The sequence below is a fragment of the Marinomonas sp. A3A genome (assembly GCF_018336955.1).
Classification (GTDB): Bacteria; Pseudomonadota; Gammaproteobacteria; order Pseudomonadales; family Marinomonadaceae; genus Marinomonas; species Marinomonas lutimaris.
The window spans coordinates 2,035,714-2,093,384 of sequence record NZ_CP025532.1 but is presented as its reverse complement, the minus strand read 5'-3'; the positions used below and the strand labels follow the sequence as shown (position 1 = coordinate 2,093,384).

The 57,671-nt window shown below is 42.5% G+C and carries 54 protein-coding genes (1 of these 54 running past the window's edge); 12 read left to right on the top strand and 42 right to left on the bottom strand.

The features are described from left to right. The 11 genes from CYL31_RS09665 to ltrA all read right to left on the bottom strand — a co-directional run. Positions 1–265, bottom strand: partial view of an SPOR domain-containing protein gene (locus tag CYL31_RS09665; protein WP_249411754.1) — the 5' portion only. The gene continues 353 nt to the left of window position 1, outside the view; only the first 265 of its 618 coding nucleotides appear in the window; its start codon is at positions 263–265; the stop codon falls past the left edge of the window. Positions 266–268: 3 nt separating this feature from the next. Continuing rightward, positions 269–1,525, bottom strand: a complete 1,257-nt coding sequence (gene folC, locus CYL31_RS09660) for a bifunctional tetrahydrofolate synthase/dihydrofolate synthase (protein ID WP_212918694.1) — start codon at positions 1,523–1,525, stop codon at positions 269–271. Positions 1,526–1,529: 4 nt separating this feature from the next. Then, positions 1,530–2,393: an acetyl-CoA carboxylase, carboxyltransferase subunit beta gene (accD, locus tag CYL31_RS09655; RefSeq protein ID WP_212918693.1), complete on the bottom strand. Its 864-nt coding sequence runs from the start codon at positions 2,391–2,393 to the stop codon at positions 1,530–1,532. 31 nt (positions 2,394–2,424) lie between these two features. Then, the gene (gene trpA, locus CYL31_RS09650; protein WP_212918692.1) at positions 2,425–3,231 is read right to left on the bottom strand and encodes a tryptophan synthase subunit alpha; all 807 of its coding nucleotides are present in this window, start codon (positions 3,229–3,231) and stop codon (positions 2,425–2,427) included. Beyond that, a complete protein-coding gene (trpB, locus tag CYL31_RS09645) occupies positions 3,228–4,439 on the bottom strand; it encodes a tryptophan synthase subunit beta (RefSeq protein ID WP_212918691.1) in 1,212 nt (403 codons plus the stop codon). Before trpB ends, trpA begins: the two co-directional genes overlap by 4 nt. Continuing rightward, positions 4,432–5,049, bottom strand: coding sequence for a phosphoribosylanthranilate isomerase (locus CYL31_RS09640; protein WP_212918690.1), 618 nt, complete (start codon positions 5,047–5,049; stop codon positions 4,432–4,434). Before CYL31_RS09640 ends, trpB begins: the two co-directional genes overlap by 8 nt. Then, positions 5,033–5,857: a tRNA pseudouridine(38-40) synthase TruA gene (gene truA / locus CYL31_RS09635; RefSeq protein ID WP_212918689.1), complete on the bottom strand. Its 825-nt coding sequence runs from the start codon at positions 5,855–5,857 to the stop codon at positions 5,033–5,035. Before truA ends, CYL31_RS09640 begins: the two co-directional genes overlap by 17 nt. Beyond that, positions 5,850–8,054 (bottom strand): FimV/HubP family polar landmark protein, encoded by a 2,205-nt coding sequence (locus tag CYL31_RS09630; RefSeq protein WP_212918688.1) that lies wholly within the window; start codon positions 8,052–8,054, stop codon positions 5,850–5,852. The genes truA and CYL31_RS09630 overlap by 8 nt, the downstream gene beginning before the upstream one ends. A gap of 147 nt (positions 8,055–8,201) precedes the next feature. Beyond that, a complete protein-coding gene (locus CYL31_RS09625) occupies positions 8,202–8,924 on the bottom strand; it encodes an EAL domain-containing protein (RefSeq protein ID WP_212918687.1) in 723 nt (240 codons plus the stop codon). Between the two features lie 215 nt (positions 8,925–9,139). After that, positions 9,140–9,544, bottom strand: coding sequence for a hypothetical protein (locus tag CYL31_RS09620; protein WP_212918686.1), 405 nt, complete (start codon positions 9,542–9,544; stop codon positions 9,140–9,142). 17 nt (positions 9,545–9,561) lie between these two features. Further along, positions 9,562–11,217: a group II intron reverse transcriptase/maturase gene (gene ltrA, locus CYL31_RS09615; RefSeq protein ID WP_212918685.1), complete on the bottom strand. Its 1,656-nt coding sequence runs from the start codon at positions 11,215–11,217 to the stop codon at positions 9,562–9,564. 691 nt (positions 11,218–11,908) lie between these two features. On the opposite strand from ltrA, the gene CYL31_RS09610 reads away from it, so the two are divergent. Beyond that, positions 11,909–12,082 carry a hypothetical protein gene (locus CYL31_RS09610; RefSeq protein WP_212918684.1) on the top strand — a complete coding sequence of 58 codons (174 nt, stop codon included), beginning with the start codon at positions 11,909–11,911 and terminating at the stop codon, positions 12,080–12,082. Positions 12,083–12,308: 226 nt separating this feature from the next. Here CYL31_RS09610 and groL read toward each other — a convergent pair whose 3' ends face one another. From groL to CYL31_RS09595, 3 genes are all read right to left on the bottom strand, one after another. Further along, positions 12,309–13,952 carry a chaperonin GroEL gene (groL, locus tag CYL31_RS09605; RefSeq protein WP_212918683.1) on the bottom strand — a complete coding sequence of 548 codons (1,644 nt, stop codon included), beginning with the start codon at positions 13,950–13,952 and terminating at the stop codon, positions 12,309–12,311. A gap of 59 nt (positions 13,953–14,011) precedes the next feature. Continuing rightward, entirely contained in the window at positions 14,012–14,302 is a 291-nt protein-coding gene (locus CYL31_RS09600) for a co-chaperone GroES (protein ID WP_012069737.1), read from the bottom strand. A 130-nt stretch (positions 14,303–14,432) separates the two neighbouring features. Further along, positions 14,433–14,912, bottom strand: coding sequence for an FxsA family protein (locus tag CYL31_RS09595; RefSeq protein ID WP_212918682.1), 480 nt, complete (start codon positions 14,910–14,912; stop codon positions 14,433–14,435). Between the two features lie 47 nt (positions 14,913–14,959). Here CYL31_RS09595 and CYL31_RS09590 point away from each other — a divergent pair, with 47 nt between their 5' ends. Then, positions 14,960–15,280 carry an MGMT family protein gene (locus CYL31_RS09590; protein WP_283248223.1) on the top strand — a complete coding sequence of 107 codons (321 nt, stop codon included), beginning with the start codon at positions 14,960–14,962 and terminating at the stop codon, positions 15,278–15,280. A 43-nt stretch (positions 15,281–15,323) separates the two neighbouring features. Here the strand turns inward: CYL31_RS09590 and CYL31_RS09585 are convergent, their stop codons facing one another. Beyond that, complete coding sequence (locus CYL31_RS09585) at positions 15,324–15,809, bottom strand: YajQ family cyclic di-GMP-binding protein (RefSeq protein WP_212918681.1); 486 nt, start codon at positions 15,807–15,809, stop codon at positions 15,324–15,326. An 83-nt stretch (positions 15,810–15,892) separates the two neighbouring features. Here CYL31_RS09585 and CYL31_RS09580 point away from each other — a divergent pair, with 83 nt between their 5' ends. Further along, complete coding sequence (locus CYL31_RS09580) at positions 15,893–16,840, top strand: ketopantoate reductase family protein (RefSeq protein ID WP_212918680.1); 948 nt, start codon at positions 15,893–15,895, stop codon at positions 16,838–16,840. A 25-nt stretch (positions 16,841–16,865) separates the two neighbouring features. Here CYL31_RS09580 and CYL31_RS09575 read toward each other — a convergent pair whose 3' ends face one another. Beyond that, positions 16,866–17,699 (bottom strand): CvfB family protein, encoded by an 834-nt coding sequence (locus tag CYL31_RS09575; RefSeq protein WP_212918679.1) that lies wholly within the window; start codon positions 17,697–17,699, stop codon positions 16,866–16,868. A gap of 77 nt (positions 17,700–17,776) precedes the next feature. After that, a complete protein-coding gene (locus CYL31_RS09570; RefSeq protein WP_212918678.1) occupies positions 17,777–18,337 on the bottom strand; it encodes a DUF1415 domain-containing protein in 561 nt (186 codons plus the stop codon). Positions 18,338–18,568: 231 nt separating this feature from the next. Between CYL31_RS09570 and CYL31_RS09565 the strand changes: the two genes are divergently transcribed. Beyond that, positions 18,569–19,774, top strand: a complete 1,206-nt coding sequence (locus tag CYL31_RS09565; protein ID WP_212918677.1) for a DEAD/DEAH box helicase — start codon at positions 18,569–18,571, stop codon at positions 19,772–19,774. 98 nt (positions 19,775–19,872) lie between these two features. On the opposite strand, the gene ribA is transcribed toward CYL31_RS09565, so the two are convergent. Continuing rightward, entirely contained in the window at positions 19,873–20,481 is a 609-nt protein-coding gene (gene ribA, locus CYL31_RS09560) for a GTP cyclohydrolase II (protein WP_212918676.1), read from the bottom strand. A 97-nt stretch (positions 20,482–20,578) separates the two neighbouring features. Further along, the gene (locus tag CYL31_RS09555) at positions 20,579–21,052 is read right to left on the bottom strand and encodes an Lrp/AsnC family transcriptional regulator (RefSeq protein ID WP_012069726.1); all 474 of its coding nucleotides are present in this window, start codon (positions 21,050–21,052) and stop codon (positions 20,579–20,581) included. Positions 21,053–21,263: 211 nt separating this feature from the next. On the opposite strand from CYL31_RS09555, the gene leuA reads away from it, so the two are divergent. Continuing rightward, positions 21,264–22,937: a 2-isopropylmalate synthase gene (gene leuA, locus CYL31_RS09550; protein WP_212918675.1), complete on the top strand. Its 1,674-nt coding sequence runs from the start codon at positions 21,264–21,266 to the stop codon at positions 22,935–22,937. A 98-nt stretch (positions 22,938–23,035) separates the two neighbouring features. Here leuA and CYL31_RS09545 read toward each other — a convergent pair whose 3' ends face one another. The 15 genes from CYL31_RS09545 to CYL31_RS09475 all read right to left on the bottom strand — a co-directional run bounded on the left by CYL31_RS09545 (position 23,036) and on the right by CYL31_RS09475 (position 42,904). Continuing rightward, complete coding sequence (locus CYL31_RS09545) at positions 23,036–23,959, bottom strand: GGDEF domain-containing response regulator (protein ID WP_212918674.1); 924 nt, start codon at positions 23,957–23,959, stop codon at positions 23,036–23,038. Then, positions 23,959–27,741: a response regulator gene (locus CYL31_RS09540; RefSeq protein ID WP_212918673.1), complete on the bottom strand. Its 3,783-nt coding sequence runs from the start codon at positions 27,739–27,741 to the stop codon at positions 23,959–23,961. Before CYL31_RS09540 ends, CYL31_RS09545 begins: the two co-directional genes overlap by 1 nt. A gap of 114 nt (positions 27,742–27,855) precedes the next feature. Continuing rightward, complete coding sequence (locus CYL31_RS09535) at positions 27,856–28,107, bottom strand: hypothetical protein (RefSeq protein ID WP_100635801.1); 252 nt, start codon at positions 28,105–28,107, stop codon at positions 27,856–27,858. Positions 28,108–28,298: 191 nt separating this feature from the next. After that, positions 28,299–29,687, bottom strand: a complete 1,389-nt coding sequence (locus CYL31_RS09530) for an ABC transporter ATP-binding protein (RefSeq protein ID WP_212918672.1) — start codon at positions 29,685–29,687, stop codon at positions 28,299–28,301. Beyond that, complete coding sequence (locus CYL31_RS09525) at positions 29,684–30,466, bottom strand: ABC transporter permease (RefSeq protein ID WP_212918671.1); 783 nt, start codon at positions 30,464–30,466, stop codon at positions 29,684–29,686. Before CYL31_RS09525 ends, CYL31_RS09530 begins: the two co-directional genes overlap by 4 nt. After that, positions 30,463–31,335 carry an ABC transporter permease gene (locus CYL31_RS09520; protein WP_249411753.1) on the bottom strand — a complete coding sequence of 291 codons (873 nt, stop codon included), beginning with the start codon at positions 31,333–31,335 and terminating at the stop codon, positions 30,463–30,465. The genes CYL31_RS09525 and CYL31_RS09520 overlap by 4 nt, the downstream gene beginning before the upstream one ends. Before the next feature lie 59 nt (positions 31,336–31,394). Continuing rightward, positions 31,395–32,891, bottom strand: a complete 1,497-nt coding sequence (locus tag CYL31_RS09515; RefSeq protein ID WP_249411752.1) for an ABC transporter substrate-binding protein — start codon at positions 32,889–32,891, stop codon at positions 31,395–31,397. A 300-nt stretch (positions 32,892–33,191) separates the two neighbouring features. Further along, positions 33,192–34,415, bottom strand: coding sequence for an ABC transporter substrate-binding protein (locus tag CYL31_RS09510; protein ID WP_212918668.1), 1,224 nt, complete (start codon positions 34,413–34,415; stop codon positions 33,192–33,194). A gap of 115 nt (positions 34,416–34,530) precedes the next feature. Next, positions 34,531–36,501: a beta-galactosidase gene (locus tag CYL31_RS09505; RefSeq protein WP_212918667.1), complete on the bottom strand. Its 1,971-nt coding sequence runs from the start codon at positions 36,499–36,501 to the stop codon at positions 34,531–34,533. Position 36,502: 1 nt separating this feature from the next. Further along, a complete protein-coding gene (locus CYL31_RS09500) occupies positions 36,503–37,372 on the bottom strand; it encodes an SMP-30/gluconolactonase/LRE family protein (protein WP_212918666.1) in 870 nt (289 codons plus the stop codon). A gap of 40 nt (positions 37,373–37,412) precedes the next feature. Continuing rightward, a complete protein-coding gene (locus CYL31_RS09495) occupies positions 37,413–38,048 on the bottom strand; it encodes a 2-dehydro-3-deoxy-6-phosphogalactonate aldolase (RefSeq protein WP_212918665.1) in 636 nt (211 codons plus the stop codon). Between the two features lie 4 nt (positions 38,049–38,052). Continuing rightward, positions 38,053–39,012, bottom strand: a complete 960-nt coding sequence (locus tag CYL31_RS09490) for a 2-dehydro-3-deoxygalactonokinase (protein WP_212918664.1) — start codon at positions 39,010–39,012, stop codon at positions 38,053–38,055. Further along, positions 39,005–41,173, bottom strand: a complete 2,169-nt coding sequence (locus CYL31_RS09485; RefSeq protein ID WP_212918663.1) for an alpha-galactosidase — start codon at positions 41,171–41,173, stop codon at positions 39,005–39,007. Before CYL31_RS09485 ends, CYL31_RS09490 begins: the two co-directional genes overlap by 8 nt. A 4-nt stretch (positions 41,174–41,177) precedes the next feature. Continuing rightward, positions 41,178–42,029 carry a carbohydrate ABC transporter permease gene (locus CYL31_RS09480; protein ID WP_212918662.1) on the bottom strand — a complete coding sequence of 284 codons (852 nt, stop codon included), beginning with the start codon at positions 42,027–42,029 and terminating at the stop codon, positions 41,178–41,180. After that, positions 42,029–42,904 carry a carbohydrate ABC transporter permease gene (locus CYL31_RS09475; RefSeq protein ID WP_212918661.1) on the bottom strand — a complete coding sequence of 292 codons (876 nt, stop codon included), beginning with the start codon at positions 42,902–42,904 and terminating at the stop codon, positions 42,029–42,031. Before CYL31_RS09475 ends, CYL31_RS09480 begins: the two co-directional genes overlap by 1 nt. A 204-nt stretch (positions 42,905–43,108) precedes the next feature. On the opposite strand from CYL31_RS09475, the gene CYL31_RS09470 reads away from it, so the two are divergent. Both CYL31_RS09470 and CYL31_RS09465 read left to right on the top strand, forming a co-directional pair. Beyond that, positions 43,109–43,891: an IclR family transcriptional regulator gene (locus tag CYL31_RS09470; RefSeq protein WP_212918660.1), complete on the top strand. Its 783-nt coding sequence runs from the start codon at positions 43,109–43,111 to the stop codon at positions 43,889–43,891. A 16-nt stretch (positions 43,892–43,907) separates the two neighbouring features. After that, positions 43,908–45,011, top strand: a complete 1,104-nt coding sequence (locus CYL31_RS09465; RefSeq protein ID WP_212918659.1) for an ABC transporter ATP-binding protein — start codon at positions 43,908–43,910, stop codon at positions 45,009–45,011. A gap of 82 nt (positions 45,012–45,093) precedes the next feature. Here the strand turns inward: CYL31_RS09465 and CYL31_RS09460 are convergent, their stop codons facing one another. From CYL31_RS09460 to lysA, 5 genes are all read right to left on the bottom strand, one after another. Beyond that, entirely contained in the window at positions 45,094–46,014 is a 921-nt protein-coding gene (locus CYL31_RS09460; RefSeq protein ID WP_212918658.1) for a LysR substrate-binding domain-containing protein, read from the bottom strand. Positions 46,015–46,065: 51 nt separating this feature from the next. Beyond that, positions 46,066–47,631, bottom strand: coding sequence for an MFS transporter (locus tag CYL31_RS09455; protein ID WP_212918657.1), 1,566 nt, complete (start codon positions 47,629–47,631; stop codon positions 46,066–46,068). A 3-nt stretch (positions 47,632–47,634) separates the two neighbouring features. Further along, complete coding sequence (locus CYL31_RS09450; protein WP_212918656.1) at positions 47,635–48,777, bottom strand: HlyD family secretion protein; 1,143 nt, start codon at positions 48,775–48,777, stop codon at positions 47,635–47,637. A 372-nt stretch (positions 48,778–49,149) separates the two neighbouring features. Then, positions 49,150–49,860 (bottom strand): dienelactone hydrolase family protein, encoded by a 711-nt coding sequence (locus CYL31_RS09445; RefSeq protein ID WP_212918655.1) that lies wholly within the window; start codon positions 49,858–49,860, stop codon positions 49,150–49,152. A 129-nt stretch (positions 49,861–49,989) separates the two neighbouring features. Then, positions 49,990–51,237 (bottom strand): diaminopimelate decarboxylase, encoded by a 1,248-nt coding sequence (lysA, locus tag CYL31_RS09440; RefSeq protein WP_212918654.1) that lies wholly within the window; start codon positions 51,235–51,237, stop codon positions 49,990–49,992. A gap of 128 nt (positions 51,238–51,365) precedes the next feature. Here lysA and CYL31_RS09435 point away from each other — a divergent pair, with 128 nt between their 5' ends. From CYL31_RS09435 to CYL31_RS09425, 3 genes are all read left to right on the top strand, one after another. Further along, positions 51,366–52,292, top strand: coding sequence for a LysR family transcriptional regulator (locus CYL31_RS09435; protein WP_212918653.1), 927 nt, complete (start codon positions 51,366–51,368; stop codon positions 52,290–52,292). 105 nt (positions 52,293–52,397) lie between these two features. Further along, entirely contained in the window at positions 52,398–53,222 is an 825-nt protein-coding gene (locus tag CYL31_RS09430; RefSeq protein ID WP_212918652.1) for a pyridoxamine 5'-phosphate oxidase family protein, read from the top strand. Positions 53,223–53,262: 40 nt separating this feature from the next. After that, entirely contained in the window at positions 53,263–53,664 is a 402-nt protein-coding gene (locus tag CYL31_RS09425; protein WP_212918651.1) for a GFA family protein, read from the top strand. Positions 53,665–53,703: 39 nt separating this feature from the next. Here the strand turns inward: CYL31_RS09425 and CYL31_RS20825 are convergent, their stop codons facing one another. Next, positions 53,704–53,826 (bottom strand): hypothetical protein, encoded by a 123-nt coding sequence (locus tag CYL31_RS20825; protein ID WP_283248222.1) that lies wholly within the window; start codon positions 53,824–53,826, stop codon positions 53,704–53,706. Positions 53,827–53,842: 16 nt separating this feature from the next. After that, on the bottom strand, positions 53,843–54,067 hold the full coding sequence (locus CYL31_RS09420; protein ID WP_212918650.1) for an SHOCT domain-containing protein: 225 nt from the start codon (positions 54,065–54,067) through the stop codon (positions 53,843–53,845). Between the two features lie 266 nt (positions 54,068–54,333). On the opposite strand from CYL31_RS09420, the gene CYL31_RS09415 reads away from it, so the two are divergent. Continuing rightward, complete coding sequence (locus tag CYL31_RS09415; protein ID WP_212918649.1) at positions 54,334–55,191, top strand: endonuclease I family protein; 858 nt, start codon at positions 54,334–54,336, stop codon at positions 55,189–55,191. A 21-nt stretch (positions 55,192–55,212) separates the two neighbouring features. Further along, entirely contained in the window at positions 55,213–55,410 is a 198-nt protein-coding gene (locus CYL31_RS09410; RefSeq protein ID WP_212918648.1) for a hypothetical protein, read from the top strand. Between the two features lie 48 nt (positions 55,411–55,458). Here the strand turns inward: CYL31_RS09410 and CYL31_RS09405 are convergent, their stop codons facing one another. Further along, on the bottom strand, positions 55,459–57,315 hold the full coding sequence (locus CYL31_RS09405) for a hypothetical protein (protein ID WP_212918647.1): 1,857 nt from the start codon (positions 57,313–57,315) through the stop codon (positions 55,459–55,461). Positions 57,316–57,671 lie beyond the last annotated feature (356 nt).

Genomic DNA, 57,671 nt, shown 5'->3' with positions numbered 1-57,671 from the left:
CATCTTTTGCTGATTGAGGAACTGGAATCAAACGAATATCTTCGGCGGCTTTTTCTTCCCCAACTAATTGCTCAACAGGCAAACTATCGACAGGTTGAACAGGGGCGATATCCACAACAGGGAAAGCTGGCGGCGTGGTAACTTGAACTTGAGCATCCAACTCTGCTGGACGCTCACCATCCAAAATTAAAGGCAATATTATTGCTGCCGATAGCACCATGATACCGGCACCAATAAGTCTGTACGTAACGGTTCTATCTATCATAAATCACTCTTTTGATTGATTAAGCGCCAAATAATCCGAGACAGTTACAAAGGAACCAAAAACAATCACTGAGCGTTGTTCTGCTTGAGCTATTGATAACGCAGCTTGAAACGCACTAGCAACAGACGAAAAGGCATTTGTCTTCGACACAAGGCCTGGAGAACTATGCATAATATGCTTCACAAGCTCACTTGCCTTCGCACCTCTGGGCCCAGCCAGATCACAGCACAGCCAATCTGAAAAACTGTCAGCCAGATGCACCATCACACTAGAAATATCTTTGTCCTTCAACATACCACAAACAGCAACTGGCTTACGTGGCAAGCTGCTGATACGATGAGCTAATTCAATAGCAGCCTCAGGATTATGAGCCACATCAATGTACACATCAGGAGACGTTGCCACTTTCTGAAAACGTCCCATTAGCTGTGCACGGCTAAATAAAGAAACTAGATCGTCATGCGTAGGAGAAAGCCCCATATACACCAAGACTGCAACAACAGTAGCTGCATTTTGCAAGGGTAGCGATGGAATAGGTAAACTCTCAAATTGAACACCATCACCAGACCAAGACCAAGTGTGTTTGCCTAGCTCAAAATGAAAATCGAGACCTTTTTGGCGTAAATGTGCACCGACTTCTAGCGCTGTACTCGCGATAGTACTGGGTGGATTAACCACTCCACTAACAAGCAGCTTATCTTTTCTCGCAATGCCTGTTTTTTCCCGAGCAATAACATCCAAGTTATCACCCAACCAATCAATATGGTCCAAAGAAATAGAAGTCACAACAGCAACGTCAGTATCTATCATATTGACAGAATCTAATCGCCCTCCTAACCCTACTTCAAGCACCCAATAGTCCAACTCAGACTGATCAAAAATCCATAGCGCAGCGAGCGTACTGAATTCGAAATACGTTAAGGCAATATCTTCTCGCGCAGCCTCAATGACCTCGAAAGCACGACAAAGAATCTCATCGTCGCAAGGCGAATCGTTCAATGCAATCCGTTCGTTAAAAGCAAGAAAATGGGGAGAGGTGTAGGTACCAACAGAATAGTTTTGTGAACACAGATACTGAGTCAGCATGGCGCAAGTTGATCCTTTGCCATTTGTTCCAGCTACAGTGATCACTTTACACTTAGGTCTAGATAAGTTCAGTCGAGCTAATACCTTGCTCCCTCTTTCTAGACCTAACTCTATTTCCGAAGGATGCTGACTCTCAATATATGAGAGCCAGCTAGCTAATGACGTGTGCGTCATCTAATTAAGCAACCTTGTTGGTCAGCAAAGACAGAATATTGAATAAGCGGTTTCGCATTTCATCACGCTTGATAATCATATCTAACGCGCCTTTTTCCAACAAAAACTCACTACGCTGAAAACCTTCTGGTAATTTTTCACGAACGGTTTGCTCAATAACGCGAGGGCCAGCAAAACCAATCAAAGCATTTGGCTCAGCAACGTTCAAATCGCCTAACATAGCCAAAGAAGCAGATACGCCACCAAAAACTGGATCCGTCATAACAGAAATATAAGGAATACCTTCTTGCTTCAAGCGCTCCAAACCAGCACTTGTTTTTGCCATCTGCATCAAAGAAATTAGCGCTTCTTGCATACGCGCACCACCACTGGCAGAAAAGCATACAAGCGGAATACGTTTTTCTAAACAAACGTTAACCGCTTGGATAAAACGCTCTCCGACAATAGCGCCCATAGAACCGCCCAAAAAGCTAAATTCAAACGCTACTGCAACCACTGGCATACCATTCAAAGCACCTTGCATAGCAACCAAGGCGTCTTTTTCGCCAGTCGCTTTTTGAGCATCAGCTAAACGATCTTTATAACGCTTTGAGTCTTTGAATTTTAATTTGTCTTCAGGCTCAAGGTGAGCACCAATTTCATGACGCCCCTCTTTGTCCAAGAAAATATCTAAACGACGACGAGCACCAACACGAAGATGATGATTACATTTTGGACAAACATCTAAGTTTTTTTCCAACTCTGGACGATATAGAACATTTTCACATTTAGGGCACTTTTTCCAAAGACCTTCAGGCACAGAACCTGTACTACGCTTTGATTCACTGCGCACAATGGAAGGGACAAATTTATCTAACCAGCTACTCATTTACTTCTCCACATTTCTCGTTTGCTATCGCTTAAGCATCCATTTCATTACGCATAGGTAATAAAATAGCGCTTAGAGCGTCAGCCACATATTCTTTTTGATGATCTTTATTCTCAGCGATAGCATTCACTAATACACTACCAACAATAACGCCATCAGCACATTTGCTTACTGAAGCTGCAGTTTTTGCATCGCGTATACCAAAACCAACACCAATAGGTAATGTCGTGACTTTGCGCAATGCATCAACATGCTGCTTAACGCTATCGACATCTAGCTCAGCAGAACCAGTTACACCTTTCACAGAAACGTAGTAAACATAGCCTGATGCCAAGTCACAAATTTTCTTTGCACGCTCTGGTGTTGTCGTAGGTGACAGCAAATAAATAAGATCTATCTCGTTCTCTCGGAAGCATTCTACTACATCTGTTGCCTCTTCAGGAGTCAGATCTACTAATAAAATGCCATCAACACCCGCTTCTTTTGCCGCATCAGAAAATGCCTGATACCCAAAAAACTCAATTGGGTTCAAATAGCCCATCAAAACAACCGGTGTTTGCTTATTACCTTGTCTAAATTCAGTAATAATTTGCAGTACTTTTTTAACACTGGTTCCAGCAGCTAAACTACGCTCACAAGCCAATTGAATGACTGGGCCGTCCGCCATTGGATCAGAAAAAGGCATACCAATCTCAATAACATCAGCGCCAGACTCAACCAAAGCATTCATCAAGGTCACTGTATAATCAGGACTAGGATCACCAGCGGTAATATACGGAATGAGCGCCTTTTTACCAGATTTTTCTAAATTCTCAAAACATTGTTTAATGCGACTCATACTTCAATCCCATCCAATTCAGCAACGGTAAGAATATCTTTATCACCACGACCCGAAAGATTAATCACAACAATCTTATCTTTTTCCATCGTCGCCGCTAACTTCATGCCATAAGCAACGGCATGACTTGACTCAAGCGCAGGCATGATCCCCTCCAAACGAGTTAAATCTCGGAAGCCATCCATCGCCTCATCATCATTAATCGCCACATAGTTAGCACGGCCAATATCTTTCAACCAAGCGTGCTCAGGACCGACACCAGGATAATCTAAACCAGCAGAGATAGAATGAGTACCAATGATCTGACCATCGTCATCAGCCATGACATAAGTACGATTCCCATGAAGAACACCAGGGCGACCAGCGCTCAATGGAGCGGCGTGACGACCGGTTTCAATACCATCACCACCCGCTTCAACTCCATACATTGCGACACTTTCATCTTTGATGAATGGATGAAACATGCCAATGGCATTTGAGCCACCACCAACACAAGCAACAACAGCATCAGGCAAACGACCTTCCTGCGCCAAACATTGAGCTTTCGTTTCACGACCAATAACGGATTGAAAATCTCGAACTAATTTAGGATACGGATGAGGGCCAGCAGCAGTACCAATAATATAAAAGGTATCATCTACATTCCCTACCCAATAGCGCATCGCTTCATTAAGTGCATCTTTTAATGTCTTAGTACCTGATTCGACAGGAACGACTTCCGCACCTAACAACTTCATTCGATACACATTAAGTGACTGACGACGAATATCCTCAGCCCCCATAAACACCTTACACTTCAACCCCAACCGAGCCGCAACTGTCGCAGAAGCGACGCCATGCTGTCCCGCTCCAGTTTCTGCAATAATATTTGGCTTACCCATATGCTTAGCTAGCAAGGCCTGCCCAATTGTATTGTTTATCTTATGGGCACCCGTGTGGTTTAAATCCTCACGCTTCAGATATATCTTCGCACCACCGGCTTTTTCTGTTAGCCGCTCGGCAAAATAGAGCGGAGATGGACGACCAACATAATGCGCCAAGTCATAGTCAAAGGCTGCTTGAAAAGCACTATCTTTAGATAAGCGCTCATACATTTCAGCCAAATCTTCTAGCGCCGACATCAGCGTTTCAGAAACAAATATGCCGCCATAGGGACCAAAACGACCATGAGAATCAGGTAAATCTAGATTAATATCTTTGCTATCCACATTTTGCTCCACTAATAAATTCTTGAACCTTAGGCTCACTCTTGATGCCTTTTGATAACTCAACACCACCACTAACATCTACGGCGTAAGGCTTAACTTGTTTTATCGCTTGCTCGACATTACTTGGGGTTAAGCCACCCGCCAGCACAATCGGTTTAGACAAATTATCTGGAATCAAAGACCAATCAAACACCTCGCCAGTTCCGCCAGGCACACCTGCTTTATAGGCATCCAACAACATAGCGCTAGCACTCGGGTATTGATTCACCAAAGCTGTAACATCATCCCCTTTCTGCACTCGTAATGCTTTCATATATGGACGCTTATAAGAAAAGCACTCAGACTCAGACTCACTACCGTGAAACTGAATAACCCAGCGCGAGCTGCCACTTATTACAGAATTAATTAGAGTCCCATCAGCATCGACAAATAAAGCCACGGGCGTTACGAAAGGCGGCAACTGAGACACAATAGAGTTTGCCACTTCAGACGATACATATCTGGGGCTTTTTTCGTAAAAAACAAATCCCAAAGCATCAGCACCATGACTGCACGCCATAAGCGCGTCTTCTAGATTTGTTATCCCACAAATTTTAACTCGGCAGTTCATAGGCTGGCTCGTCTACATAGGGTAAAAAATGAGGACCTAAAGGTCGTTTAGGTACATTAAAGACATCGGGGTATTGAGCATCAACAAAATACAACCCAGTTGGCGGTGCTGTGATACCACCCTTGGTACGATCCTTTGCCTCTAAGGTCTGTTTTGCCCAAGAGACAGGCTTTTCACCTGCACCAATAGACATCAAGACACCGGCGAAATTTCGAATCATATGATGCAAAAAAGCATTGGCTCGAACATCCAAGACAATATATTGCCCCAGCTGCTGCACATCGAAATTTAAGATCGTTCGGATAGGCGTATTAGCTTGACAGCCAATCGCACGAAAAGAGGAGAAATCATGAGTACCTAAAAACTCTTTCGCAGCAGCCTTCATGGCATCAACATCGAGTGTCTTATATGTCCAAGTCACACCTTTGGCCAATATAGCAGGACAAAAAGCCGACGAATATATGACATACCGATAACGACGACTTAAAGCACTAAAACGTGCATGAAAATCTTCTGATACAGAACTTGCAGCCACCACGGTAATATCAGCTGGAAGATAAGTATTAACGCCTATTGTCCAAGCTCGCTCATTTCGCTCCACATCAGTTTCAAAGTGAACAACTTGAGCACTTGCATGGACGCCTGAATCTGTTCGGCCAGCGCAAACCACCTTAACAGGGTGGTTTGCAATGACAGACAACGCTTTTTCTAAATTCTCCTGGACACTTGGAACACCAAATTTCTGCGCTTGCCAGCCCTTATATTCAGAGCCATTATATTCAACAACTAGTACTACTTTTTTAGTCACTTGGGAACATTCGCTCCATCATATTCTGTGCTTCAGCGATTTGCTGCTCATTACCTGACTCAATAACATCATCCAGAATAACTCGTGCACCCTCTTCATCCCCCATATCCATATAGGCTCTTGCTAAATCTAGCTTGGTTGCAACTTCATCACCGCTGGCATCAAAGAAATCGAACTCTTCCTCTTCATCACTAACTTCTTCATCTGCGGCCGCTTCAGCCTCACCAAATGAAGGAATTTCAATTTCATCTTCTTCTTGTTGAGCTTCCGCCAATGTTTCTTCTATTGAATTGGCTAAGGAATCATTTGGAGCACCACTAAAAATAGACGATTCATCAACATCATCTTGATCGGCGTCATTTAGCAAACTCGAAACAAAAGACTCCTCTTCACTTTCAACTTTTTCATCATCAATCGATCCAGCAGATTCCGGCGTCATTGTTGGTATATCATCTTCAGCGAAGGCCTCCAAATCATCTAGTTCATCTTCTTCATCAAGATCAAGCACTGGATCTGGCAAATCATCAGATTCATCAAAAGACGCAAACATATCATCATCAATAGCGTCGTCTTCTGATGCGCTCTCAAGCTCATCTTCCGGATCATCAGAAAAATCCATTTCGTCATCAACCGTTGGATCCGTGAACTCCACAGAAGCAATCTCTTCTCCGAAAGAACCGAAATCTTCAAGCTCATCATCTTCATCCGGTGTATCAAAATCAAATGCGAAAGGATCTTCTTCTTTTAACTCTTCTTTTTCTTCGAGCTCATCGTCTAGGGCATAATCGGCCACAGCAACGGCGGCGACTGGAGCAGCCACCGCGGCTGGCGAAAGATCAAATTCATCCTTTTTTGATGATTCTTGCTCCTCTTGTTTTTTTCCAGCCCTACGCATAACCAAACCTACCAAGAAACCAAGCAGTAACAAGACTACCGCACCAATTGATACAACAATTGGATTACCGAATATCTTATTAACAATTGAATTATCTTCTGCCAGTTCTTTTTCTCGACGAATTTGATCGGCTTCCAAAAGCTGATCTACCGTATTTTTTTGTTCCTGAAGAGCCTGCTGAGCGCTAGCAAATTGCTGCTGCAAGTCTGCCATTTGCTTATCTTTCAAACTAATCAGCTGTTCAAGAGTTTCAAGCTGTTTGTTCAAATCACCTAATTGAGCGGATAGTTCGCCTTTTTCACGCTGCTCTTTATCTAGCATCTCTTGTGAAGCAGACAACTCACCCTGTAAAGCGCTTAGTGTTGCGTTACTGTCATCCCCAGTATTAGAGCTCGCTGTACCTTCAGGCAATAAACTCTGTCCAGAAGCTAGGGTTAACTTATCACCGCCAGCTGCAGGCGCATTAGCCGCTGCTTTCGCTTTCGCTTGCGTATTTAACTGAGCCTGCTCTATAGCTGCACTACCTTTGGAACCTTTTAGCGCCATCCAAGCATCATGCTGACGTTTAAACTCTGTCTCTGAAATTGTTTTGTTAAAAAGTGCAATTTGATCCTGAGTTGGCAAACGCAGAATGGCACCTTCCTTCAATAAATTTATATTATCTGAATAAAAAGCGTCTTTATTAAGTGCCTGTATCGCCATCATTGTTTGATAAATGGTCAGCTGATTCGAGGGGCGATTTTGCCCTGCAATAGACCAGAGCGTATTTCCTTTGGCCACATTAAGCTGACCTTTAGAAGATAGTTTCTCTGCAGCAATAGTCGCTTTACGGAAGACTGTTTGACTAGAGATAGCGGAAGCAGATGCAACAGGTACAGATTGAACCACTTCTTTTTGAGATTTCTTAACGAGAGCAGATTGATTTAATGGTGTTTGATATTCTCGAACAACCTGTCCACTAGGCCAACGGGCAGCCAATACGAAATGCAGCTCATCGACCCGTAAAGGTTGATCAGACGAAACAGAAACAACAAGATTGCCGTTATCGCGAACGACATCAAATTTCAACTGAGATAGAACTCTAGTCTGTGCAAAGCCAGCTTGGCGGAATTCACTTTCACTGCCCAAACGAATCAATATGTCGTTATTTGTCAAAGCCCCAACATCAGAAAGTTCAATTTTTCCGCGATAAGGTTCGCCCAAATTTGATTGAGAGGTCAACTCACCCAGTTCCAATGCGTAACTGCTGGACACATATAGCGCACCTGACACAGCAATACTAACGAGGGTTTTTCTGAGCATAAGCTTCCCTTTATTTACAAATTATGGACATAAATATCTAAACAAGTATCTTACACAGGTGACCATTTATCAATAGCTTTAGAATCAATGGTTTGCACTAAACGCAAGAGAAAGATAAAAAACGCAAAAGCAATACATTTTTTCCCCCTAATGACTTAAGAAACCATCTCGAAAATAAAACCCTTGTACAAAATCCACACCTATCTTTCGAGCAAAAGCTAAGTCATCCTGCACTTCCACTCCCTCAAGAATAACCTGCTTACCTGTAGCATGAGCAAAATCTATAATCTTTGATACAAACACCATAAAATTAGCATCTAATCTCTGCTCTAGCACACATTTATCCAACTTTATCCACTCCACTAGCTGCAACACCGCAACAGATAGCATAGATTTTGGATTACACAAATCATCCAATGCAGTACGAATACCCAACCCATTAAACAACTCAATCATAGATAAACTCATTAGAGCATCACTCATTTCAGAGTTTTCTATTAATTCAACCACTACTCGACCTCGTCCCGCTGACTGTATCAGATCAACAAAAGGGTTATCTTCTGAATCCTGTCCGCAGGCATAAAAAGCATCTTGATCTAAATTAACAAAAACATTTTCTGAATTGGATAGATGCTCCAACTGTATCTTTTTTTGAGCGAGCTCAACCTGAAATAATAGCAATGGATTGTCGTGTAGCGCAGCATACACATAATCGGGCCTTATCAACTCACCAGCCACAGACCTAAACCTTGAAAGAGCCTCATACGCGAACACATCACCCGTTTTCAGCTCCACAATGGGCTGATACTCAACCCCAAATCGTTTAGATTCAACCAACTCCAACAACACCTTTTGTGACAACACATCCATTTAGAAAAACCCTAATACAAAGACCGAGAATAACACTCATTAACATGAAAATTAATTATAAAAAAAAACCCCGCCAAATAGCGAGGTTTTCTTTATTATCAATGAGTTAGAGAAGGATGCCGGGTAGCAGCAGTACATTACTGTACCGCCGCCCCCTAAGAACCGGACAAGCAAGTTTCCCCGCATCCGGCTCAAGCCTTTATAAGCCTAGCGAACTAGGCCAGCAACTTTTCTTCGAAGAACTGGATATTTTCGAATATCTTACGATCGTCCTTCTCATATAAGACATTAGATGAGTTTAGTTCTTTCAGACTAACTGCACCCAGCGCCTGAATGAACCTATACTCCATCATAGTGACACCTCTAAGATCATTTGGAATAAGAAAGAGATTAAGTAGATCAAGAGTACGCTTATCATCAGGCAATGCTACTCCTAGCACTTCCATTAGATATTTAATACCATTGTCTGTAATTTCGATAGCAGAAATTTCCTCAATCCCCTTTGTTTTAGGATGTGAGATGTAACCTAGCTGTTTGAGTTCACGATATCCTTTATCGATTCTATCAACGCTAGACAACTTGCCCTCGTTTATCAAAATTAGAAGCTCATTCTTTGACATTCTTATTCCCTAATTATTTAATCGTTTGAGTGTAGTCTACGATGACAATTAGGATGCAGCAACACCAAGTTATCCAGTTTATCACTACCCCCTTTATAACGCTCTACCACATGATGTATATGCCACCCTGTTTCAGATGTTATCAGTTGGTTGCAATTTGAACACCTTCTGCATTGCCGTTTCCACAACGAGTAAGCCTTTTTCAAGCCAAATTCTGAGTTCTTCATTTGATAATCGAGTCGATCTTCAAAATAAAACTCATCCTCTGGGCTATAGAAACAGGCTTCTGCTTTGATTTTTCTATGGCGCATAATCTTCACGTCCGAGGCATAGAACAGAATTAACTTCTTTTCCTTCACATCTGAATCATGAAAGATCCAGTTGCGATTGCCTATTGCTGTGAAATACTTATTTGCTATCCAACGTCGTGATTTCTGAGGATGTCTACGACAACACCAGCGCCACAACATCTTCCAGACTCTATGATCCAAGTATTTAAACGCCTGCTTCGCCGTTGCCGCTCGATGAAAGTACGCCCATCCACGAATAACCGGATTAAGCTGCCTTATCAAATTCGCAGTTATGGCCATTTTATTGCGATCAAATATGGATTTGATTTTTGCCAAGATATTTCTCAGGTTCTTTTTCGATGGCTTAGTTAAAAGCTTATCGCCAAATTTCCTGACATTCTGACCTAAAAAGTCAAAGCCTTTATGAATAGGCGTGATAACGGTTTTGCTTTTCGAAAGCTCTAATCCTCGTTCAGCCATAAAGGCCTCCACTAAGGGTCTCACTTCATTTTCTAGAATTTCTTTTGAAATTCCTGTGATCACAAAATCGTCGGCATACCTAACATAGTTGACCTTTGCCTTACCTGCGGCCTTTGAACCAATTCGCCCATATTTAGCACGAAGCAATGGCTCTAGACCATCAAGCGCCCAGTTCGCAAGTAGAGGAGAAATGATTCCTCCTTGCGGTGTGCCAGACTCAGTGTCAATGTATTTGCCCTGCTCTAAAACGCCAGCTTTTAGCCATTTCTTGAGAATCAGTCGATCCATAGGAACATTCTTGATTAACCAATCATGACTTATATTATCAAAGCATCCTTTTATATCGCCTTCTAAAACCCACTGCGCAGAGTTCCCGCGACTCAAGTTGACAAACAACTGTTCGATGGCATCTCTAGTAGATCGTAAAGGTCGAAAACCATAGGAATTAGGATCACCACATATCTCCGAAACGGGTTCGAGTGCTAACAGGTATAGTGCCTGCATAGCTCGATCCAGCATCGTCGGTATTCCTAGCGGACGACGTTCGCCGTTTGCTTTTGGAATATATACGCGGCGCAGCGGTTTGGGCTTATAGCCATTCCGCTTCATTCTCCCTATTGCTGTCCATTTACTCGTTGGGTCACCCCATGTCTCACCATCTACTCCAGCCGTACGACGGCCTCGGTTTTCAGTGATACGTTTTATGGCAATAGCTTTGGCAAAGAAGGAATGCACCAACATACGTTGGAGCTGTTTCACTTTTCGCCATTGCTTTTCTTTAGCTGCCTTCGCGATCCGAACCTGTAGCTCTCTCACTTTGAGATGACAGGTTTCCCAGTCAATCTCATGCCATGAGTTAGCGAAGTGGGATGACGCAGGCGCTTCATTTGATGAATTGCTCATCTTGCAGTCCTCCTAGATTAAAGAGCACCCACAAGATGGAGACGGATTTATCCCCACGAGGGGAGATAAATCTTTCCCCTCGTGGGTGTTCAATTGGTAATGGAGTCCGAAGACTCCACTTTCTATTTAATAGAAAGCTTTACAGGCTTTCACACGATTAAAGACCAGATGGAAGTCTGCGCCCTTTCGAGCCAAGGCAAAGTTCGAACCTCTATCCAACCCGTTACAGGTCAGCATTCGCTTTTTCCATCCTCCTTTACCCGCAACCCCAACAGCTTTCCTTGCGGATCACCTGCCCAGAAGGCAGAGTTACGGGCTTACCGAGTTCCAGTATTTTCACACTATTGGTTTAGGTTCTACCTATCCACCGGTGGTTTAAAGTCAGCGTGTACCCAGATGTGAAGAGTACAACCAACCACATACCATTTTGGTCAGAGCCTTATAACAACACTTAGCTCTTTGCGGATGACGGTGTTTATCAGTAGTTCACGTACGTTAACCATACCAACAAGCCTAGTGTCTCAATCGCGTGTTGTTCGCAATATCTATATCCACCCTCACGGATGAAATATACCCGTGATGGGGACTACATTGTAAGGAAGCTCCGCACCCCACCGTTACCAGTGACGCACTATCCTTAGGCTACTAATGGCTGAACATTAGGTCTCGCTACCTGCGAACAGGTGAGACAATGAAAATACCAGCTTACGCGCAAGCGTTTGCCAGTCTAGTATTAGAAGAACACAATGATGCCTACCTCAATAAATCCCGTAAAAAGCAGATTTACCTCAGTATGACTTTGAAATGGACGAGATCCGATAAATCAGAATTCATCTCTGTGAAAATGACTCAGCTATACAACTGAAGTCGATTTAATAAGTTCGGGTTCACTTTGCGAACTTTATTTCAATAGGCGATATACACCCGAGTTTAGATCTCTCATTAGAGAGTCCGATGCTCGGGATTTAACGCCCGAACATCGGGTTTTCTTATATACTAGTTATTACGGGTGGGAGTAAATATCAACACTATGTTAGTATTTACTGACGTTGGACCCCGCGAGGCTAGCTACCCCTGCGACTCTCGTCGCATCACATCATCCCGCCCATACCACCCATTCCGCCCATGCCACCCATATCAGGCATACCAGCGTCGTCTTTTGGCAAATCAGCAATCATTGCTTCAGTAGTGATCATAAGACCTGCTACAGATGCTGCCGCTTGAAGTGCAGAGCGAGTTACTTTTGCTGGATCTAGGATACCCATTTCCAACATATCGCCGTATTCACCAGTGGCAGCATTGTAACCGAAGTTACCTTCACCTTTTTTCACTTTATCAACAACAACAGAAGCTTCAGCGCCTGCGTTGATTACGATTTGACGCATTGGTGCTTCCATCGCACGTAGCGCAAGAGTAATACCAACACTTTGATCTTCGTTGTCGCCTTTTAGGTCAACGATTTTAGTAAGAGCGCGAACAAGTGCAACACCGCCACCCGCAACAACACCCTCTTCAACCGCAGCACGGGTTGCATGAAGAGCATCATCTACACGTGCCTTCTTCTCTTTCATTGCCAATTCAGTTGCCGCGCCAATTTTGATGACAGCAACCCCACCAGCCAATTTAGCAACGCGCTCTTGAAGTTTTTCTTTATCGTAGTCAGAAGAAGAGTTAGCAATCTCAGCACGAATTTGCTCAACACGGCTGGTGATGTTTGCTGCATTACCAGCACCATCTACAATCGTTGTACTTTCTTTTGTCAAAGTAACGCGCTTTGCCGTACCTAGTTGCTCAAGAGTAGCCGTTTCTAGACTCAAGCCGACTTCTTCAGAAATAACGGTAGCGCCAGAAAGAACTGCAATATCTTCAAGCATTGCTTTGCGGCGATCACCAAAACCAGGTGCTTTAGCAGCAGCTACTTTTACAATGCCGCGCATAGTGTTCACAACCAAAGTCGCTAGGGCTTCGCCTTCAACGTCTTCAGCAATAATCAACAACGGACGAGATGCTTTTGCAACGCCTTCCAATACTGGTAGCAAATCACGGATATTAGAAATTTTCTTATCAACAAGAAGGATGAATGGGTTTTCAAGCTCCGCACTCATAGTCTCTTGATTGTTGATGAAGTAAGGAGATAGGTAGCCACGATCAAACTGCATACCCTCAACCACAGCTAGCTCATCTTCAAAACCTGAACCTTCTTCTACTGTGATAACACCTTCTTTACCAACACGCTCCATCGCTTCTGCAATGATTCTACCAACAGAAGAATCAGAGTTAGCAGAGATAGTACCAACTTGCTCAATAGCGCGAGTATCAGTACAAGGCGTAGATTGCGCAGCGATCTCTTTTACTACCGCAGCAGCGGCTTGATCAATACCACGCTTAAGATCCATTGGGTTACGACCCGCTGCAACGGCTTTAAGACCTTCAGCCACAATTGCTTGCGCAAGTACAGTCGCTGTTGTTGTACCATCACCGGCAACATCATTGGCTTGAGAAGCAACTTCTTTCACCATTTGCGCGCCCATGTTTTCAAACTTGTTTTCAAGCTCGATTTCTTTCGCTACTGTCACACCATCTTTAGTAACAAGCGGTGCGCCAAAAGATTTCTCAATAATAACGTTACGACCTTTTGGTCCCAATGTTACTTTAACTGCATCTGCAAGAACGTTCACACCTTTCAGCATTTGCTGACGAGCGCTATCTCCAAATTTAACTTCTTTAGCTGCCATTTTCTTATACCTTAACTGTTGTAAATGCTATGAATCGTAATAGAGCGACAGGAGGAGACTTAGGCTTCAACAATGCCGTAAATTTCGTCTTCCTTCATGATAAGTAGCTCATCACCTTCGATTTTAACGGTTTGGCCGGAGTATTGGCCAAACAACACAGTATCACCAACTTTAACGGCTAAAGCTTGCACATCGCCATTTGATTGAATACGGCCAGTGCCAACAGCCAAAACCTCGCCTTGAGTAGGCTTTTCTTTAGCAGATCCGGGCAGGACGATACCAGATGCAGTTGTTGTTTCTTCTTCTTTACGTCGAACAACGACACGATCGTGCAAAGGACGAATATTCATTGATCAATCTCTCCAATTAAAAACGATACCAGGACTCCCCTGGCTGGATAACCCTACTGCATACATAGTAGGAATCTTTAACAAGGTTCTATATACGGCTATACATGCCGATTTCAACCCTTAAATTAAATTATTTTTTATCTATTAAGTCATTGTCATCTTTAGGTTCTTTCGAGTACTCGCCGTCAATGGTTTCGCCTTGAGGTTGAGTACCATAAGATCCATTCGGAGCCCATTTAGATCCTTTCTTAACCATAGATGCAACGAAATTCACCAATAGACCTGCCGCAAATAATTTGCGCAATGGTGGAATTAATAATAAACCACCAATAATATCTGTCACAAAACCTGGCATTAATAAGCACAAGCCTGCAAAAATCAGCATAACCCCTTCTGCAACTTCAGAGGCTGGCAACTCACCGCGGCGCATTTTTTCTTGTGCTTTAAGAGATGTTTCTAAGCCTTGCTTACGAATTAAAGTCACGCCTAAAATAGCAGTCAGGAAAACCAAACCAACTGTTGCTAACGCACCAATTTGACTACCAACTTTTATTAATACGGATAGCTCAATAACGGGAACGAGTATGAAAAGCAAAAGTGCAAATCTCATATTTACCTTCTTTGTTTTAAATGTAGTTATTTATTTAAGGGCTAAATGTGACGAATCAACCGATAGATAGATTTAAATCTCAGGTGTTTCATATTTTAAGTGAAATTCCCAAGGGCGAATGCATTGCTTACGGAGAACTTGCAAAACTAGCGGGTTTTCCAGGTTATGCAAGACAAGTTGGCAGTTTAATGAAAAATCTACCCAAAGACACCAAACTGCCATGGTATAGAGTCGTGAATGCTCAACATCGCATTAGCTTTGGCGAAAACACGGACGGCTATTTAAGACAAAAAGAAAAGTTAGAAAAAGAAGGTTGGGTCATTGTGGGTAACAAATTAACCATAAATGAGAACCCAATAAAAAAGTGAAGGGGCCGCCACCTAACAATAGGCAGCGACTCTTAAAATAAATTTAATCTCTAAAATTGGTAAATTGAACTGGCTGAGCCAACTCAGCACCACGCAGCAACGCCATCACTTGTTGAAGATCATCTCGTTTTTTACCAGTAACGCGAAGCTGGTCACCTTGGATCTGCGCTTGAACTTTCGCTTTGCTATCTTTGATCATTTTAACGATTTTTTTTGCTTCGTCTGTTTCAAGACCTTCTTTCATCTTAACCGCTTGGGAAGCGCGCATATTCCCCTTAATCACATCTTCTTTTTCTAAACTTTTTAAATCAATGCCACGGCTAACCAATTTTTGATTTAAAATATCAGACATCTGGCGAAGTTGAGGTTCTGCCTCAGCCTCCATGACGACGCTTTTTTTGTCTTTAATTTCGTAGTGCGCTTTTACGCCTTTAAAGTCATAACGCGTTGTAATCTCTCTGTTTGCCTGATCGACTGCGTTAGTGACTTCGTGCCAATCTAACTCAGATACTACGTCAAATGATGGCATTTTCTGCTCCTTTGCATTTCCAATAATGTATTTTGGGGCGATAATAACAGGGATTGAAATAAAACACCTAATGGAAACCTATTATGAAGAACACGCCTTGGTTAGTCATCGGCGCTGGCGCTATCGGCCTTTTTTGGGCCTGTAAGCTAGAAAAACTCGGCAATAAAGTCCATCTAGTGTATCGATCGGAGAGTCCGGGAAAAAAAATCACCCTAGAATCATTAACCGATGAAGACGGTCAACAACAAGTTTCTATTTCTAAACATAAGATCAAAAGCTTCAAACCAGAGGAGCTTACCGAACAATATGACAAGATACTAATTTGCACCAAGTCTTTCGATCTTAAAAATGCATTTGCCCAAGTAGCAGCTCATGTTAGTGACGATGCGGACATCGCCTGCTTATGTAATGGCATAGGTGCACAAGAAGAACTTCAAAGCATTTTATTAGACACACAAACCCTATGGGCCGGAACAACCAGTGAAGGCGTTTTAAAAATTGAAGCGAACCATATCAAACACACAGGTTTAGGTGACAGCTACTTTGGTGAATGGCGACAAACGACACCAGCAAAGACCTTTCCAATTGAGAGCCTAACAGTTGCTAACATTCACCAAAGAATGATCGAAAAACTCGCCGTTAACGCAGTAATCAATCCAATCACTGCAATTTTCAACATTCATAATGGCGACATTCTCAATGATGAATTTAAGCCGCTAATCGATGCAACTCTGTCTGAATTATCAAACGTCTTTACTCATCCGAAATTTAGTTATTCACAACAAAGCCAACACCTCACCCAAGAAAATCTCAAAAACCGGGTGCACACTATTGCTCAACTTACTCGCTTAAATCGATCTTCAATGCATGAAGATATTCGATTACAGCGCCAAACCGAAAACAGTTTCATCTCAGGTTTTTTACTTAACAACAGCCCTATTGAACTACCAGTACAGCGTTTGCTTTTCGATGGTGTTGCTTGTGCAGAACAGCGTGAAGAGGTCAAAAAAAAGCTGCTAAGTCTTCCTTAGCAGCTTTTTTATTGATCAATGCAAGCTAGATTTTAGAAATTTTCTCTTTGGTAAGAAGAATTTTTTTCTCTTTATAAAGCGCACCTAATGCTTTTTTATAGGTTGCTTTACTTACTTTAAACACGGCATAAATGGCTTCTGGTGACGCCTTGTCGGTCAATGGAGATTCACCACCATGAGCATCTAAGTAATCCAGAATATCATCCAAGATATTGCGTACTTTCTTGTAACCGACTTCTTGCAAGCTCAAATCGATCTTGCCGTCTTCACGCATCTGCTTTATAAAACCAACCGTCTTTTCGCCTTTACGAAGCTGCCTAAACGCATCTTCAAAAAACAAAACACCCCAAAAGCGATTATCGATAACACACTTAAAGCCAATATTGGTTTTATCGCCAATAATGATAGAGACCTTATCACCTACGCGATACGGCGCTTCTTCGCGGTTCAACAAAGCATCCACTTTGGTAGTCGCGACAATACGATTTGTCGTTTGATCTAGGTAGATGAAAAGCAAATGTGTTTCACCTTCTTCTACACGGTTTTTCTGCTGACTAAAAGGCACCAATAAATCTTTAGGTAACCCCCAATCAAAAAACGCTCCAACTTGGTTTACTGCTATTGCCGTTAATGCAGCAAATTCTCCAACTTGGGCTTTAGGGAATTCAGTAGTTGAAATCAACTTATCATCTGAATCCAAATAAACGAAAACTTCGACTTCATCATCCACCGTCACACCTTTTGGTACGTAACGCTTAGGAAGCAAAATTTCGCCTAATTGGTCGGCGTCTAAATACACACCAAAATCTTTCTCTTTAACGACTCTTAATGTATTTAAGCGCCCAATTTGTGTAGCCATGAGTTCTCCGGCAAGCAATTTTTTCGAACTATACGCACTTCACATGTCTGCGCATATAGATATTTTGAAATCTTAATTTAATCGTTATCCGCTTTCATACAACCAGTAAATATAGCCTCTAACTTGGATCTCCCAAGCCCTTCCATTTTCTCAATATTTTGATTCGGTATCTCAGTCGTATCGCCATAGAACTCAATCGCTTTATCAACACTAGCCTCTCTTAAAAGATGCAACATTGGATAAGGCGAACGGTTGGTATAATTGGATACATCATCTGGCTCTGCGCCTGAAAAACAATAATCAGGGTGAAAAGTTGCCAATTGATAAACCCCTTCACAACCTTGATCGAACATAAGGTTTTCAGCCGTTTCAACAAAGTCTAAGTAACGATGAAAATCCTTAAATAAGGTCGGAAAAATCAGCAGCGTCGTTTCTGTCTCTGGGTGCTCATCCAGCCATTGAACTTCCGCTATTAACTCTTCTAGCGCTACATCCATTTTCTTTGATCGCAATACCATACAACGTACGCTATCCCGCTCCACTTCCCGTTTAGCAAAAGGGCAAACATTTAACGCCACAATAAACTCTTTTACCCATGCCATTGTTTGGGTAGTGACCAATTCATCTGATAGCAGCATAACGTGTCTTCTTATAAATATTTGTTGGTATTTTAGAGCAAAGCGTACAAAGGGTCTAACTTATCAAGCCATCATCTGAGGTTTAGATTTCGAATCCTTAGAAAACAAGGTATCATGACTATTAATACAGTCCATTATAGTGGTCATACGCCCAAATTCATTATGATTTTCATAGTTAATTTATGACAATCATAGTTGGTCGTACCATTTATCCCGCTACAGAGAGTTTACATGTCATTTGCTGAATTAGATTTGGATTTCACCATAGAACAAGCCATTAGTGATCTTGGCTTTGAAACCCCGACAGAAATCCAAGAACAAGCTATACCAATCGCCTTAGAGGGTTCTGACCTACTTGCAACTGCCCCGACTGGCACGGGCAAAACCATCGCCTTCTGTGCGCCAGCTATTCAGCATATTCTTGACCGTGATGAGCAATCCACCACCGCACCAAAAGTATTGATTTTGGCACCAAGCCGCGAGCTAGCACGTCAAATTTTTAATGTAGTAGAGCAACTAACACAACACACTCGTATTCAATCTCACCTCATTATTGGCGGCACACCTTATGGTATGCAGCAGCAGCAACTGAGTGAGCCATGTGACATTCTGGTTGCGACACCGGGTCGATTAGTTGAATTAGACGAGAAACAATGGCTTGATCTAACCGATGTGTCTTATTTTGTGATCGACGAAGCTGACCGCATGTTAGACATGGGCTTTGTTAGCGCCATTAACCACATCGCTAAAGAACTACCAAAAGAACACCAAACCTTGATGTTCTCCGCAACTCTAGAAGGCGAAAAAATGGGACGCTTTGCCAGCGCCCTACTAAATAGCGAGACGCAACAAATTCGCCTAGGCGAATCATCCCGCACAGTGCCAAGCCAAATTCGCCAAATAGCTTACCGTGTAGACAGCGAAGAGCACAAAGAAGCCGTACTTAAACACCTGTTAACGCAAGAGCGCGTTCAGCAAGCGGTATTATTTGTTTCCAACCGCGAGCATGTTGACATATGGGTTCAACGCATCCGTAAAATGGGTTTGATGTGTGACGGTTTGCATGGCGAAATGAAACAAGGCGACCGCAGCGAACACATGAAACAAATGAAGCGTGGACGCTTGCAAGTATTAGTTGCAACTGACGTTGCATCTCGCGGAATAGACCTTCCTGAAATCAATACTGTAATCAACCTTCGCCTTCCACGTAAAGCTGACTCTTACATCCACCGTGCTGGACGTGCTTCACGTGAAGGTGCACCGGGCGATTGTATTTCGTTGATTGATATCAACGACTTGCCAATGATTGAAAAGATTCAACGCTTTATGCAAGCCAACATTAAATTTGGCCGCATTGAGGGACTTGAAGCAAAAACAAAAGCTCGCTCACCAAGCAACAAGAAGAAAAAGAAAAAACCAGCCCCTAGTAAAAAATAAGGCTAGTTCAGCACTTATAGAAACAACAAAGGCGCTCACCAGCGCCTTTGTTGTTTCTATTTCGCTACTTATCTAAACGCAAAACTACCGCACTGCTCTCAGTCAAACTTCAACGTATGCAACTTACGCTTAGCCTTAGTTTCTAAATAGGAACGATTATGTTGATTCACATGCACCTTGGTCGGAACCAATTCAGCAACATCAATACCATGCTCTATTAGCTGCTGCGCTTTATCAGGATTATTGGTTAACAAGCGCACCTTGGAAACTCCAAGCGCTTGCAGCATATCAGCTGCAATACCAAAATCACGACCATCGTCTGGTAGATGCAACATCTCATTGGCTTGATAAGTGTCATAACCTTGGTCTTGCAAAGCATAGGCTTCTAGTTTTGCGTACAGGCCAATGCCACGACCCTCTTGACGTAAATAAAGAATGTAGCCACCTTCTTCATTAATTCGATCAATCGCTTCATCAAGCTGCTCGCCACAATCGCAACGGCCAGAACCAAAAACATCACCGGTCAAACACTCTGAATGCAATCGAACTAATGGAATGCTGTTGTCAGCTTTTGCTTTTGTACCTTCGAAAAATATCCCTATATGTTCTTTGCCAGAATCATCTCCATTGAAGGAAATAAATTCCGCCATCACGTCGCCCGCCCTCACGGGAATCATCACTCGACGCTTAATTGTCAAATCACTCATACTACTTCTCTACTAGGGACTTTTTTACTGTAACAAGTATAACGCCCATTAATTTGGTCAAAAGCTAAAATATCAATGCGAAATAAGGAAATAACTTCTAAATCAAATGATCTAGGGGTAAAGACGTGCTCTCTTTCACACTGCGCAACAAAAAGCTCGACTGAACACCAGTGACGCCAGGTATACGCGTTAACTTCCCTAATAAGAAATCATGGTACTTTTCCATGTCTTCTACTACGACTTCCAATAAGTAATCGCAGTTTTGGCCAGTCACCAGATTGCAATTCCTTACCTCAGGAAAAACATCTACCTGATCTTCAAAAACACTAAAGCGATCTGGAGTGTGCCTATCCATACTGATTTGCAAAAATGCAGTCAATTTTAAACCCAAGCTCGACTTTTTTAAGATGGTTACTTTACGATCTATAACACCATTTTCTTCCAGCGCTTTCACTCGACGCAAGCAAGGTGATGCCGATAATCCAACTCGATCCGCCAATTCTTGATTTGTTAAGCTAGAATCTTGCTGTAACTCGCGCAAAATATTTAAATCGATTTTATCAAACCCCATAACCGCAACCCCAAATTACTAATTTTATTATTTAATACGCAATATAATGCCATAGAAATTGATTTTTTCATAAAAAACGCAATCTTTTACTCATATTTTTTGGGTACACTATACAAATTGAAAAACAAAGAAACACCAAGAAAAAAGCGCCTACTCAAGACGCACTAATAACAACGAGGTTTACCGACCTCCTATTAATAAGGACAAGATCATGTCGTCTTTTGACCATACAAAGTACACGCCATTCAAGCCAGTCGCTATTACAAACCGCACATGGCCTGATAAAGCAATCACTAAAGCGCCTATCTGGTCTAGTGTCGACCTGCGTGATGGCAACCAAGCATTGGTAGAACCAATGACAGTGGAACAAAAGAAACAGTTTTTTGCTCTATTAGTAGATGTTGGATTCAAAGAAATCGAAGTCGGCTTCCCTGCTGCTTCACAATTGGATTTTGACTTTGTCCGCTGGTTGATTGAAGAAGACCAAGTACCAGACGATGTTTACATTCAAGTATTGACTCAAGCGCGCCCAGAATTAATTGAGCGTACTTATGAATCACTAAAAGGTGCCAAAAAAGCCATCGTTCATGTTTACAACTCAACGTCTACAACACAACGTGAGCAAGTATTCCGCATGGACATGGAAGGCATCAAACAAATCGCAGTTAATGGCGCTAAATGCGTAAAAGAACACGCCGCAAAACACCCTGAAACAGAATGGGTGTTTCAGTATTCACCAGAAAGTTTTACTGGCACTGAAATCGACTACGCCATTGAAGTCGTTAATGCGGTTGCCGATGTTTGGCAACCAACACCAGACAACAAAATCATTATCAATTTGCCAGCAACGGTAGAAGTGTCCACTCCTAACCGTTATGCAGACCAAATTGAATACTTCTGCCGCAATGTTAAGCAGCGCGACAGCATGATTGTCAGCTTGCACACCCACAACGACCGCGGCTGTGGTGTAGCGGCAGCAGAATTAGGCGTTATGGCTGGCGCAGACCGTATCGAAGGCACATTGCTAGGTAACGGCGAGCGTACAGGCAACATGGACATCGTTACTATGGCGATGAACATATACAGCCAAGGTATTGATCCAGAGTTGGCGTTGGGCGATATGGACCGCATCATAAGTGTGGTTCAAGCTTGCACCTTATTACAAGTTCACCCGCGTCACCCATACGCAGGCGAATTGGTGTTCACCGCCTTCTCTGGCTCTCATCAAGATGCGATTAAGAAATGTTTGGCTAACCAGACCGATGACAAACCTTGGGATGTGGCGTACTTGCCAATCGACCCACGCGATGTGGGCCGCAGCTACCAAGAAGTCATTCGTGTAAACAGCCAATCCGGTAAAGGCGGCGTTGCTTATACTCTTGAGCAAGAATACGGCTTGGCTTTGCCACGTTGGTTGCAAGTAGAATTCAGTCCAATCGTTCAGCAGTTTGCTGAAAAAGACGGCGGCGTTGTGGATGCTGAGTCTATGAAGAACTTGTTTGAAAATAGCTTCATGACAGGCACGACACCATACAAATTGGGCAAATACGATCTTGCAAAAGATGATGTTGATACTGTTCATGCCGAACTTATCAGCAACAACTCTAGCATTAAGATTACAGGTAACGGCAACGGCGCGTTGTCTGCTTTCAGTGAAGCATTAGGCAAGCACTTCAATATGCGTGTCGATATCATCCAATACCAAGAACACGCTTTGACAGTAGGCAGCGACTCACAAGCCATTGCCTATGTTCAAGCCAACATAGATGGTGACCGTTACAATGGCGTCGCCATCGACAACGACATTGTATCTGCGTCAATCCAAGCACTATTGGCCACAGTGAATCAGAAAATCACTGAAAACAAAGACTCTGCTGTCGCGTAATGTATTACCTTTAGTAAATTGAGGGTAATGAAAAAGCCGAAAATTCAATCGATTTTCGGCTTTTTTTTGTGTGTTATTTATAGTTTTTTTAAACGCTACTAAGGGTGGTAAACCACCTTATTTCGGCCAGTATCTTTTGCCTCATACAAGCATTCGTCTGCACGCTTTAATACTGCAGCTTTATCTTCTAATTTACCGGTATAAAGAGCCACACCAATACTGGCCGTAATAGGAATTACAGTACCTTCATGTATCACTGGATGATCGGCAACGATACTACGATAACGATCAAATACTTTGAAAACATCTCCTTCTTTAACATTATGTAGAATAATACCGAACTCTTCTCCTCCCAAACGACCAATAATATCACTGTCTCTTAGGGCTATTTTGATTCGCTTTGACACTTCAACCAAAACAGCATCCCCAGCATCATGCCCATAGGTATCATTTACTACTTTGAATTTATCAAGATCAAACATAGCAAACGCCATAGGAACACCATAACGACGAGTGAAGGACATTTCTCGATCTAACATAAGTTCAAAAGAACGACGATTGGCAACATCTGTTAAGTGATCAGTTGATGCTAAATGCTCAAGAGCAAGGTTTGAATCCACAAGACGACGCCGCATATCGGCAATGCGTTGCATAGCCAACATTTTAGCCGACAGAACTTTTTGGCTAATTGGTTTAGTCAAATAATCATCACCACCCGCTAGAATCCCATCTTCTACATCATCATCTTCAGCACTGGCACTGAGAAATATGACTGGCAACCACTCCTGATGTTGTTGCTCTTGTATTTTACGAATCGACCTAACCGCATCGAAACCATTCATATAAGGCATTTGAACATCCATTAAAATAAGGTCCAAATCCTGTGAATGCTCCAAAAATTGATCTATCGCTTCCTGACCATTACTGGCTTCTATCGTACTATAACCTAGCTTGGATAAGTGAAGCTTCAGCAACAAACGGTCAGTGTTGGTATCATCTACCACTAACACTTTCATCGGCATTACAGCATATCCTGTAGTTTAGTCTTCACATTTTGATACATTGCTAGTATTTCTCGCAATTTAGTATTCAGTTCAGGCACAACCCCCTGACGACTTTCTTGTTCTAGCTGCGCAGCCATTACTGACATCGTCATTGCACCTACATTTTGGCTGACAGATTTCAAGCTATGAGCAAGACGAGAAACCGCTACGTAATCGATATCACTCTCTTCACTCAACATCTTGTCAAATGATGCCATGATGCTTTTTGCGTCATCAAAAAAGGCATCAATCAACAAGGTAAAATCACTTCCCAACAAAACTTTTAATTCATTCAAAACAGATTCATCAATTACAATATCCGACTTCACATCAAAAACAGAATCAGCCGCTTGCATAGTTTTGTCTAGAGTGTCATCTTTTGATTGATGACTATGAGGCAACCACTCATCCAACATATCAATAATCTCCTTTTGTTTAAAAGGCTTTGGCACTAAACCATCACCACCAGCACGCAGCACTTCCGATAATGTTTCAGCCATGAGATCAGCCGTTAATGCAATAATAGGCACGCGTTTATGCTGACTGTATTTTTCGGCTTGTCTAATACGACGCATAGCCGATAATCCATCCATTACTGGCATGTGTAAATCCATAAAAATAAGGTCTGGCTGATGGGCACCCCACATTTCTACGCCAATCGAGCCGTTTTCAGCACCAATAACATCAAAACCCATTCTCGTTAAAATTCCCTGCGCTACTGCCATATTGGCTTTCATATCTTCAACAACTAAAATGAGCCCCCTCTTATTTCCATTATCACTAACATCTGATACTTCGTCATCATCACTGCTATCTGCGTATGAAAGTTGATGCCCAAGCACATTATCAGACAATGCCGTAATCAGACCTCTCTTCAAGGCCAAAGCACTCATGGGTTTAGCAATACACATATTAACGCCAGCAGTAGCCAACTCACTTTGAGTTAGCTCACCGGCAGAAGAAGTCATCAAAATTATAGGTTGATACAAAGAGCCGCTCATTTCTCGAATCGCTGTAGAAAGCATCAGACCATCTAACTCTGGCATCATGTAATCTATAACCACCAGCTGATACGGCACATTTTTATCCATCGATTGCCTAATGAGACTTAAAGCATCCACAGGGCTTAGCTCTGTATCTGCATAGATATCGCACGACTTCAGCTGATTTTTAAGTATGGCTAAGTTGGTTTCATTATCGTCAACGACTAAGGTTTTCTTACCAAGTAATAGATTTTCATCAACCACAGTTTCGATGTGAGACATTGCATGACTTTCTGATAGTGCAAATGACACCGTAAAAACAGATCCGACATCCAATTTACTCGACAAAGAAATATTGCCATCCATTAAACCAACCAATTGTTTCGTAATCGCCAAACCTAAACCGGTTCCACCAAACTTACGTGTTGTTGAACTATCTGCTTGCACAAAAGCACTAAACAATTGCGGCTGCACATGATCTGCAATGCCCACTCCAGTATCAGCAATACTCAGAGTGATGGCGGCTACCCCTTGTTGATCAACGGCACCTTTTGCGGATACCAATACATGGCCCGAGTTGGTGAACTTAATCGCATTACTAATAAGATTAGTTAACACTTGCTTAATACGAAACACATCGCCCACCAAAAAGCGTGGACAAGATTCATCATATTCCACCAATAAATCGATGCCTTTTTCTTCCGCCTTCATCAGCAATAAGCGCACGACATCATAAATGGCTTTTTCTAAATTGAAATCAACACGTTCGATAGAAAGATGACCCGCCTCTATTTTGGAAAAATCCAACAAGTCATTAATTAAACCCAAAAGCCCCTCGCCGGACTCTTTCAGTATGCGCAATTGCTCCTTTTGCTCTGCGTTTAACTTACTACCAGAAAGTAATTCAGCCATACCTAATACACCATTTAATGGTGTTCTGATTTCATGACTCATGGTAGCAAGAAAATTGCTTTTTGCCTTACTGGCTGCAACCGCTTGATCGCTCGCTTCCCGTAAAAGCACTTCTGTTTCTTTTCTAGAAGTAATATCCATGTTCACACCAATAAGATGTGATGCATGGCCTTTTTTATCAAATACAATGGCAGCATTGGATTTCAAATAACGAACCTGCCCATCTTTTCGCATGATCCTAAAATCAAAATCTAAATCTTTAGAGATATGGGAAGCATCCTCTTTACTGGTAAAATACGCTCCGCTTTCTTCTAATCCAGCAAACACATCTCTTAATCTGACTTTATCTTCCGGATAAACACAATCATCCCAAACCAGAAGTGGCTGAGCTCGCTCACCCATAGAAAAACCATAAAGTCGATACATCCAGTCATCCCAATGCAAAGTACTTTCTTGCAGATCGAATTCCCAGACACCTATGCCAGCAGCATCCGCTGCGATAGATAAACGCAAATTGGTATCTATCATTTTCTGCTCAACTTCTAGACGCTCTGTCACATCACGAATATGAGCGATATAGCCGCCGAGGCTTCCGTCAGCATTTCGAATCATGCTACCAATCGTTTCGGTATGAAAAATCTTACCCTGTTTATTTTTATAGCTCACACGATAACGATTTAAAACATCTTCTACATCATCTTTATAAGCTTGGCCTTGCCGAATAAAATCGCTTTCATCCGCATACAAAACTTGGGTGGTTTTACCTCGTAAATCATCAAGACTATAACCAAACAGCTCAGTGAAAGCTGGATTTAACATTTTTATTTCACGATTTCGTCCGACAAGCACGATCGCCTCTGGCGCATTTTCAAAAAGCGACTCAAAGAATATTTTTTGCTCGCGCAGATCATTCTCATATTGAGCCTGTACAGATCTATCGTAGGCAAGAGTCATCTCATTACCAACCCACTGAGCAAGCAATTTCATTACTTCATAATCATCATCACCAAAAGGCTGATTCTTCGGGTTTGGACTAGAAAAATTGAGTGTTCCCCAACGCTTACCACTGACATAGATAACAATGCCAATGTAAGCTTCTAATCCAAAGCCCTTATAACAAGGATGTTCTTTAATATCACTAATCGCTGTATGGTAATAAGATGTCGGCAAATCACTACCAAGAGTGTGAACACAATAGGTGTTTCCTAGCTCAAACTGTGCACCTGGAAGCACTTCTCCGTTTGGAGTATGGCTGTATTCCACTTGATAAATATCGCCGTTAATTGAGCTGATAAGCCCAATCGGTAAGGCAAAATGTTCGACGCCAACTTGTAGAATTTTTTGCAGTTTTTCATCTAATGATAAATCTGAATTGGCCGTCACTTCATGCAAGTTCTTTAACGTTTTCAACGTTCGTTTTTGTGCAGTTGCACCATCACCAATTGATATAGGTTTTCCATCTACATGCGGCAGTGAAGATAATTGCACTGGAGATGAGGCCATTAAAGTTGAAAAAAGACCTACCAAGGAATCAATATGCTCTTCCAGCAATTCATTATTGAGTAAACAAGGAGTATCACTTAAGGAAATCAATCGAACATCATGAATGCCTAAAGGCTCGATAACACAGCTAGCAATATTTGGTAAATCAGAAAATAAAACGTGAGCGGAAGGCGTACTTTTTATATCGAAATATCGGGAAGAAGCAAAAGTATTAAAGCGAAATAGTTTAGTGGAACAATTTATCTGATGAAGGCCATCGACTTCACCAGATAAAACCACACGACCATCTTTAAAAAGTAAACCAGCACAAGACATACCTAAAAGAGACCTAGCTACTTTTAAAGCAGCCTCAAATTGACCCATTCACTTCCCCTTGGCTTATGCATGTCAAACGCAATCAGAAAAACTAATTAAGCACCACCCTACTTATAAAACATATCAGAAAATCAGGATTCTGCTAGGCAAAAGATAGAAATACTATGGCAGTAACTTATCGATCAGAACACAATCCTTAGTATCATTACGGCTGGCTTTGACTTTATCTAATACTTTTTGCGCGACGTCTTTTTGGCGTTCTGAAACATATTTTGAATCAACTGTCTTTTGAACGTTGCTCAAGTAAGCATCTAACTTTGGCGTGCAATAATCGTCAAATGCCAAGGCGCTAGTTGAAGTAAGTAATACAGAGATCCCCACCAAGCCAACAGAGAGTGAAGTTTTGAACAACATAATATTTTCCTAAACAGTCTATTTAATTAGGAAAAATTAGACCATAGACGAAGCTAAAGTGAAACCTTAAGCTGAGCCGCAATCACTCATTTACATGTTTAAATCATCAAGTCGTTGTAACACCTTGTTACGAACATTAAGCAAAAGCACTTAGCAACTTCCATCTCAATGCTGCAACAAGATAAGGCCATTTATATCGAAATAACCTGATGACAAGTTTTTTGAACCAATGCAGCATCATGACTAACCAACAGCACAGCGCAGCCTGCTTCACAGGCCAACTCGACTAATAAGGCCGTCACCTCTTTTGCCGTGATTGGATCAAGCCGAGAAGTCGGCTCATCAGCGAATAAAAACACTGGATCCAATAACAAGGCTCGCAATATAGCAAAACGCTGTAATTCGCCACCAGAAACCGCTAAGCAATTACGCTCAAGAATCCCATGCGGCAAACTCAAGCGATCCATCAAAGGTGCAATACGAGCTTTATCAATGCCATGCAAAAGTATCAAATCTTCCAGTAACTGACCAAGCGACACACTAGACGAAAACGCCGACGGCGGATCTTGATACAATTTTAACCATTGATGCGGCTTAGCTGTTTTATTCGAGCGAAGAATACTCCCAGCCGAAATCGGCAACAGATTCAGCAAGGCATCACCAAGCGACGATTTACCGCAGCCACTGTCACCGACAATACCAACCACTTCGCCCTGTTTGATAGAGAAAGACAAACCGTCAAACAACACTCGCCCACCTCGCGCAAGACTCAAATTGTCGGCAACCAAAATCGCTTCTGCGCTATCCTCACGAATACTCGGCGTAATATCGTGCCATGCGCTTGGCTCGGCAGAGATCAACTCACGCGTATAATCGTCTTTTGGATAATCAAGTACTTGAGTCGCCTCACCTTGCTCAACTAATCGCCCTTCTTTCATCACCAATAGCAAGCCACTCAACTGACGAGCAACCGCGACATCGTGCGTAATCGTCAGCAAGCTACCCAAGCTTGAACGAGCCTGCAGCAACTGCACAATACCGTCCCGACGCGACACATCCAGCCCTTTGGTTGGTTCATCCGCCAAGATAACATGTGCACCACCCGCAGTGGCGGCTGTAATAGCAAGGCGTTGTGCCATACCGCCAGACAATTCATCAGCTCGTTTATGTCCGCTGTCTTCCAAGCCAACACGACGTAGATCATCTTCAGCAATGGAAAGAGACTCTTGCGCACTCTTCTCTCGTACGAACTGATACACCTCTTTAACTTGATCCACCCCCTTCATTAAAGGATCAAGGGAATGCCAAGGCTCTTGTGGCAGCATTACCATCTCTTTGCCCCACAACGCCCGACGTTCATCAATCGACATTACTTTGCCAAACACTTCCACGTCACCAGCCATACTTAAATCATCCGATAATAACCCCATAATAGCTTGTGCCAATAAGCTCTTACCGGAACCAGTCTGACCCAAAATCGTGAGTGGTTCACCTTGCTTTAATTCCAAAGAAATTGGCTCTAGCAAACAAGTGTCACCCACATAAACCGCTACATTGGTTAATTTCAGGAATACACTCATGCTCGTTTCCCTGCCAATAAATGAAATGAAAACACCATCAAAGCGATGACAATCAAAGGTTGTGCTAATAACCAAGGCGCGTCACTGTAATAGGGGAATAACTCAACTGTCATCAACCCCAACTCAGCAAGCGGAGGCTGAATACCTACATAAACAAAACCCAACGACGCCATAGTTAAAATCGCGTTTGCGCCACCAAATGCCGCTAAGGTAAAAACCGAAGGTGAAATGGCAGGCCAAATATGACGTTTAAATTGATACCAACGACCAAACCCCATCATCTGTGAAGACTGTCTTGCTGGGCTTTGAATCACACCCTGCGTTACTGCCCGTACGACACGGAAATATTCTACCCACTGCACCAATGAAATGGCCAAATACAACACGAAGAAAGAACCCGGCGCTATGGCAGCAAATAACAGCACCACCACCAATCCAGGCAAAGCCAGTAAAATATTCACCACAATACCTAAGATATTATCGACCTTTTTACCGCCCCAAACTGCCCACACACCAAATGCCGTGCCCACTAGGGACGATGTCAACATACATAAAAGACTTAGCGCAAAGGACAAGCCCACAGCATGCGCCATACGCGTTAACATGCTACGACCAAAATGATCTGTGCCGAGCCAATGAGACGCCGAAGGCGCTTGCAAAATAGCGTCTAAATTTTGCTCTGACAAGCTATAAGGTGAAAACAAAATACCAAACAAAGAAAACGCCAAAAGACCAAGTAAAACACTCAAACCTAACCATTGGGAATGTGTCATTTTCATAAGGTTTTCGCTCCTCTTGGATCAATCCATAAGCAGATAATATCCACCAAGGTATTGAGCAAAACGAAGAGTATTCCCATCACCAAGGCAGCCCCTTGAATCACAGGAATATCACGAGCAAAAATAGCATGAGCCAAACCATGACCAATTCCCGGCCACGAAAATAACGACTCAATCATCACAATCCCTTCGATCATACTGACTAACTGAATACCGAAAAACGCCACGACCGGCACCGCAATATTGCGTACACCATGCTGACGAAATGTCTGCCAAGCAGACAAACCTTTCACTCTGGAGAATTGGTAAAACGCAGCCTGAAAGGTTCTCTTAGCTGAATCCCTAACAACTCGGTTGGAGACCGCTGCTAAGCTCAACGCCAAGGTGATAGCCGGCAAAACCAAATGCGCTGGCGTGCCAAATCCAGCAACCGGAAACCAGTTCCAATGCAATGCAAATAGCAAAATGAACAACACACCCAATACAAACACCGGCATAGCACGAATTACACTGGACAAGCCCATCAACACAGAATCCAAAGGATTCCCGCGCCAAGCACTTAATAAACCCAACGGCACGGCAATCAACACAGACAACATAAGTCCAGCAACCGCCAACAACAAGGAATGACCTAACATATGTTTAAGCGCATCCACTACAGGCAAGCCACTAACTAACGAATCACCCAAGTTGAATTGCAGAAGGTCTGCTAACCAGTGCCAATAAGCCGTCAAAGCACCTTGGTCCAAATTCAACTCTGCGCGCACCAAAGCCGCCGCGTTGGAATCAACATTGTCTTGCCCATAACGACTGGCCGCAATTCGATATGCCATATCACCAGGTAAAGAACGCATCAATATAAAAGTCAAGGTGCCANCCCCCCAGACCACAGTTATCAATTGAAGCGCCCTTTTAAACAGCATTGCCTTCATTGTTTTACGAACTCCATTTCATTTAAATAAAAGCTGCGCTCAAAAGGATCAAAACGAAAACCTTTAATTCGTGTATTTACAGACGTTTTCTGAACATAGGAAGACACTGGAATCATCGGACGTTCGTCATAAATAATCTGCGCGCTACGTTGAGCAATTTCTTTGTATTTAACCGGATCAGAGGTTTGTTCTAATGCTAATAAATCAGCACTTAACGCCTTATTATTCCAATTCATTGCACCCCAATCGCCACCGCCATTGGAACCAAAATCAGACAATATCACGCCTAATGGATCGGCAATAAAGCCATAATTACGCGCGATTAAAGCAACCTCTAACGAACCATCTTGATGGCCCATTGGAATAGCGCTGGAATTAGTAACTTCTACTTTTGTTGTTACACCAATAGCTTGCCACTGAGCCTGAATAGCCGTCGCCACCGTAGTCAGTTCTGGTCTATCCGCGTAAGTTATAAGCGTCAATTCAAACAACTCACCGTCTCTCTCTAACATTCCTTGTGAGTTTTTCTTCCATCCCAAAGATGCCAACAATGATTCAGGCGTACCAGCATCTGCTTCGGTTTCAGAAGTGACATTCTGCAAATACCAATTAGACATAGATGCTGGCAATAATTGCTCAGTTTCTGAACCGGGAATACGCAGCACACCTCTGGCGATACCCTGTCTATCAATGGCTAAACTCAAGGCTTTACGGGCTCGCACATCGTCTAAAAACCGATGACCGCTATTTAGCTTTAACACTATCGTTCTAGGAATAGGATTTGAGTACAGATTTAAAATATCCACACGCTGCAGCGAAGGCAAACTGGCAGGATCTAAGCCAAAAACAATATCTACTTGGCCACTTCTTGCTTGCAACACGCGGCTTTCAGCGCGATGCCCCGTTAAATAACTCGCGTAAGGAATACTGGCTTTCTTTCCCCAATAGTTATCGAATTTCTCAACAACAAGTTTATGTGGCGGCGCAAATTGAAAAACCTTATAAGGACCAGTACCTAATAATGCCAACACTTTTTTATCTTTGTCATAAGCGGCTGGAGATAAAATACCATTGGCATAATTCGCTAACACTGCACCTAACAAGGTATATGGACGAGATAAAGAGATAACGACGGAATGATCTCCTACCGCTTGGATACTTTCAATTGGCGCATTGCGTAATGCGCCATGCTTAGATTGAGCAATCAAAAGGCTATTCACTACCTTATCGGCATCCATCAAAACGTCATCGTGAAAATAAACACCATCACGTAAGTCAAATGTCCAAATTCTCGCGTCTTCACTGATATGCCAATCTTTTGCTAGCGCTGGAATGAGCAAGCCATTTTCATCCACATCCAAAAGCGTTTCTAGTACTTGCATTCGACTAAAGACAAAACCATTTTTGGCTGGATCTAAACTAGTAAACTCAAAGGCCGCGCTAACAGATACAGTGTTAGATGATGTTGGCCCAGAACAAGCTGTCAACGCCAAGAGACCACTCAGTATTGAGACGCAAAAAAATATTCGTTTAAAAAAAGGTATTACTCTCATGTCCATATTATCCATAACAATAAAATAAAAAGTTATGATATAACATATTAAACAATTCTGACAATCATTTGAGAACAACTTGCATTAACGTCTAATATTTGATCAATAAAGTACCTATTAAAACTTATCTGATTGATGCACTAATCAAAAAAAAACCAGTCCAACGGATGTTGAACTGGTTTTTAACGAACTTGCTTATTTTACCTTCTGCTCACTAAGCAGAAAGCTATCTCATGTCTATTATTTGAAAACGCGTTTTCTAACGCCTTCCAATCGTTTCAGAATTGCATCAAGACGCTCAGGCTTCACCATAAACTCTTGGAAACCCTTCATGCCCTCTTGAGCCATGCTTGGATCAGTATCACGATCATAAAACTGAGCGGTACCAGCAGCACTGTTCAACATTGCTACACCTTTATTCAAGAAAAAATCATCCGGTGCTTTAGCTTTATTGTTAGGTGGAATTTGCAACAAGACACCATTTAACATGGTTTGATTATCGGCACGTGCCATAAACTCCAAGAATTTCCGAGCATCAACTTTGTTTTTTGCTTTTGCTGGGATATGAACTGTTTCCATTGGTGCATCTTCGGCAATAGGAATAGCTGGATCAATAATAGGAAATTGGAAAAAGCCCATCTTACCATCTAGCTCTTTGGGAAAGTTAGGCACGATAAAGTTACCAATCAAATACATAGCGGCTTTACCGTTGTACATAAACGGCTGCGCTTCTTGCCAAGAATAAGATGCATGGTTTTCTAGGAAATAACCTTTATCAATAAGTTCTTTCCAATGTTCAAACGTTTTGCGCACGCGAGGGTCTGTATAAGGGATTTTACCGTCCATCAAATCGATGTGGAACTCCAAACCATTAGTGCGCAAATTCAAGTAATCAAACCAACCTGCTGCTGTCCATAGATACTTAGTACCTATCGTAATGGGAGTAATGTCATTGGCTTTTAGCTTCGCGTTAACCGCAAGAAATTCATCCCAGGTTTTCGGCTCAGACAAACCTAACTTATCAAAGATATCTTTGCGGTAATAAATCCCCCACTGATAGTAACTATAGGGAATGCCCCACTGTTTATTATTCAATGTAGAAGCTGCCGTCGCTGCAGGCATGATTTCTTTTAGACCTAATTTCTGCCAAATATCGCTAACATCTTCAAAAAGATCACGATCAACAAAGCTTTTCATACGATTACCTGAGTACCAGAAAACGATGTCTGGCGGCGTAGTCGATAGCCAATTACGAATGGCGGTTTTATAACCTTCTTTGTCGTACAGATTGTATTTCACTGTGATGTCAGGGTTTTCACTTTCAAATTTCTGCACCATTTCCGTAAACGCTTTCTTCGGTGCAGGGTCAGCCTGATCGGAGTTGATTACCAAGGTACCAGCATTAGCAATAGAGACAGCACCTAATGCCATTACCCCTACTAATAAGGATTGTATTTTTTTCATGTAAATAAGCCCTCTTTTTGTTTTTATTAATTGGAACCAAGTTTCAGTATTGACCAAACAAAACGATTAATCAATAAACGAAACAAAGTTCCATTTAAATAGCCACTTTTACTGTCTATCGTTTTTTCCAAATAGCAACGTCAGCGGTACCTAAAGACTTAGAACCAATAACAAGCTCTGCATCTTGTGGCTCAAAAACAACCGTATTTGAGCTATAATTAAATACAAAAATCACATTGCCTCGCTCTCTCACTCGAACGCCTTTTGGCAAATAGTAAGTCAATAATCCCGCCACTTCAGACAACTTAGCTAAGCTGGCTTTTAACAGAGTATTATCAATACAAGAGCCAAGATAATAGTGACGGCCTTCTCCCATCAACACAGGATTACCGCCATCATCTTTTAACAAACAAGGCAATTCTGTCTTAATTTGTTCATGCCAATGCTTCAAGTTACCCGCGCCCCAACGGCCAGAAACAGCTGACTGAGCATGCTCAGGCAAAGCATCAACACGCTCCACCGTTAACGGCAATAAGCTCGCCAACGGTCCCGGTGCAAGGTTTTCTGGGATTTGATAGTTTTCTGTTTTGCTACCTGTTCTTGGACCCGCAAGCAACACACCTTGATAAGCATTCAAACGCTCTTGCAACTCTGGAGTGATATGTGCCTGAGCAGGTAAAACCAACAATTCATAGGTATCCAATGACCCAGAGCTTGGAATAATGTCAACGGATAAGCCAAGTTCGCGCATGGCTTCATACATTCGGTAACACCAGAAAAAGTAACGATATGCACGGGACTGAGGCTGAATATCCAAAGACCAACAAGCGTCATAATCAAACATCAAGGCCACTTTTCCAGCACTTGGCAGGGACATTAACTCATCTGCATCAAGGCCAATTGATTCAGCCAAGACTTTCACTTCTTGCGCCACCAAGGTCGCTTCTTTTGCCGCTTCAGCTTCTTGCGCATCTGGACGTAATAAGCCAGCATGCATTTGCTCTTGACCAAATGGCGCCTGACGCCAGCGGAAATACGACACCAATTCAGCGCCATGAGAAAAAGCTTCCCACGTCCATAAACGTACTGCACCATCGGCAGGTGTTGGATTGTGTGGCGCCCAATTCACCGGTCCTGGCTGCTGCTCCATAATCCATAAACGACCATTACCGCAGCCGCGATACAAATCATGATGAAATGCACCTGCATCCGGATGACCGACTCGCAAATAAGTATGTTTTTCATCTTCAGTATAAAGAGGCTCTTTGTCTAAAGACCCCAATGGATAACTATCCCAGCTCGCCACATCAAGATCTTGGCCAACTTTATGATGATCAAATGCTGTAAAGAACCCCATGTAGTTATGCACTAAATCTCGACCGGCAGAATATTCACGCAAGATATCCACTTGCAGCTTGTTGAAAGCAACCACTTGATCTGAACAGCAACGTTGAAAATCTAAACGATGGGAAGGATTGGCTTCGGTCACGGTTAAATTCGGCAATTCGATTTCATCGAATGAGCGATAATCCATACTCCAAAATACGTTACCCCAAGCTTTATTTAGGACTTCAACCGTGCCGTATTTTTCTGCCAACCAAAGACGAAAAGCCGCAAGGTCGGCCTCGGCATAACTTAAAATAGTGTCATGGCAGCCGTATTCATTGTCGGTCTGCCAAGACGCCACGGCGGGGTGCTGACCATAACGCTCTGCCATTAATGTCACAATGCGACGACATTCTTCTCTATATTCCAAACTCGCAAAAGTATAATGACGACGCGAACCAAACCCCCTTAACCGGCCTTGTTCATCTTTTGCCAACATAGACGGGTGGCGATCAACCAACCATTTTGGTGGTGTCGCGGTTGGCGTACCTAAAATGACTTTTAAACCCTGAGAATGCAAAATATCTAGCGACCCATCCAACCACTCCCAATGCAGTTCACCCGGAGTTGGCTCAATCGTACTCCAGCTAAACTCGCCAACTCGAACATACTGAATACCAATGCGTCGCATATGTTGAGCATCTTCAACCCAACGACTTTTTGGCCAATGTTCTGGGTAATAACACACACCTAATTTCATTTTAAGCTCCTGCAAATGGCTGGCTCGGCGCGCCAGTAATATTTATTGTTGTTAAATCAATCGCAACGACGTGACCTGCAAGCGGCTGCCTAGCCAAGTCGTCTTCGCTAGTCGCCACACTGGCGGATGTGATAAATAGCGTGTTGCCATCAGGGCCACCAAACACGCAACTGGTTGGCTTAGAAAAAGGCAATTCAATTGTCTGCAGCACTTCGCCTTCTGGGTTATAACGAACCACGCGCCCTCCATCCCAATTGGCGTTCCAAATACAACCTTCTGAGTCAATACAAGAGCCATCGGCTCCGATGCCTTCTTTCACCTCAAAAAATGGTTTTTGGCTACGGATGTCATAAAATTCTGGGTACGGAAAAATATGCACTTTTCGTGTCATGGAATCGCCAAAATAAAAGCGGCCACGAGACTCGTCCCATGCCAAAGTATTGGAAATACCAACCCCTTCAAGCATCAATGTCTTTTTGCCTTCCGGCGTAATCTTCCATAACCGACCCGACGCTTTCTCTTCTGCATCATCCATAGTGCCAAGCCACAACACACCGCTTGGATCACATTTAGCATCGTTGCTACGATTACCCGGAATATCGGTATCCAAATCACATAGGTGCTCTAACTCACCTGTCGTCTTATCTAAATAAGCAACAGAATCCGCCAACGCCACCAACAAACGATCACTTTGCGTCGTAAATACAGCTGATACTTTCTTTGGTAACGTCCAATGTTGGTATTCATTCGATCCCTGATGCCAACACCATACCTGGCAGGCTGGAATATCAACCCAATACAATGCTTGCTCTGATTGGCTCCAAAATGGCCCTTCGGCTAACTGATGGCGTTGAGTACTAATTTGCTTCATTGTTTTTATTCTCCAATTTGTCTTGTCTACTTAAAAAGAACTATTTTTGATAAGCCTTCCAAGCAGCCATAAAAGCTTCCGCATTGGCTTTCGTCGTTTCGACAGATTGGCCTTTTTTGTACAAAGCCGAACCTAGACCAAAGCCACGAGCACCAACATTTAAATAATCAGCCACATTGTTTGGCGTCACACCGCCAACCGGACACAGCCAAGTCTCAGCGGGAATCACCGCACCCAAGGCTTTAACCACATTGATCGTAGGCAAAGCTTCAGCAGGAAACAGTTTCACCGCATCCGCACCAGCGTGTAGTGCTGCAAAGGCTTCACTCGCGGTAAAAAAACCTGGCATAGCGTATAAACCAGCTACTTTCGCGGCTTTAATCAGCTCGACATCTGTATGTGGGCAAACCATTAATTTTGCGCCCGTAGCTACCAATTCAGTCAACTGCGCCATAGTCAAAACGGTGCCAGCGCCAATCAATACTTGCTCTCCAAACTTATCCTGAAGAGAACGAATACTAGTAAAAGCATCAGGCGAGTTAAGTGGTACTTCGATCAAACGAAAACCAGCATCAATTAAAATTTGAGCGTGCTCAATCACTTCATCAGGTTTAATACCACGAAGAATGGCAACCATCGGGAATTCTTTCATCAATGCATTAAAAGAATGTTTCATTTAATTAAGCTCCTATTGTCGAATTGTTTTCCGACCTAGCCTGACGATTCGCCAAGCGCTTTAGACCACGAATACTGGCTTCGTTAGCCGCTAAGAATTCACAGGGAAGATTTCGCGAAGACAAAGCCAGAGCGTAACGAGCACTAAGCGCTTCACTACCTATAATAAATACTGGAGCTGTTGGCGTATCGATAGATGACAAAATGTCATTCACGTCATGACCAATCACCACACCAGATAAGTAATCTCGCACTTCATCTGCGGCTAACTCGCCACATACAAAACGACTACGGGCACTGAATAAATGATGCAAAACACCGCCCGCTTGCTGGCTAGCCAAAACGCCTTTTTTAAAGGCCGCTTCGTTCAGCAAATCCGACTTAGGTAAGCCTTTTACCAAACTAGATTCATCATTCAAACGCGCAAAAAGCTCGCCTGTAATTGAAGTAGAAAACTGCGTCACCTTGCCTTCAGTGATTTGCGCCCATTTACAATGGGTTCCTGGCAAGCAAAATACGGGGGATTCATCAGCACGATCTTGCTCTTCTAACCAATCAAGCGCACCCAGTAATTGTGTTTCTTCGCCACGCATAACATCAAGCAAACCTCCGACACTCGTACCTCGTAAGCCCGGCACAATCGCCACCTTATTTGGTAACGACGTGGTCAGCCAAAAAAGATGATCAGATAAATCGTCTAATTTTATAGGACAATGCTGGTAAGGCACTTCTTGCCAACCACCACGACTGCCAACCATTCCGGCCATATAAATAGGCAGATCAGGCGTTAGCCAATCACCCAACAAATCAGATAAGACACTTTCAAATTCAGCAGAACCGAGCTTTAACATACCTCGGTCACTGTCGCGCTGAGCTTGAATACAACCATCCTGATTCATCAAAAAGACACGTAAATTGGTGGTTCCCCAATCAACGGCAATAAAGCGGGAACGCCTATCATTCATTATATTCTCCATCGCAATTTTCCGATTCAGGCTCGGCTTGAATCGCTAGCAATACTAGAGATTCAGGGTCAAATATAGGCAATCTGAGTCCAACTTGACTCAAACTCGCACCATTCAAAATAAGGTCTTGTTTCCACCACGCAGGCAAGGCTTTCATAAGATGGCCTGGCAATGGGCTATGCTCCAGAACCTTCACTCGATAGAGCTGATCTGGTAATAAATTAGGTAGGCGAACCGGTAAGGTTTGCGCTTGCTTTGGCATGGTTAATTGACTGTAAACAGCCAATCCTTGCATTCTGTCTTGACTCAGCGCCCATTGAGTTTGCGCTCGACCATCGGCACTAGGCAAACGCCAGTTATTGCCTTCATGCAATACGCTTCGATACTGTTTGTAATGTGATAGCCACTTGGCAATAATGGCTTTTTGTTCACTGTTAGCATCCAGCAAATTCCACTCAATACCCAAATGCCCCAGCATCGCCGTTCCCGCGCGGAAAGCCACATCATGGACTCGGCTTGTCGTATGGCTCTTATCAGGGCCAATATGAGAGCCCATCACTTCAGGCGGTAAGAAATAACTAAAGCCACGTTGGATAGTTTGACGCTCCAAAGCATCGTTGCAATCAGACGCCCAAAAGCGTTTGGTGAAATTCAAGATACCGAAATCCACTCGTGCGCCGCCTGAGGAACAGCTCTCAATTTCCATATCTGGAAAAGCCTGATTGAGCTCGCTCAACAAACGATACAAAGCCTCTACTTGCACGTGAGCCTGCGGTGCAATATCACCACTTGGTTGAGTGTAATCTCGGTTCATATCCCATTTCACATAGTCAATCGGATATTCGGTAAACAAAGCAAACAAACGCTCGCGAATGTATTGATAGGCTTCCGTCTTCGCCAAATTGAGAACCAATTGATTACGCGCGAGAGCGGGGTCGTATTGGGGAAGTTGTAAAGCCCAATCAGGATGAGCACGGAATAAATCTGAATCTGGGTTAACCATTTCAGGTTCAAACCACAGACCGAACTCCATTCCTAAATCGTCTTTTACATAACGGATCAATGGCATTAAGCCATCAGGATATTTTGTTTCATCAACGAACCAATCACCCAATGCCGCCTTATCGTTATTGCGACCACGGAACCAACCATCATCAAGAATGTAACGTTCAACACCAACGTCAGCTGCGGCTTTCGCCAGCGCTTTTAGCTTGTTCATATCGTGATCAAAATAAAAGGCTTCCCAAGTATTCAGATGCACAGGACGAGGCTTGGTGAGTTTCAAGCGGTGACGAGCCTCTTTATGGAATTGCTGGCTCATGGCATTTAAACCAGCAGCGCTGTGTGCGGCTAAGAATTCTGGTGTCGAAATAGATTCATTGGCAGCTAGCACGATTTCACCCGGCAAATACAAGACTTCAGCTTGCAAGTAACGATGCCCTTCTGCGGTGTAATCGGCTTTTAATCTATGATTACCGCTCCATGCTAAATGCGCACCGACCAGCTCGCCTTGCTGTTCGCCAAAGCCCTGTTCACCAACAATCACCGCAGGAAAGTTTGCTTGAGAGTTACGACCATTGCGATTTTCTTGCGACCATGTGGCTTGCCAATCACTGCGCTCTTGCTGAAATTCTTGACACCAACGGCCATAGAATCCCATACGCTCGGTAAACTGAGCCGCAACTGGTAAAGTACACGCCAAGCGTTGAACGGTAACATCCCCCTGCCCTTGGTTCGTTAAGCTCAATTGTTGGCGTAATACGCCTGATAGCAATAAACCAATTGCCAGCGAAACCGACAATTGAGCCACTTGGTCTTCCAAACGAATCACAAAACCGCTTTCTAGTTCTTCCACATCAAACAAGGTCCAGCATGCAGCCCACGTGGGACGATCTTGCGCACTGGCTTCCACGGCTGGCGTTTGCAACCAGCCACGCCCTGCTTCAGGGAGTAAAGACATAGGAACAGGCTTGTCCATCATGGCTTGTGGAATGGCAGCTTGTTGCGACATATAAACCGCACTTAAGTCTGTTTCCTCGGGTAAAACATCACCAAAGTAGAGTAATTCTGGCGAACCTTGTTGGGGACAGGCAATCACCAAGGTCTTGCTTTGGTCTTTTGAGTCTTGTCGATAAAAACGTAGGTTCCATTCATTTTTCATTGTCTTACCCTTTCGTCGCACCCAAAGTTAAGCCTGCAATAAAATGGCGCTGCATAGCGAAAAATAAAATAACTGGCGGTAACGCGGCAATAACAGAGCCTGCTGCAATCAACTGCCAAGACGCCATCCACTGACCTTTCAATGCACTAATACCGGCCGTAATCGGACGCACTTCATCGCTTTGTACCAATACCAAAGCCCAGAAATAGTCATTCCAAATGAAGGTAAAAACCAGCACGGATAAAGCAGCCAATGCAGGACGCACCAAAGGCAACACAACATGCCAGAAGATTTGCCACTCGCTCACCCCTTCAACACGCGCCGCTTCAATTAACTCATCTGGTAAACCGACAATAAAGTTGCGCATAAATAAGGTGCAAAAACCAGTTTGAAAAGCGATATGGAACAGAATTAAACCCGACGCCGTGTCATACAATCCCATGCTGATGGTTAAATCACGCACTGGAATCATCAGGATTTGAAACGGAACAAAGTTACCCGCAATAAACGCTGCAAAAAGCGCCACGTTGCCGCGAAACTTGTATTTGGCCAAGGCGTAACCTGCTAGCGTCGACAAGGCAACAGCGCCAAATACCGCAGGTAAGGTAATAATGAGAGAATTAAGCAAATAGCGCAGCATTGGCGTTTGCGTAAACACCATGGTGTAGTTTTCAAAAAACATCCATTCAGTCGGAATTCCCCAATAATTGCCTCCATTAATATCTGCCATTGAACGAGCCGAGGTCATCATGACGGCAATCAAGGGCAATAACCAAAGCAACAGAGCAATCCAAACAGCAGCGCGGTAGCTTAAGTTAAAAGGTAACGATCTTTTTTCTATAGGAGTTGGAAACATTAGGCTTTCTCACTCTTCAGCATACGCCACAAAAAGTAGGCGATATAAATATCCATAATCAAGAACAATACTGTCGCAATCGCAGCGCCATAACCTGCACGGTAGTTAAAGATGGATTGCTCATACATGAAGTAAGCAAGCACGCTAGATGAACCAAATGGACCACCGCTGGTCATGGTTGCCACAAGGTCGAAACTGCGTAATGCACCAATCACTGTCACCACAACAGCAATGAATGTAGCAGGACGTAGTTGAGGCAATATAACGTGACGCAACATTTTCCAACCATGGGCACCATCTAAACGCGCAGCTTCAATTTGATCGGGATTTAAGTTATTTAAGCCTGTGAGATACAAGATCATGCAATAAGCAATTTGTGGCCAAAGCCCTGCCACAATAATGCCGAAGGTCACCCAATTTTCATCGGACAAAATCGCCACAGGTTCCATTCCAAATAAGCCAATTGCCTTATTAAAAAGTCCGAAAGAAGGGTCATAGAACCAAGAGAAAACCAAACCCACGACTACTTGAGAGATAACAAAAGGAAAGAAAAACATAGACTTAACTAAACGTATGCCCATGATTTTTTGATTAAGGAAAAGCGCAATGCCCAAACCGATTGGCGGCGCCAACATGAAGAAAACCATCCAATATAGATTGTTCTTTAACGCCACCCAAAACTGATAATCGTCAAAAAGTTCTAAATAGTTACTAAAACCGACAAAGGTCTTTTCACCAATTCCGTCCCATTCATAAAAGCTCAACCAGATACTTTGCAAAATAGGAAAGATAACGTAGACCACAAACAAAATGACTGCTGGCGCTAAGAATAAAACCGGCATCCATTGCTGTTGCTTGCTATGCAACTTTTGCATGGTGCACATACCTCTTATTTTTATTAGTTTATAAATTGTCCCACTTGTTACCCGTTTTCAATCAACGAACAACCAGCCCAATAAAATAATGGAATAAAGTTCCATTTTTTGCAATACTGAATTTAGAACATTTTTTCAGGTCTCTTTTTTGAGGCCAAATTAACCTTAAAAAAATATAAAAACAGAGATTAAGGAAACTTAACCATGTCGGAGCAAGACACTAAGAGCGGAGGCTCATCGTTAGATAAAGCTCTTAGCTTACTGCAGGAAGTCTGTATGACACCTGTACCACTGCGCTTTGCCGAACTGGTTGAAAAAACTGATTTACCAAAAGCCACTGCGCATCGCACTTTAACGTCATTAACTGACAAAAGCTTGATTCGCTTTGACGAAGTAACCCAGCTTTATCATCCTGGTTATGGATTACTAGAATTGGCACACCAAGCCTGGTCTAAAATTGATGTGCGCGATATTGCAGCGGATCAAATCAAACATTTGTGGGATGAAACGGGCGAGACTATCCATCTTGCAGTTTTAGATCGTGGCGACGTCATCTATATAGACAAACTGGAAAGCCAGAAAAGCTTGCGCTTATTTTCAGCCGTAGGCAAAAAAGGCCCTGCCTATTGTACAGGTGTCGGCAAAGCCATGATGGCCTTTCTCAGTGAAGATCAATTGGCTGCCGCAATCAAAGAACAAAACTTTATCAAGCACACAGATTCCACGCTGATTAACGAAGACATGTTAAGAGAAAATCTTCGCAAGATTCGTGAAAGCAAAATTTCCTTGGATTTAGAAGAGCATGAAGAAGGCATTCAATGTGCTGCTTCGGTGATTTTAAACCATAGAAACGAACCCATTGCCGCGCTCAGCATTACCGCACCCAAATTTCGTGTAGACGACGCGCGTTTCCAACACTTTCAAACATTGGTCAAAGACGCCTGTAAGAAAGTATCCACCCGAATGGGGGCTATGGCCTCTAACTAGCATAGGAAAGTCCATTATGGCGACGATAAAACTAACAAACGTCATCAAACGGTTTCACGACATTGAAACTATTCATGGCGTCAATTTAGATCTAGAAGACGGTGAATTTGTGGTCTTTGTAGGTCCATCTGGTTGTGGTAAATCCACCCTACTGCGCTTAATCGCAGGGCTAGAAGACATTACCGATGGCATGCTGGAAATTAATGGCACCAACATGAATAACGTGGCGCCCGCCGATCGCGGAGTCGCTATGGTATTTCAATCCTATGCCTTATACCCGCACATGACTGTAGAAGAAAACATGAGCTTTGGCTTACGCATGAATGGTGTAGACCCAGAAAAAATAAAAGCCCAAGTCAGCAATGCCGCCAACATCCTACAACTGAATGAACTGCTGGATCGTAAACCCAAACAATTATCTGGTGGCCAGCGTCAGCGTGTTGCCATCGGCCGTGCCATTGTTCGCCAACCTGAGGTATTCCTATTTGACGAACCGCTTTCCAACCTAGACGCAGAACTTCGTGTCGACATGCGCATTCAGATCGCACAGCTGCACAACAAGCTAAAAGCCACTATGGTTTACGTGACACATGATCAGGTTGAAGCCATGACTTTAGCTGATAAAATCGTCGTACTACGTTCAGGTAACGTAGAGCAGGTCGGTTCTCCGTTAGAGCTTTACCACAACCCTGCCAACGAATTTGTAGCAGGGTTTATTGGTTCACCGCGCATGAACTTCCTCGAAGGTAAAGTAGTAAGCATCGACAATAAAGATGTTGCTGTGATTGACATAGCAGGTCAGCGCATTGAGATGGAAGTGGATGGCACCAAGATTTCTGTTAACGAAACCGTCAAACTTGGCATTCGACCAGAACATGTCAAAGAAAACCCCCAAAATGCCGATCTGACTATTGACCTTGATATCGACGTGGCCGAACACCTAGGTGGCCTAACGTATCTTTACGGCCAATTTGAAGGCAGCAAACTTACCATTGAAGTCAGCGGCTCTAACCTCACTCGCAATGGCGAAAGTGTAAAAGTTGGCATCAAAAAAGAAGACTGTTACTTGTTTAATCGTGGTGGTGAAGCACTGGTTGATCGCCCTGTCCCAGCGAGATAAAAACAAGACTCCAACAAAAAATAGCCTTCGATGAGGGCTATTTTTTTTCAAAGCGAAAAAAGAATCAGCACCATAATATGCTTTAGTGAAAACGACTACTTTTAACCACTTCAGAAAAGTAGTGCATCATACTGTCTAAAAATACCCTTAACGCTGGCGTCATACTTTTTCTATTTGAATATATTGCCTGAACAATACTCACCTTGGTTGTCCAATCAGGTAAAACACGCACTAAACCTCCCGATTCTATGTCTTCGCTCGCCACTATCTCTGGTACCAACCCGACACCAACGCCTTGCAGAGCAGAACTAAGTAATAACCCACGATTCAAGCATACCAGCCTTGGATGATGCTGCACCAAACAGATAGAGCTCTCTGGACCAAGCAATTCCCACTGATGCAAGGACTCTTGTTTACCAAATGTTTCTGTTAAGGTCGGCATTTTTGACAACTGACTCGGATGACTAGGCATACCGAATTCTTCAATAAATTGCGGACTAGCCACCAAAATCATCTTACTAGTGGCTAGTTTTTTAGCGACTATGCCGGCTTCGTTTACTATCGCGCCTCGTGTTCGTAACGCGATGTCAATGCGCTCTTCCAACACCTGAACATCTCTATCCGTTGCATCCAAATACACAGAAACCTTGGGATACTTCTTCATAAACTCAGGCAAAAAGACCGAAAAGTGGTGTTGCGCCAATAAAACAGGACAGCTCACCCGAACCACACCAGAAGGCACAGACTGCAATAACGCCACAGACTCATAAGCAGATTGGCCTTCCGCCACCATATTAATAGCGCCTTCATATAATTGCAGGCCAGCATCAGTCAGGGTAAATTTTCGACTGTTACGCTGAATTAATTGAATCCCCAACTTGTCTTCTAACTGTGCGATACGACGGCTCAATAAAGATTTGGTGATACCTGACACACGCTCGGCCGCGGTAAAACCACCATTTTCAGCGGTCAGGTAAAAATAGTAGATATCGTTAAAATCCATAAATCGCTTCATCACCCTGAAAAAAGCCCTAAAAAAGAAATTGAAAACAAACTAGTTTAGGCTTTTTTGACGACTCATAACAATCACACCAATGATTCCGACTGCAAACAACAGAGAAAAATAATCAATCCCAGCAAGAATAACTGCATTTTTATGCACCTCACTGGCAATCCATGCAAAACCGGCTTTACTCGCTAAGTCGCTATTCATATGAGTGCTATAAACGCTGGATATTTGACTCAGAGTTTTAACAAAAACAGGATCATTCGTTGCAACATGCTGATTCAACACACCGTAATGAATCGTAGTACGCCACTGCAACCCAATGCTCGCCAAAGATATACCCAACGCCACACTCATTTGAGACACCATATTTTTCACCTGTTGAGCATGAGAGAAAATCGTTTCGTCATGTTGCAGTTCTGCAAATGCCTTTGCCGCTACCGTTCCTTGAACACACACAGTGAAAAACACAAAAACAAACAAAGCGGGGACTATGTAGGTTTGAAGGCTTGTAGTCGGCGTCAATCCCATCATGACAAAGCCATAAACCAACAAACATAAAAACCCTGACACATAGAATTTTTTGCCATTAGGTCTTTTAGGGAGAATCTTCATCAAAATGATCAATCCCAAAACCCCTGCGGCCTGCCCAAGAGCATACCAATTACCAATTGTACTCCAGCCAAATCCAAGACCTTGCTGCAAAATTTGTGGTATCAGATAACTGTTTGAGCCCATGATCAAGTAACACACAAAGAACAACATCACACCATTACGATAAAGCTTGCTACTAAAGAGAGATTTCAGCGATAACAATGGTCGGTTTTCATTATGACGAACCATGCTGCGCAAAAAATAATAAAGACTGCTCAAACCCAACAATAAAAATACGCAAACCAAAACCGTATTACTAAAAAAAGCATAGTTTCCATGCTGAAAACCATACAGAATCAAAAAAGACCCTGCAGCTAATGCCATCAAAATATAGGGATGACTTTGGCTACGCATTTCTTCTTTAGCAGGTATTCCTGGCAAACAAAAAGCAGCAGTAATCGCACTCAATAAACTCACAACCATCAAAATAACAAACAGATAATGCCATGAAGCAGTCATGAACAAATGCGCTGCCAAAAATGGTGCAAGCGCAGAGCCTATTGTCAGTCCATAAGCATAAGATTTAATTCCGGTTAAACGAATCAATCCTGGGGGAAATAAATTGATAATGACACGGGCACCTGTCATGAAAGCCGCGCCACCAAACCCCATGATGACATAACCCGTCAAAAAGCCATCGAAGCTCCGACAGTTAAAACCAACAATACAACCTATAAAGAAGATGAACAAAGAGCCCAATATGTAATATTTCCAGCCCATTCGCTCAACCAACCAGCGCTGCTTAGAAATCGTAACCACGGCAACACAAGCGTATGCTGCCGTCGCTAAGCTGTACTCTTGTGGTGAAACACCAAGCTCTCCCATCAAAGGCGCGGCTGCAAACACTATCATGCCAGTCTGTAAAAAATTCAGCAGCATAAGTAAAAAGATAGTCGCCAACATCAACCATTCATGGGATGGCGCTGGCACATATTTATGACGACTAATTCGACTGATCATTCGTTACATACTTTCTTTAATGATCTTTTGAATAATCACATTGACATCATCGTCGCGGTGATCAAATACATTCGTCCGCCAAGGCGTTTGGCTTTTAGCAAGAGAAGTTAATACTGGTGCACCTGCATTATGCGTATCCACATTGACACTCATAGACAAACCTGGGCGCAGTGGATGCTCTCTTAACTCCACAGGATCTAACACAATACGCACAGGCACCCTTTGTACTATTTTGATCCAGTTACCTGTCGCATTAGAAGCCGGAAGTAAAGAAAACGCACTGCCCGTACCAGGCTCAATACCTTTTACCTTGCCATGATAAGTCACACTCGAACCATAGACATCAGAGTTCAAGGTTGCTTCCTGCCCAGCACGAATATTCCCAAGCTGAGTTTCTTTAAAATTGGCCGTAACCCAAACATTTTTTAATGGAATGACCGACATCAACGCGCTACCTGCAGAGACATGCTGCCCCACTTGAACGCTACGCTGGGCGATGTAACCACTTGCGGGAGAAAGAATCGTGGTTCGATTCAACGTCAGCCAAGCCGCCTTCAAGGCTGACTGCGCTTTTAGCACATCGGGATGAGTTAATATTGTGGTGTTATCCACCTTGGTTTTATTGGTATCGTATGACTTTAGTGCCAGATTATAAGAGGCTTTCGCACTGGTTAGCGTACTTTCGTAGTGGCTTAGATCTTCATTTGAAATCAGGTTATTTTTCTTCAAATTCACTCGACGTTTATAGTCTGCTTCCGCTTTATCTAAAGAAACTTTAGCTAAATCCACATTGGCTTTTTGCTCTTCCAGTGACGCAAAACTATTACGCACAGATCGTATAGTACTGGCAAAATTCGCCTCTGCTTCTAACAGGGCTAACTGAGCATCCACTGGGTTGATTTTTACCAACACATCCGACTCACCCACCAAGCTGGTATTATCAGCCATAATATCTGTGACTGTTCCAGAGACCTGAGACATGACATTAACAATATTGCCAGACACATAAGCGTCTTCTGTTGTTTCGTAGAATTGTCCTATTTTTGTCCACCAAATATAAATACCGACACAAACAACAACGACACCTAGAGCCAACAAAACAATGGTGTTCTTTTTCTTCAGTGAATGCTTATCTATCTCTGTCATCGCTCGCCTATACTCTCAAAAAACAGTCAAATTAGGATTTTAATCTGCTAAGAATAAGGCGATAAAACAACAAGAACAATATCGAAAAATGGGACTTATCATCCTATAAACAGGATGATAAATGAGATATAAATTTTCCTTATTATTTACCTAAAAGTTGTGCAAACATCGACATATTGACGAACAAAACCTATTGCAAATTTGAAAAACACACAGTTTCTAAAAACATTTTGTCGTATTAGTAGTTTCAAAAATAAAAAGAAGGGACCATATTGCGAAAGGTATTGCTGGAGTAGACTCTAATCATGAGTTCATCACTGCAAAAAGAATAAACGGAAGCTTCTTTGCCTCCGTTAACCCTAATCAGTTTGTTTATACAAACTCTTCCAAGAAGTTTTCTAAATAACTGTAAGCACGTTTCGCCACAACTGGATTGTATTGGCTGTTATGTTCTGGATTATTGGCGCTTGGCAGCATAAAAGAGTGAACAGTATTACTGAAATCAACAAATTGGAAATCCATCCCTAAACTTGTCCAATAACGTTTCGCTTCCTGAGCATCCTCATCAGTAACCAAACTGTCATCATAGCCATTTAATACCAAGATTTTTGCTTTGGTGTTGGCCTTTTCCTCAGACTGAGCACGGAAAAAACTCATCAAACCATGAAAACTCGCTGCACCAGCACTATCTGCAAGGTGTAAACCGGCCTCCAAAGCCAATCGGCCGCCCATACAAAAACCAACGTGAACAATGGTTTTGCCATGAATGGCATCACAAGCAGATTGCGTCAGCTCATTTTGCAAATTATGTAAAGGATCGGCTTCAGCAAGTAGAGCCCCCATCTTCGCCATTTTCTCATCCATCTCGACCGGATTCTGATCGATACCATACAAATCCAACGCAGTTGCTGAAAAACCTAATGATGCAATACGATCAGCAATGCCTCTTTCGAAATCCGTCAACCCAGAAAAGGTTGGCCAAATCACAACCTGAATATGACTTTTATCCGAACTCAGTCCATCAACTTGATAATGCATACGTTTAACATTGTCTTTGAATATCGACTCAAATGTCTGGCTCACTGGCACCCCCTTAAAGAATTTATAAGTAATGTTTATCCAGTGTAACCAGCAAAATAGAATGAAATCAATCTGCTTTCTTGCTGATTCCTCGTTTGATCTCATTCTAAAAGGTAAGATCATCGACTCAATCTAGACCATTTCTAGCGCTACTAGGTCGTTTATACTTTGTCGTTTTCGGATAAGACGACACTGCCCATCATCAATCAGAATCTCTGGCGCCAACGGTCGACTGTTGTAATTTGAAGACATTGACGCACCGTATGCACCAGCATCGTTAAATACCAATAAATCACCAACCTTAGGATTGTCTAATATTTGATGACAAATCACGCCACTGGCATCTTGGGTAAAAACATCGCCAGATTCACACAAAGGCCCAGCCACAGCATATTCAAGAGCATTAGAAATTGACTCTAACCCCTGCTGATTCGAGTATTGATGAACCGCCTCTATTTTATGATAACTTCCATACATACTTGGCCTTAACAAGTCATTAAAACCGGCATCAATTAAAACAAAATTATGCTCCGCTGTTGATTTCAAACAATGCACTTCTGCCAACAAAGCACCGGCATTGCCGACCAAATAGCGCCCTGGCTCTACTTCTAATTTAACACTATGACCTAAATGACTTTCTATCTCTTTACGTGCATCATTCCATAAGCGAAAAAATGTCATGGTATCTAATTTATCTTCATGACTAGAATAAGGTATTGGCAACCCTCCTCCTGTTGAAATTGCACGAATATCCACGTTAGCAAGTTTCACTATCCCTACCATGGCTTGACAGGCTTGTGACAAGTGTTCCAAATCAGAGCCCGAACCTATATGCATATGAATTCCAATTAAGTCCAAACCATATTGTTGAATCAGAGCAACAGTCTGCGGCAAATCTTCTAGCGAAATACCATGTTTGCTATTTGGTCCACCAGTATTAGTTTTTTCACTATGACCATGGCCAAACCCAGGATTCACACGAATCCAAACTGAATGATGAGGAGCGACTTCTGCAATTCGATGCAACATATCCATAGAGCCAATATTGACAGGAATATCGTGTTGAATAACCAATTCTATTGTTTCGCGATCTATCAGATCTGCGGTAAAAACAATGCTTTCAGGATTGTCACTGTTGCTGTAGCCCGCCACTAAACTTCTTTCAATTTCTCCAGCAGACACCGCATCTACCATTACACCTTCTTCTCGCATCAATCGTAAAATATGTGTATTTGAGCAGGCTTTTTGTGCAAAACGAATGACATCAAAATCCCTTAGCTGTTTTATCTGTTGCCGAATAGTAGCCGCATCGTATACCCAAGCTGGCGTACCAAACTGCTGGGTTATTTCTACTAATGTATTGGGATTAAAAATAGTCACTTAGCCTTACTCCTATAGATCACTCGAATCAATTTTTTAAGTTATTTAAGATGAATCAATCATAGCGCTCGACCAAAAATACAAATAATATCTATTTATTCAAATTCTATTCATTTCTGATATGGTCTATGAAACTAACATTCCGACAAATTGAAATATTCAATGCTTTGATGACAGCAGAAAGCGTAACCAGCGCCGCCGACATGTTGCATACCTCACAACCGACCATTAGCCGAGAACTGGCAAGACTTGAACAGGTATTAGGGTTCAGCCTATTCGAACGAGTGCGCGGCCGACTCAAACCCAGCAAAGCGGCTTACACACTTTTTGAAGAAGTAAAACGTTCGTATATTGGCTTAGAACGAATTTGGTCAACCGTTGAGGATTTACGCACAGATCAGATAGGAAGACTCTCAGTACTAACATTGCCAGCTTTTTCCCAGTCTCTGTTACCGGGTGCATGTCTGAAGTTTTTAGATACAAACCAAAATGTCGGTATCTCCATCTCTGTGCAAGAGCCGCCATATTTAGAACAAAGCTTAACTTATCAGCAATACGATCTGGGGTTGACTGAAAACAACTACTCACCTTCAGGCACCACACTTAAACCTTTGTTAAGCATTGATGAGGTATGCATTTTGCCAAATGACCACCCATTATTAGCAAATGACATCATTGATATTCGTGATTTCGAAGGCCAGTCTTTTATTAACTTATCACCTAACGATCCATATCGAATAAAATTGGATGAAGATCTATATCGGCTTGGAATCAATCGAAAAACCGTGATAGAAACACCAACTGCCGTATCTGTCTGTCAGCTGGTAAGTAAAGGCGCGGGAATTGCTATCATCAATCCACTAACAGCATTGGACTTCATTGATCATGGTCTGCAAATTCGTCCATTGAATGTGTCTTATCCATTTACCATCAATATACTTTTGCCCTTGCACCGCCCCTTTAACCCTTTTTTAGACGACTTTATTGCAGCACTAGAAGAAGAAGCAAAAGAGATCAAAACCAAAATTAATCAGTACTCAACTCATTCAATGTAGGCACGCTTATTTATAAGCTCTGAACACATTTTTTCTGTTACACTTTTTTGCATAAGTAACAAACAATAGCTCGCATATTTTTTGGCAAGTACAAAGGAAGACACAATGACGCAATTGGCTTTAAGTGATCTCATTGGCAAACAAGTACTCGGTGTAGCAGGCACTTACGGCTCCCGAGAAAACGCAATGGATGTTTATATTTGCGGTGTGAACATTCTATCTGACACGTCATTGGAGCTTTTCTTCCCCAATGGACATCAACTCAAAGCCAACCAGAAAGTTACCGTACATTTAGACAATCGCACCGGCGTATCTGAATACGATGCAGATTTAAAAGTATATCGTTCCTCTTTCAAAGGTATCGTTGCCTCAACAACAGGAAGAAAAGCACAACTAACGGCCATCGAATACGAAGTTTACTACGGCGCCAGCATCGTTAAATCTTTCCAAGCGGATAACTATGAGCACCCAAGCGACAATCGCCCTGCTGTTGATTTGCCATACAGCCCGCTTACCGTTGCGCCCGAAATTGATGACAGTGAAAACGACAATAAAATTGGCGTTTTGATGACCTTCGCCAAACAACAGCCACACTCTACTGTGATGGCGTTCTTATCTTCTGTTGACGATGATATTTTCTTCATCACTTTCCCGAGTACATTCAAGGCTAAACTGTTAAGCCGTAATAATCAGTGCTACTTTGCCATTGATGGTCGAGCGACTTTTACTTTTGAAGAAGCCATCGAATGGAACTACAGCATCATCAAAAGTGATGTTTATGAAATCCCCAAAAGCAACCCAGTTTTCCAACAAATTCAAGAACTCTTTATCCAGAAAAATCCTTGGGAAATGGGTTTCTTTAGCCACCCAGAAGTGACTATGTATCACCTAAAAGCCACAAAAGTCGTCTGCCCAAAGCAAAGCGTTTAACTGGAAACTGGTAAGGCCAACCTCAATTAAGGAGAAAAACATGTTATCTGGAAGCTGTTTATGCAATGGCGTGCAATACGAAATAAAAGGCGAATTGGGCGACATCATGCAGTGTCATTGTCAAAAATGTCGTAAAGCCAACGGCTCAGCGTTTGCCGCCAATGCTGCTATTCCAACCACTGCCTTCACGCTTTTAAAAGGCAAAGAGCTACTGGCTGAATACGAATCGACTCCTAGTGTTTTTCGTGTTTTTTGCAAACAATGCGCGTCACCACTTTATAGCCGACGCCCAAACATGCCAGAACTGCTTCGCCTTCGTATCGGCACACTTGATACAAAAATAGAAGGCAAACCGTCTTCACATATCTTTGTTGGTTCAAAAGCCGAATGGTATGAAATTTGCGATGATATCCCGCAATACGAAGAACGCCCTGTTGCTTAATTACTCAGTGTGTGTCGTCCTAAAATAGGTTGACAGTTTTTAGGTCAGCTCCTGTAGCTGGCCTTTCTCTTTTCGCACTTGATTACTGGCTCGCCAGTATCTGTCTATTAGGCTCAGTTGATCTGGGGCTAGCGTTGCGGTTTGCATCGTGGTTTTTGGCACAGTGAGATGCTCCCTATTATTTGCTGGTGATTTCTTTCTTGATACGAGAAAACTCTGCTTGCTCAATATCACCGCGGGCATAGCGCTCGTTTAACATGTCCAGCGCCGTTTTATTGGCTTGTGCAAAGTAACGTCGATTCGAGCGATAGCTGTAACCCCAATGACCAAAACTCGAAATTAGCAAGAACCAAAAACCAATCCACAGAATCCAACCCCAGCCGTTCCAATATTCGTGATACATAGCAATCTCCATGTTCAGCGTCGAAAATCAGATGACTTTCAAACAAACTCGATAGTTCACTCTATAACGATAGGAAGATGCGACTCTGTGCGGTAACGAACCTTTAAAAATTCATCACCGCAGATAGAAAAAAAAGCCCATTTAATATGATCAGGATCAAGTCTTTACTAAGAACACACATTTGCTAACAAATCCTTTCAAATACCCAGAATCTAAACGCCCTGCACTTCCATACAATCCTCGCATTATCCAAATGGAGTCTTGTTATGTGGCGCAAAGCGTTTGTTTTTATTATGTTTTTTTCGGTGTACGCGTCGGCGGGTTATTACGATGGTACAGAAGGGTTAACAGGCGATGCGCTTAAAGCAAAACTGCACAGCATCATCGATGGTCAAAAGCCACTAAAGTACACACAACGCGGAAATACCGATTGGTACGACGGTAAAAATATCGACGTGTGGGAAGCACTGGTTTACACCGATTCAGCCTGCCCAGACGACAAACCAAAATGCGGCCTAGTGCAAATGCTTTACCTAGATGACGTGAGAAATATCACACAAGCAAACCGAGGCAAAAGCAAAGACGATACATGGGACAGAGAGCACGTATGGCCAAAGTCTCGCGGATTCAAGAAACAAAGCCAAGACGGCTACACAGACTTGCATCACCTGCGCCCTGCTGACCGCAACCTAAACGGTGCGCACAGTAACTATGGTTACGGCATGGGTGGCGAACCGGTATATGACGAGCTGGCCGACGGCAGCAAAGTACTGTCTGGCGCCTACCTAGATAAACGCAAACAATCCTTCGAACCAACCGACCGAGCCAAGGGCCAAATCGCCCGCATGGTCTTCTACATGGCGGCTCGATACGAAACTGGCGACAACGCCTCACCAGAGAACATGCCCGACTTAATCATCACCAAAGGCAACGACAAACAAAGCGGCCAACCCAGCATCGGCGACCTTTGTACACTCGTTGCGTGGAACGATACATTCCCCGTCACCGCCTTTGAAAAACGCCGCAACGACCGAGTGCAAGAGCTACAGGGAAATCGGAATCCGTTTATAGATCATCCAGAGTTTGTGGATGGGATTTGGGGGAATGAATGTCAAACGAAATAGTTTTTACAAATAAAAACGGCAATGGCTGAAGTTCCGCGACAAAGATCAGGTAAAACAGACGAAAATTTGGACACGAAAAAACACGCGATGCGTGTTTTAGGATGCTTTGGTGCAGACGGGGTGGTATTCCCGACACTGGATTTTGCCAGCGCAAGAGAAATACTAGATCAAGATGCGGGTGGGGGCAATCAGGAAAATATCTTAAAAAAAACAAGCTAAATTCCTAAGTCAAATTACAGCTTATTATTACGTAATATATCTACTATCTTACTTGAATTCACGTTTCAATTTAGCAACCCGGTTTACTTTAGTAAGTACAGATATGTCACTATTTTTATCAGTCATTTTAGTGGCCTTATCTTCAATGAATTCGGATATATTATTTATTGCTGGAAATAAATCCCTAGCCATTTTAGTACCTCCTTTTAGTAGCTTTTTACCTGTTCCCCAAAAGGGGATAAACAAGCCTAAAGTATCCTCACCTAAATCTAATCCATGTTTAGTTACTTTTTTATTTCTAAGAGCTTTATCTACTTCAATATTATAATCAGCGATACGCAGCCTCCTTTCCTCACTATTAAGTAAATTCAGTTCTGAGAATAATGAACTCATGCCTTTACGAACAACTCTACTAGAAACTTCTTCCTCAAACTCTAAAACAGGGATGTAATCGTTAATATCAAAAGTAGAGATAAGTCCTAAACTAGGATTTCGAACTGAATTTATATCATCAACATCAATTAGATTAGAAATATTTTGACAATTTGAATTTTTAAAGAAATTAAGTATCTCACCCATCATTAGAGCATAAGGATGATCAGAGTATTTACTATCATCAACAAAAAAAGGAAAATACGTAGCATCCAATGCATGTGAAAGGTGAATTTGATCACTATTCACAATAAATTCAAATTCGATTTTTTCTTTATTTTTTGTAGGCAAAGAATTAATAATAGGTATATTAACCCCATAATTTGATATACCCATTGGTCCAGCGCGATTTAATGTATCAAGACTTTTTCTTAGTGCTTGCTTAGGCCACAGTAAAAAATCACTAATAGTAACAATATCTTTGCCTGTAAATTTTGAAAGCTCCTGTAATAACGGATAAATATACCTATCTATCTCAGGGTCGCTCAAAGCATAAGACTGATTCATTTCAACTAAATCAATTGCACATAAAGCTGATAATGCGCGCCTACTAACCACAGCCGATGGATTCTCTTGAAAAGCCTCATTTATAAAGCCATGGTCTAACCTACTCTCAGGCTGCATGTTTAATATTTTTAGCCTTCCTCGTTTAACTAATCTAAGTATTTCATCTCGTGAAATTTTTTGGTCTACAAGGAAGTTCGACATCTCTTGGGCTAACGGAAGGACACAATAAACTACATCATATAGCAGTAGGTGATTCCTCAAATTTGCATTCTGAAATTTAGAAAAATTAACAAGACATGCTGTTTTACTAGGATCAAAAAAATAAAGATCAGTTTTTTTATACGAGCCATTATAAATACTTTCAACATTCTCAAACCATAAAGCTTCATCTCTCTCGATAAAGGCACAATTCAATTCTTTTTTTGTCTGAGATGGAGCAATATTAAAGACTTCATCACTAAATTTAAAACTGTAATCAACTGCTTCTCCTCCATTTTTAATTTTAAAAGAGTATGGAGCTTTTAGAGCAGTCACTGTCTCTTCAACACCTTCTATTATTTTTGAACTATAATCCCCTGAAAGCTCTACAATTATTTTTCGATCATCATGATCCTCTTCAATATTATTAATTTTTACATTAGGATGAATTGAAAGAATATGACTATATAATTGAGGAATACTTAATGGGTAGCCTTCAAATTTCGATGGTATTTTATCATCTTTAATTTTTTCAATTTCAATTACATAAGTTTTTGGAAGCTCCATTACCAACTTAATAGGAACTGTTAAGAACCTTATTTCTCTATCGAAAATAGCCTTAATTTCGTCAAAATCATCAATATCGTCAACTAAAAAAAGTTGGTATTTAGATTCATTAAGTTTGAATAACCTAGTATTTAGATATGAAAATCTAGATCGAAAATTTAAATCAATCCTTCGACACCACCCGTCATAGTTAAGTTTCAAATCGGCCTCTCCATTACTGACTTCCAATAAAAATTTTAAGAGAACACATGTGACTTTATCCTAAACAAACTACACAATAGCTTCTTACTGATTGATTCTAGTAGCTTTTTCCATTTTAACCAGAAAAATGAGAATTTAAGCTATCATTTTAAGAGAAATCAAACACTTCACTCGCCACCACGGTACACCTGTACACTGCTTTGCTGTCGCCGCGAGCGGTGACTTTGTCGATGGACCAGTTGCCTTTCATTTCCGGTGGGAAGGTGTCGTTTAGGGTGAGGATGTCTTCTGCGACGATCTTCGGATGCTAATTGCGCCCTTTTTAACTAGTGTATTTATGATAAGAAAAAGTGGAA

Excerpts from the sequence above, each read along its gene's own strand:
- folC (WP_212918694.1), bottom strand. The coding sequence starts at position 1,525 with ATGACGCACACGTCATTAGCTAGCTGGCTCTCATATATTGAGAGTCAG.
- accD (WP_212918693.1), bottom strand. The coding sequence starts at position 2,393 with ATGAGTAGCTGGTTAGATAAATTTGTCCCTTCCATTGTGCGCAGTGAA.
- trpA (WP_212918692.1), bottom strand. The coding sequence starts at position 3,231 with ATGAGTCGCATTAAACAATGTTTTGAGAATTTAGAAAAATCTGGTAAA.
- CYL31_RS09640 (WP_212918690.1), bottom strand. The coding sequence starts at position 5,049 with ATGAACTGCCGAGTTAAAATTTGTGGGATAACAAATCTAGAAGACGCG.
- CYL31_RS09630 (WP_212918688.1), bottom strand. The coding sequence starts at position 8,054 with ATGCTCAGAAAAACCCTCGTTAGTATTGCTGTGTCAGGTGCGCTATAT.
- CYL31_RS09625 (WP_212918687.1), bottom strand. The coding sequence starts at position 8,924 with ATGGATGTGTTGTCACAAAAGGTGTTGTTGGAGTTGGTTGAATCTAAA.
- CYL31_RS09620 (WP_212918686.1), bottom strand. The coding sequence starts at position 9,544 with ATGTCAAAGAATGAGCTTCTAATTTTGATAAACGAGGGCAAGTTGTCT.
- ltrA (WP_212918685.1), bottom strand. The coding sequence starts at position 11,217 with ATGAGCAATTCATCAAATGAAGCGCCTGCGTCATCCCACTTCGCTAAC.
- CYL31_RS09610 (WP_212918684.1), top strand. The coding sequence starts at position 11,909 with ATGAAAATACCAGCTTACGCGCAAGCGTTTGCCAGTCTAGTATTAGAA.
- groL (WP_212918683.1), bottom strand. The coding sequence starts at position 13,952 with ATGGCAGCTAAAGAAGTTAAATTTGGAGATAGCGCTCGTCAGCAAATG.
- CYL31_RS09600 (WP_012069737.1), bottom strand. The coding sequence starts at position 14,302 with ATGAATATTCGTCCTTTGCACGATCGTGTCGTTGTTCGACGTAAAGAA.
- CYL31_RS09595 (WP_212918682.1), bottom strand. The coding sequence starts at position 14,912 with ATGAGATTTGCACTTTTGCTTTTCATACTCGTTCCCGTTATTGAGCTA.
- CYL31_RS09585 (WP_212918681.1), bottom strand. The coding sequence starts at position 15,809 with ATGCCATCATTTGACGTAGTATCTGAGTTAGATTGGCACGAAGTCACT.
- CYL31_RS09580 (WP_212918680.1), top strand. The coding sequence starts at position 15,893 with ATGAAGAACACGCCTTGGTTAGTCATCGGCGCTGGCGCTATCGGCCTT.
- CYL31_RS09575 (WP_212918679.1), bottom strand. The coding sequence starts at position 17,699 with ATGGCTACACAAATTGGGCGCTTAAATACATTAAGAGTCGTTAAAGAG.
- CYL31_RS09570 (WP_212918678.1), bottom strand. The coding sequence starts at position 18,337 with ATGCTGCTATCAGATGAATTGGTCACTACCCAAACAATGGCATGGGTA.
- CYL31_RS09565 (WP_212918677.1), top strand. The coding sequence starts at position 18,569 with ATGTCATTTGCTGAATTAGATTTGGATTTCACCATAGAACAAGCCATT.
- ribA (WP_212918676.1), bottom strand. The coding sequence starts at position 20,481 with ATGAGTGATTTGACAATTAAGCGTCGAGTGATGATTCCCGTGAGGGCG.
- CYL31_RS09555 (WP_012069726.1), bottom strand. The coding sequence starts at position 21,052 with ATGGGGTTTGATAAAATCGATTTAAATATTTTGCGCGAGTTACAGCAA.
- leuA (WP_212918675.1), top strand. The coding sequence starts at position 21,264 with ATGTCGTCTTTTGACCATACAAAGTACACGCCATTCAAGCCAGTCGCT.
- CYL31_RS09545 (WP_212918674.1), bottom strand. The coding sequence starts at position 23,959 with ATGCCGATGAAAGTGTTAGTGGTAGATGATACCAACACTGACCGTTTG.
- CYL31_RS09540 (WP_212918673.1), bottom strand. The coding sequence starts at position 27,741 with ATGGGTCAATTTGAGGCTGCTTTAAAAGTAGCTAGGTCTCTTTTAGGT.
- CYL31_RS09535 (WP_100635801.1), bottom strand. The coding sequence starts at position 28,107 with ATGTTGTTCAAAACTTCACTCTCTGTTGGCTTGGTGGGGATCTCTGTA.
- CYL31_RS09530 (WP_212918672.1), bottom strand. The coding sequence starts at position 29,687 with ATGAGTGTATTCCTGAAATTAACCAATGTAGCGGTTTATGTGGGTGAC.
- CYL31_RS09525 (WP_212918671.1), bottom strand. The coding sequence starts at position 30,466 with ATGAAAATGACACATTCCCAATGGTTAGGTTTGAGTGTTTTACTTGGT.
- CYL31_RS09510 (WP_212918668.1), bottom strand. The coding sequence starts at position 34,415 with ATGAAAAAAATACAATCCTTATTAGTAGGGGTAATGGCATTAGGTGCT.
- CYL31_RS09505 (WP_212918667.1), bottom strand. The coding sequence starts at position 36,501 with ATGAAATTAGGTGTGTGTTATTACCCAGAACATTGGCCAAAAAGTCGT.
- CYL31_RS09500 (WP_212918666.1), bottom strand. The coding sequence starts at position 37,372 with ATGAAGCAAATTAGTACTCAACGCCATCAGTTAGCCGAAGGGCCATTT.
- CYL31_RS09495 (WP_212918665.1), bottom strand. The coding sequence starts at position 38,048 with ATGAAACATTCTTTTAATGCATTGATGAAAGAATTCCCGATGGTTGCC.
- CYL31_RS09490 (WP_212918664.1), bottom strand. The coding sequence starts at position 39,012 with ATGAATGATAGGCGTTCCCGCTTTATTGCCGTTGATTGGGGAACCACC.
- CYL31_RS09485 (WP_212918663.1), bottom strand. The coding sequence starts at position 41,173 with ATGAAAAATGAATGGAACCTACGTTTTTATCGACAAGACTCAAAAGAC.
- CYL31_RS09480 (WP_212918662.1), bottom strand. The coding sequence starts at position 42,029 with ATGTTTCCAACTCCTATAGAAAAAAGATCGTTACCTTTTAACTTAAGC.
- CYL31_RS09475 (WP_212918661.1), bottom strand. The coding sequence starts at position 42,904 with ATGCAAAAGTTGCATAGCAAGCAACAGCAATGGATGCCGGTTTTATTC.
- CYL31_RS09470 (WP_212918660.1), top strand. The coding sequence starts at position 43,109 with ATGTCGGAGCAAGACACTAAGAGCGGAGGCTCATCGTTAGATAAAGCT.
- CYL31_RS09465 (WP_212918659.1), top strand. The coding sequence starts at position 43,908 with ATGGCGACGATAAAACTAACAAACGTCATCAAACGGTTTCACGACATT.
- CYL31_RS09460 (WP_212918658.1), bottom strand. The coding sequence starts at position 46,014 with ATGGATTTTAACGATATCTACTATTTTTACCTGACCGCTGAAAATGGT.
- CYL31_RS09455 (WP_212918657.1), bottom strand. The coding sequence starts at position 47,631 with ATGATCAGTCGAATTAGTCGTCATAAATATGTGCCAGCGCCATCCCAT.
- CYL31_RS09450 (WP_212918656.1), bottom strand. The coding sequence starts at position 48,777 with ATGACAGAGATAGATAAGCATTCACTGAAGAAAAAGAACACCATTGTT.
- CYL31_RS09435 (WP_212918653.1), top strand. The coding sequence starts at position 51,366 with ATGAAACTAACATTCCGACAAATTGAAATATTCAATGCTTTGATGACA.
- CYL31_RS09430 (WP_212918652.1), top strand. The coding sequence starts at position 52,398 with ATGACGCAATTGGCTTTAAGTGATCTCATTGGCAAACAAGTACTCGGT.
- CYL31_RS09425 (WP_212918651.1), top strand. The coding sequence starts at position 53,263 with ATGTTATCTGGAAGCTGTTTATGCAATGGCGTGCAATACGAAATAAAA.
- CYL31_RS09420 (WP_212918650.1), bottom strand. The coding sequence starts at position 54,067 with ATGTATCACGAATATTGGAACGGCTGGGGTTGGATTCTGTGGATTGGT.
- CYL31_RS09415 (WP_212918649.1), top strand. The coding sequence starts at position 54,334 with ATGTGGCGCAAAGCGTTTGTTTTTATTATGTTTTTTTCGGTGTACGCG.
- CYL31_RS09410 (WP_212918648.1), top strand. The coding sequence starts at position 55,213 with ATGGCTGAAGTTCCGCGACAAAGATCAGGTAAAACAGACGAAAATTTG.